Genomic DNA, 56,086 nt, shown 5'->3' with positions numbered 1-56,086 from the left:
GAAGCGGAGGCAGCCCTTGCCCATGTCCTGGTCGGCCAGCCGCTCCTCGAAGGCCTCACGGACGTCGGTGCGCATCAGATAGAAGGAGATGTACTGCTTCTGACTGGCGAAGGCGATCTCGGCGGCCCCGTCGCGCTGGTACGCGGGCATGCCGTACGCCATCACCTCGTCGAATCCCTTGAGCTCCGCCCGGCACAGCCGCCGCAGCGCGGTCAGCGCCTGCCTGCGGTCCTCGTCGGCCTCGGCGAGGTAGCCGTCGACGTCGGTCGCCTTGCTCTGCACCATGCGGCAAGGCTAGGCCGCCATCGGGGACTAGGACAGACCGGCCGGGCAGGCCTACGGTGGGACCGTGGACGAAACACCCGATTCACCCCCTCAGGCACCCGGCGAAGTGGCGGAAGAGGCAGAGGCCCGGCTCATCCGCATCGCGGAGGACTGGGCTGTCGCGATCGTCGCCAATGACGCGGACCGTATCGCCGGCTTCGTCGCCGACGAATGGGTCATCGTCTCCGAGTCGGGCGTCGCCTCGAAGGAAGAGTTCCTCTCCCTCGTCGCGACCGGGGAGCTGACCCACTCGGCGATGGACCTGGAGACGCGGCCCAGAGTCCGCGTCTACGGAGACACGGCGATCCTCACCGGGCGAGTGACGAACACGGCCCACTACCAGGGCAAGCGGTACGACGCGGACGAGTGGACGACCGACGTGTACGTCAGACGGGACGGGCACTGGCTGTGCGTACTGAGCCACATCACGCCCGCGCTCCCGACGCCCTGACGCGGTACGAGGAACTCCGCCGGGACCGTCCGGACGACTCTTGACCTTGCCCATGGGCGAAGGCCGAAGGTGTCTGTCGGCTGAGAGGAAGCCGAGAGGACGCTGAGAGGAACGCGCATGGACGACGATGCTCTCCTGGCAGAGCAGCTGGCCTATTACCGGGCGGGCGCGGCCGAATACGACCGGCCCTATGCGGAGTGCGAAGAGCTGAGGGATTTACCGGCAGTCGTCGATGACCTTCCGGTTGGCGGGGATGTGCTGGAGCTGGCCTGCGGAACGGGCCAGTGGACCGGAAGGCTCGCGGCGCGGGCGCGGTCGGTGACGGCTGTCGACGCGGCGGCCGAAGTGCTGGCCCTGGCTCGGGCACGGACCCTGTCCCCCACCGTCCGGTTCATTCAGGCGGACCTGTTCGCGTGGCAGCCGCCACGGCGCTACGACACCGTGTTCTTCGCCTTCTGGCTCTCCCATGTCCCGCCGACGCGCTGGCCCGGCTTCTGGAACACCGTCGCCGCCGCGCTCGCGCCGGGCGGCAAAGCGATCTTCATCGACGACGGCCCCGCCGCTGCCGCGGGGGAGAACGTCCTGGCAGACCAGTCGGCCCCGGCGGCGCTTCGGCGGCTCGACGACGGCAGCCAGTACCGCATCGTGAAGGTGTTCCACGATGCGGCGACCCTCACGGACGACCTGGCAGCGCTGGGGTGGTCGGCCCACGTCCGGCCCGTATCCGGCCATTTCGTCGGCGTCGCGGAACCAGCGGGTGGGGCTTGGCTCAGGTGACGCCGCATGGCGCACCATGGATCACAAGGGGGCGCCGGACCGGGCGCCGACGGGGAGGAAACGTTGTGGGCGGGTATTCGTTGAAGGCGACGGCCGCGGAGATGCGGGAGGCCGTGCGCGCGTTGCTGTCCGTGCTGGAACCGGAGCAGGTGCGCGAGCTGCGCGCCGGGCCCGACCGGCTGGACGCGCCCGAGCTGCGGGAGTGGACGTATCTGCCGGGTCCGCGCCCCGGGCTGTCCACCGAGGGCCTCGCCGGCGAGCAGCGCGAGGCCGTCGACGCGCTGTTGGCCGCCGCGCACAGCGCACCCGGAGCGGAGCTGGCGCGCGGCGCGATCGAGGTGGAGCGGCACCGCCGCGCCCTGGTCGGCGCCAAGGGTGCCGACCTCTACTGGGTGCGGCTGCTGGGCGACCCGGACGGGGACGGTCCGTGGGGCTGGCGGATGAACGGCCACCATCTCGCCGTACATGTAGTGATCACGGCGGCCGGGATGCGGGTGACGCCGCACTTCATCGGGTCGGAGCCGGCGCGGATCGCGGACGGTCCGCAGGCGGGCCGGCGGCTGCTGGGGCCGGAGGAGGATCTGGCCCGGGAGCTGGTCACGGACCTGGACGCCGGCCGACGGGCGAAGGCGGTTTTCGCCGCCGCGCCGCCGGACGACATCCTGACCCGCGCCGACCCGTTCGCCGATCCGGACCTGCTGCCCACCGGACTGCCCTACGGCGACATGACGCCCGGTCAGCAGCGGCTGCTGGAGCGCCTGGTGCGCCGTTATCTCGACCGAGCGCCCGCGGCGTACGCGCAGGAATGCTGGTCCGACGCCGTGGCGCGAGGACTGGACGCGCTCTCCTTCGCCTGGGGCGGCGGTCTCGTTCTCGGGGACCGGCACTACTACTGCGTTCGGGCTCCGGACTTCCTCATCGAGTACGACAACACGCAGGACGACGGCAACCACGCCCACTCCGTCTGGCGGCACGTCCGCCACGACTGGGGCGCCGACCTGCTGCGGGCGCACTACACGGAGCAGCACCGGTAGGGGGCGGCGGTCAGGGGCCCCGGCTGCATCCCGCCTTGGGCCCCCGGCCGCACACAACCCACCCGCAATACGAGACGTACCGTCTTGCGGAATCCTCCGTCATGCCGTACGGTCTTCCGCATGGGTTCCCTGTGAGAAAACCGGCGCCGATCGCGTAGAGCACCGCTCCGCCATCGCCGCGCCCAGTCGTGCCCTCTCTCATCCACCCGATCCGGCCCGGGCGACGCCCCGGTCAGGAGGGACCCGCGCATGCGCACCTCACAACTCACCCTGCAGCACGTCACCAAGCGCTACCCCGGCCGTACCGTCCTCGACCAGGTCTCCTTCACCCTCAAGCCGGGCGAGAAGGCCGGTCTCATCGGCGACAACGGCTCCGGCAAGTCCACGCTCCTGCGGCTCATCGCGGGTCAGGAACGCCCGGACAGCGGCGAGTTGACCGTGTTCGCCGCCGACGGCATCGGCTATCTGCCGCAGACCATCCCCCTGCCCTCGACCGCCACCGTCCAGGACGCCGTAGACCTGGCTCTCGCGGATCTGCGCGCACTGGAGGCCGAGCTGCGCCGGGCCGAGCAGGCGCTCGGCGACGGCTCGGACCCGGCGGCACTCGCTGCGTACGCCGCCCTCCTCGAGCGCTACGAGGCGCGCGACGGCTACGACGCCGACCACCGCGTCGACCAGGCCCTGCACCATCTCGGCCTGCCCACCCTCCCCCGCGACCGACGACTGGGCACCCTTTCCGGCGGCGAACGCTCCCGGCTGGCCCTGGCCGCCGTCCTCGCCGGCCGCCCGGAGCTGCTGCTCCTGGACGAGCCGACGAACGACCTGGACGACCAAGCCGTTCACTGGCTGGAGGAGCAACTGCGGGCGCACCGCGGCACGGTGCTCGCCGTCACCCACGACCGTGTCTTCCTGGAGCGCCTGACCTCCACGATCCTGGAGGCCGAGGCGGGAAAGGTCACCCGGTACGGAGACGGCTACGCCGGCTACCGCACCGCCAAGGCCGCGGAACGCCGCAGCCGGCTCCAGGAGTACGAGGAGTGGCGGGCCGAACTGGCCCGCAACGAGCGGCTGGCCGCAAGCCATGCGGTCCGCCTCGCCGGCATCCCCCGCAAGGCCGCGCTGGCCAACTTCGGCCACGGCGGCTTCCGGGCCCGCGGCCGGGCGCACGGCGCGATGTCCCGTATCCGCAACGCCCGCGAGCGGGTCGACCGGCTCACCGCGAACCCGGTCGCGCCACCACCGGAACCGCTGACCTTCACCGCACGGGTCGGTACGGCCGGGGACGGCACGGACGCGCCGGCGGCGGAACTCCCCTCCGTGCAGTTGTCGGACGTACGCGTAGGAGACCGGCTCCACCTGGACTCCCTCACCCTCCACCGCTCCGGCCGGCTGCTGGTCACCGGGCCCAACGGCGCGGGCAAGACCACGCTGCTGAAGGTGCTCGCGGGTGAGGTGCGGCCGGACGAGGGCTCGGTGCAGGTGCCGGGCCGGGTGGGTCATCTGCACCAGGACGAGACGCCGTGGCCGCCGGACCTGACGGTGGCGGAGGCGTTCGCGCTGGGGCGCGTGGGCTCAGCCGACGAGCACGCGGACGCGCTGCTGGCCCTCGGCCTCTTCCGCCCGGCGGAGCTGAGGCTGCGCATCGGTGAACTGTCGTACGGCCAGCGTCGCCGCGTGGACCTGGCCCGGCTGGTCGCCGACCCCGCGGACCTCCTGCTCCTCGACGAACCGACGAACCACCTGTCCCCCGCCCTGATCGAAGAACTGGAGGCAGCACTGACCGACTACCCGGGTGCGATCATCCTGGTCACCCATGACCGCGCCCTGCGGTCCCGCTTCCGGGGCGAGCATCTCGCCCTGCCGAAGACAGCGAGGGTCGAGGTGGGATGACGGCGGGAGTGGCCGGGGCGGCTGGGCACCCGAGCCGCTCCGGCTGCGAGGCCATTCCTGATGGGTGAGGATGGCCGGTAGCGGCTCGGGGCTGAGGTGAAAGTCGGGGTCCCGTGGGGCGACGAGTTCGGCAGGTGAGGACCGGGGTCTCCATGCGGAGGCCGCCCTGGCGCCATGGCCTGCTCGCGCTCGTCGTCCTGCTGGCGGTCTGCGGCGCCGGTATCGGGCTGTACTTCAATGAACGCGGGGCACGGCAGAAGACCCTGACCGTCGGCGCGAAGAAGGCGCCCCGCGACCGGCTCGACGTCGAAGCCGCCGTACGTCGGACCGATCCCGAACAGCACACCGCCACACTGCAGTTGACGGCCACAGCGCACGGCAAATACGGCGACGGCGACGGACTGCCGGTCAAAGACATCACCCTGCTCACCACCGCACCGGACGGCAACACCTTGTTGTTCGCGGCGAACAGCACGGCGTGGCTCAAGGAGATCTCTGTACCCCTGACCGAGGGCACGTCGTCGGACTACCCGTTCGACCGGTACGCCGCCAGCCTCGTGGTCGGCGCGATGGCGGGCCATGAGCAGGTGCCCGTGACCCTGCGCTTCCGGGACCAGGACCCCGCCTTCGCCATCACACCGCACAAGAGCGGGTACACAGACGAGATCGCCGCCGTCGCCGCCGACGTCAAGCGGTCACGGAGCACCTTCATCCTCGCCTGGTTCATGATCGTCGCCATGTGGGCGGTGGCCCTCGCGGTGGTGGTCGCCTGCTGGCTGGTCGTGCGCCAGGGCCGCGGCCTGCTCTGGGGCGCCCTGGGCTGGATGGCCGGCAGCCTCTTCGCCCTGGTGGGTCTGCGCAACGCGGCCCCGGGAAACCCGCCCAACGGCAGCCTGCTCGACTACACCGCCTTCTACTGGGCCGAGGCGCTGATCGCCCTGAGTCTCACCTGCCTCGTCCTCCGCGGCGTCCTCGTCGAACACCGCACCGGCGGCCCCGTCCCCGAACCACCACACCCCGCCGCACTCCGCTCCCCCCGGTTCCGCCACCGCCCCGGCCCCCGGCGGGTACGGGGCCGCTGAGGAACTGTTGTTGGCCGTCCAGGAATCCGTCCGCGAAGAGGGAGCGGGGGGAGAAGACCGCGGTGAGGGTGGTCTTGAGGTCGGAGCGCTCGATGGACTGCTTGAGCAGTGAATGGGTCGCGTCCGGATAATGCTTGACCGTCAGTGCGCCGCCCACGTCCAGCACCTTGCGGTAGACGCGTTCCGTGTCGGCGGTGTCCACGTTGATGTCGTGGCCCGCGAGGGTCAGCAGCACCGGTATGCCGCGCAGGGCGCGGAGGTCCCGCGTGGCATCCGCGGTGTAGTTCTTGGAGATGAAGCCCCAGCGGTCGGCGGTCATGCCGTCCGCGGGCCCGCCCCTCGCCCTGACGTACTGCTCGAAGGTCGCGTGGCGTTTCAACAGCCGGCGGGTGGTGTCGCTCCTGGCGATCGCGGCCCTGGTGCGGGCTGCCGACGCTCCGTCGGCGCGCAGTTCGGCGAGGAGGTTGTAGCGGCCCTGCCGGCGCCAGTTGATCGCGGGCGAGACGGCGATGACGAAGCTCACGGGCGTCCTGGCGGCGACCTTCGGCAGGACCCAGCCCGCCTGGCTGGCGCCCCAGAGACCGATCCGGTCACCGTCGATGTCCGGGCGGGCGCGCGCCCAGGCGATGGCGGCAGCCGCCTCGTCGGCCCGGTCGTCCATGGACTGGTCGAGCCAGTCGCCGGGTGCGCCCGCGACGCCGGGCTTGTCCCAGGAGAGGGAGGCGTAGCCGGCCTTGGCGTTCGCTTCCCAGAGGGGCTTGTAGCCGTCGTCGTGGGTGGCGTCGATGGGGCCGTCGCCGTGGACGTACACCACCAGGCCGTGGCGCTCGCGGCCGCCCTTGGGGGTGGCCAGTACGCCGTTGAGGGTGTGGCCGCCGTGGTGGATCGAGACCCGCTGCTCGTCCATGTCGTACGAGTTCTGCCACAGCACCACACCGATGAGACCGGTGGCCACGACCAGGACCACGACGAGGGACCACACGGCGATACGGAGCCCGCGCCGTCGTGGCTGGACCTTTGGACCCATGAGATCGGACCGCCTCTGTTCGGGTTCACGTCCACGGAAACTATCACTTCTCACACGATCGTCGTGATGGTGATAGATTTGCCGGAGGTTGCAGCGCGAAGAAGGGGGCACGGCATGGGACTGGACGCGACAGACGCCGGCACCGGTACCGGCACCGGACCGGTGACAGTCCGGCGGGGCGTTCCGGCCGGAGCCGAACGGCGGGCGGCCGAGCTGTACTGGGACGCTTTCGGCCGCAAACTCGGCCCCGCCCTGAACCCGCCGGACAAGGCGGTGTCCTTCCTCGCCGCCCACCTGAACGCCGATCGCGCGGTGTGCGCACTCCTCGACGGGCAGCTCGTCGGTCTCGCCGGCTACCAGCTCGGCGGCCGGGCCCTCACCGGAGGATCGGCCTCCGATGTGCTGCGCGCGTACGGCCACCTGCGGGGACTGCACCGGCTCCTGCTCCTCGCCCTGTTCGACCGCCGTCCGGCACCCGGGCAGCTCCTCATGGACGGCATCGCCGTGGACCCGGACCTACGCGGCCGGGGCATCGGGAGCCTGCTCATCGAGGAAGTGGCCGCCGTCGCGGCGGAGCAGGACTGCCGGGAGATCAGACTCGACGTGATCGACGTCAACCCGCGCGCCAGGGCCCTGTACGAGCGGCGCGGCTTCACGGCCGTACGGACCGAGCGCACGCCCTATCTGCGCGGGCTGCTGGGGTTCGGCGCGGTGACCACCATGCGCCGCCCTGTCGAGGCGAACGGGCCGAGAGGACCGCGCACACCATGACTGAGCACACCAAGCCCGACCACACCATGGCCGACCGCACCATGACCGACCACATCGAGATCCCCACCCGCATGCTCGTCCACGCGCTGATCCGTGAGGACGGCACCGTCGGCGCGGACGAGCTGTATACCGTCGCCAACACCCTGGGTATGAGCGACCAGCAGGTGCGCCTGTGCGTCAAACGCCTTGTGGCCGAGGGCCGGTTCACCCATGAGGGCCGAGGCCGCAAGGCGGAGCTGCGCGCGACCGCGGACACCACGCGCGCCCTCGCCCCCAACGCGGACTTCCTGCGGCACGCGTTCCAGCAGGACGCCGGACTCGCACCCTGGGACGGCATCTGGCACCTGGCCGCCTTCGCGGTGCCCGAATCGGCGCGCACGGCCCGGGACTCCCTGCGCGAGACGCTCGTCCACCTCGGCGGCGCCCCGCTCCAGGGCGGACTGTACGTCTGCGCCAACGCCTGGGAACCGTACGTCGAAGAAGCGGCCCACCACCTCGGCGCCCATGGCGCGCTCACCCTCCTCACCACGACGGACCTGCGCAGGGGCGACACCAGGGAACCTGCCGAACTCGCCCGCCGCCTATGGCCGTTGCAGGAGATCGCCGACCGCTACCACCGCCTCAGCCGCGTCACCCGGCCTCGCCTCGCCCGGCTCACCAGCCCTGACGCACTCTCCCCCTCCGCGCTCCTCACCATCGCGGTCGAGCTGGCCGCCGAACTCACCCGCGCCATGGAACCCGACCCGCTGCTGCCGCCCCAGCTCCTGCCGCAGCCCTGGCCCGGCACCCAGGCCCGGGAGCTCATCGCCCGGTCCTGGGCGGCGCTGCACGAACGAGAACCCGACGAAGCCCGCCCGGCCCTCTTCCGCCTCTACGCCGACATCACCCGAGAGGCAGCAGAGCGGGCCGCGCGGCCTCCGCGAAGTGGGCGCCTCGCCTGAGGCGGTGTCAGCCGATCATGTCGAAGCTGGCACGGGCCTGGTCGAAGCGGCGGGCGGCCAGGTCGTCCCGGCGGATCACCCAGTCGACGAGGCCCGGTTCGGTCAGATCCTCGCCGGCGATCTCGGCGAGCAGCACCCAGTCGCCCGGGCCGTTGCGGGGGTGATGGGTGGGATCCTCGTTCCAGACCCAGGGGTAGCCGCCCATCTGCACCGGTCCGTCCGTCCGCATCTCGTCGCCGATCTCCCACCACACGTCGCCCAGCTCGCTGCTGTGCGGGAACTCCTCGGACTTCCAGCCGCGGTTGGGCAGTGAGGGCTCGATCATCAGATGCAGGTCTTGGGCGGAGTGGACCGGTGGCGGCTCCTCGCTGTCCGGACGGCGTTCGGAGACGGGCGTGCCGACGGGGACGTAGACGAGCCGGGACCAGACGAGGCCCGGCCACGGGTCCTCGGTGTCCGCGAAGAAGAGCAGCGTGCCGTCCTTCGGCAGCGGGATGTCCGTCGCGCCGGGCGGGATGGCCGCGAGGTCGACCGAGGCGAGGAACGGCAGGTCCGGAACGGGTTCGCCCTCAGGCATCGGCGGCAGCCCACCGAGTCGTCCGGCCACCGGGCTGCCGGGCGGCGCCTCACCGGCGGTGCCCAGCATCACGCAGGGACGGACGGTGCCGAGCCACCGCTCGACCTCGTCCTCCGGTAAGTCACGCCTGCGGGCTTCGTTGCGGAACGGATCCAGCGATTTCATGGCGCAGAGTATGCCGGGGCGATCACGAACGCCTGAGCACCGGAGTGGCCGACTGACGCGCTCAGTCACACCCGTCCGCATGAACAACCCAAAGAAGCTCGCAACCCAAAATCGAACAGGCGTAGCATTGCCGCGTGGCTACGCCCTATGACTTTCCGAGTGACCTCCGCGCCGGTCAGGAGGAGCTGCATCAGGTCCGGGCCGAGCTGTCGGCCCTGCTGAAGCGGCTGCCCTGGTCGGTCGTGCCCCTGGACGGCTTCAGTGACACAGGCGGCTGGCGCAAGGTGGAGCGCCCCGCCTCCCCCGGCTGGACGGCCGACGAACAGGCCGAGGTGGAGAAGCTGCGGCAGCGCGAGCACGAGCTCGCGGTGTTCGTCAGCTGCCACCGCTTCTGGGCGGAGGTCGCGGCGGCGGAGCGCGTGAACGCGCGTATGAAGCTGAAGCACGCCCATGAGATCCCGGAGGAGACCGAGCGCTAGCCTCGGGGCCCATGATCGTATGGCTCAACGGCACTCATGGCGCAGGCAAGACGACGACCAGTCCACTGGTGCAGCAACTCATCCCGGATTCACGGGTGTTCGACGCCGAGAAGGTCGGCGAGACGCTCATGGACATCACACCCGGGCTGCCCGCGACGGACAACTTCCAGCACTGGCCGCCGTGGCGGCCGCTCGTCGTGGAGACCGCCCGCCGCGTGCTCGACTACACCGGCGGCACTCTGGTGGTGCCCATGACCGTCCTGGTCGAGCAGTACTGGCGCGAGATCAGCACGGGCCTAGCCCAACACGCCATCCCCATACGGCACTTCGTCCTCCACGCCGACCAGGACACCCTCCGCGGACGCATCGCGGGCGACACCGTCCTTGGCCCGAACTCCCCGTTCCGCCTCAAATACCTCGAGCCCTACGCCGAGGCGGCCCGCACCTGGCTGCACCGCGAGGCCGAGGTCATCGACACCACGCACCTCACACCCGCCGAGGCCGCCCGGCAGATCGCGGAAGCCGTCAAGAGCTGAGCCCCACCGGTGGACTCCATGTGGACTCCGATCATGGAAACGGCCCCTCGGAGGTAGATGCGGCGCCAGGCGTGCGGCTGTGCGCTCTGCCTGGAGAAGTACCCGGCCGAAAAGCACGGCGAGCGCCGGCCCCGACGGGACTGTGTCGGGAGCTGGCAGGCCCGCTACCGCGACCCGACCGGGAAGCAGGTGCGAGCGGGTGGAACGCGCCCTCGACATCGCCCGGCGTACGGCCGCCATCTCCCATCCGTGCCCGGTCTGCGGCGGGCAGATCGAGATGCACGGAGGTGCCCGACGCATCCCCCGTCGCGCACTGCACCGCGTGCCGGCACGTGTGGAGCGAGCAGGGCGCGGCTGCTTAAGGTCATGGTTCGACCAGCCGGAACTCGATGCCTCACTTGCCGTCAGCCGGGCTCCCGCTATGGGCAGTTCGGGCAAGCTAGAAGCGCTCTAAGCACCGAAGTGCGATCTCCCTACAACCCAACGCCCCAAGGGGCTCGATTGTTGAGGAGATCAACCAATGGATCCGATTTCGCTTCTGCTGATCGCCATCATCTTCATGATTGTGCGTGAAAGGCCGTAAGCACGGATGACAGGTGCTGAGAGCACCGCCGAGGGCCCTTCCGGGGGCCCTCGGTTCGTGACACCAAGCCTTCAGGAGCGTGCCGCCGGCCCCCAGTGGTCAGGGCCGCCGCCGCGCCACTCGATCCACGCCACCCGCGCCACCTCGTCCGGGGCAATCTCCAGGCCAGCCCGCCGCAGGGACTCCGCGACGTCCTCCAGGTCGAACGCCAGGCCGAGGATCTCGCCGTCCACGCGCACCCGCCGACCGCCCGTCGGCCCGTACAGGCCCGCATTCGCGGACGAGCCGTCGAGGGCGTCTGGGGTGTGCGTCCTGGTCGTCGTCGCCGGGGCCGCGGTCGCAGCGGCGTCGCGGTCGACAAGGCTGCGGGGGTGCTCGTGGTGGTCGTCGTGGGCTTCGTTGCCCTGTACCGGTCGGCGCGGCGTATGTCCGATTCGCGCACCACTCCCCCGCGCCCCCCTCGGGGGCGTTTACGCAGCTCATAGCGGCGAAATTGAGCGCATCCAAGAGGGGCCGGGGGAAGGGTTTGACGATCTTGCACCCGGTCCGCGAGGAGATCGCCCCGGACTGACCCAACAAGCCCCGGGATAGCTGCCGTTCATCACGATTGAGTGAATTCACCCGACCTGAGGCAACCACACAGCATGTTTACAAGTCACACACCCGCAAGTCACACGCGCGCCCAGGGGGGATCATGAGTCAGCCGCAGTACCCGCAGCAACAGCCCGGATGGGGAGGCCCCCAACAGCCCGGCTACGGCCCTCCTCCGTTCCAGCCGCTACCGCCGAAGAAGTCCAACGCGGGCAAGATCGTCGGCTTCGGTTGCCTCGGCCTCGTCGGCCTGTTCGTGCTGATCGCCATCGTCGGCGCCATCGCGGGCAGCGGCAGCGAGACCAGCTCGAGCGGCGCCACCGACGTCAATCCCGCAGCCTCCGCGCCCAAGGAGCAGCAGCCCGCAGTCGACGACACCCCGACGAGCGAAGACAAGCCGAGCGACGAGGCGACTAAGAAGGAGAAGCCGAAGAAGAAGGTCGTCACCTTCAAGGTGTGGGGCACTGCTCCCGCCGGCGCACTCGGCCCGCTCGACATCACCTACGGCTCCGACAGTGACAACCGGGAAGGCAAGTGGGAGAACGGCAAGTTCACGGCCACGCTGCCCCTGGACGACGACGCGATGTACTACACGTTGCTGGCCCAACTCCAGGGCTCCGGGGACATCAACTGCTCGGTCACCGTCGACGGTCACACCGAGAAGGCGCACGCGTCCGGCGGGTACAACATCTGCCACGCTCAGGCCAACGCCGGTCTCCTCGGCGGATGGGGATGACCGCCGTGCGCCGTATTACCGCACTCATCGCTGGGTCTGCCGTGGCCATCGCTGGAGGCATCACCGGGACCGTCATCTGGCTGGCCCAGCCGTCGTACGACGACATCGTCAAGGACTGCCAGAAGGCGCTCAAGGAGCAGTACGAGCGGGACGGCAGAGGCAAGCCGTCCGCCTGCAAGGACGTCAAGGAGGACGACTACACGTACCTCGTCGCCAACGCGGCGATGGACGACCTTGGCTGGACGGACGACGAGGGCAACTTCGACAAGAACAAGATGCTGGAGGACACCCTCAACGACACCCCGTAGGACAGCGTCACGTTCGAGCCCCGCCGCTTCCCCTTTGCGGCGGGGCCGACGTACGCCATCCTGAGCTCATGCCCGCCGCGCTGAAGTTCACCGGCGAAGACAGAGACCTGACCCTCGACGAGCAGACCGCGTTTAAACCATGATCGCTAGGGATGTGGACTCTTTGTGGACTTCGATCACGGAAACGGCCCCTCGGAGATCACTCCGAGGGGCCCGCGATAACCTAGCTGACCTGGACCTTAAGGGTCAGTGGGCGCGGACGGTTTCGAACCGCCGACATCCTGCTTGTAAGGCAGGCGCTCTACCGCTGAGCTACGCACCCTGGAACAGGCCGATAGCCTACATTGTCCGGGGCGCTGTCCTGCAATCCGGTATCACGACCCGGTCAGGAGTAGCCATCCCTAAAGACTGAGCGGAAACGCGTCCTGCGACCAGGACGTGTGCTCAGCCGCGTACCCCGGGCGGTGCTGGGCACGCTGGTCACCCGCTTTCGCTCCGCATCCGGGCGGCACGGATCGTGTCCGTGGTCCGGGTATACGGGGGCGGGGTTCCTCGCGCCGCCGTGTTTCCGGTCCGGCCTGGGCGGTCCGATGCCCGTAACGATCGCTCTGGTCGTTACGGGGCGGTGCCGCCCGTCGCCGGATCGAATACCCGAGGGCACGCCGACCGATCGCCACGGCTGCCGCGTCGTGGCGAGTGGTCTTGCGGTTCTTGCTGGTCAGGGGCCGCTGCCAGTGCTGGGCGCCCCACCGCGAGGTATATGCCGGGTCCACGGCGACGATCGCGATGTCCTGCTCGGCAGCCATCGACACCAGACGGGCTTTGAGCTTGGCAGTCGGGAAGCGGGAGACCAGACGGCGGAACCGTTTGTTCCGTCCATGCCGTTCACGGCTCGCGCTGTCGGTGAAATCCAGATCTTCCACCGCGATCGCAGCAGCCCCACAACGGCGGGTGTAGTGCAGCAGCCTGGTCAGTGCATGCCGGATCTGGGCATCCCTGTGCTGCGCACTGCCCGACAGGTCGTAGAGGAAGCGGCGGGGCTCGTGGACCGGGTTGCCGTGCGCGTCCAAACGCCAGGCTGCGAGGTGGTCATCGTTCATGTCCACCGCGACCACACCGCGAGCCAGAGCCGCGTCGAGCGGCAGCACCGGGACGGGCGTGGGCTTCCAGGAAGCCGTCACGTACCAGCGGCCGCGCACGACGTCGTGGTGGATGCGGTAGGCCACCGCACGGGCCGCAGCAATCCGGTCCCGCCATTCCCCGGCCCGGTAGGTGAACGCCACGGTCGCGTCCAGCATGTACCGGCCGTGTGGAGCGTTCGCCAGGTGGGCCAGGGCAGCCGGGAGTCTGATCGAAAGCTGTCCGGTGTCGGTGACACGGATGGTTTCGTTGCCATAGCGCTTCCCGGCCTCCCCGTCCGCGGCAAGAAACAATCGGGCAGCCTGCCACCGCTCCCGCCACTCCGACTGGCTCAGCCCTACGTCGTCCAGATGCTGGCGCATGCGCACCAGCTTCTTGCCGCCACGCACCACACGCACCCGGCCCGCCGCCCAGTCCGCCTCAAGCGCAGCGAGCCGGTCGTGGAGCGCGCTACAGCGGCGAGACCTGGCATGCCATTCCGACCGGGTCGCGTAGCCCCGCACCAATCCGGCCCTCTTGTCGGCCTTGGCACCCAGCGGCCGGGCCAGCCGGGCCTCGATGCGCGTGATCTGGCCTTTCAGCCACGCCATTTCGGCGGCTTGACCACGCCTCGCCAGCGCCCACTGGTCGTCCGTCGCCTTGGTGACACTCCCCGCCCATCGCGCCGAGGAGGAACGGGTCAGCTCCCGCTTCCGGGCGGCCCAAGTCGCACTGTCGCGTGACACCCCCTGCCGGGACCGCGCGGCGAGATCTCCCACGGCCAACGAGCCCATGAACATCCCCACCTCGGTCAACACTGCTGCATCTGTCGACGACACATGCAGGCGCGCCCGGATGGCCACCCCCGTAGGGCCGGGCACGACAAATGGCGCCGCCAACTCCCGCAGCGCTCCCACCCGTCACCACCTACCAGCACCGAAGATCCTTTCATCGCATCCAACGACCGCGATCCGAAAAGGTCACTCATTCGATGCCGGAACTCTTGTCCCCGGATCGCAGCCCTACCGGTGTAGGGGTGATCCGGGGGTTAACCCCAGGGCGGATCCGGGAGTGGCCCGGATCCCCGGGTGGGTGGGCGCTCCGTACGGTCGAAGAGTCGCAGCAGAGTCCTCGTACTCCGACTCAGGGGGAGACCGTCATGGCCCGCACCGTTTCTGTCCGCGCAGCCGCCGTCACCGGCGTCGTGGCGCTGCTCGTCGTAGGGGCCACAGCCTGCGGCTCCTCCGCCGGAGACGACAAGGAGCCCGAGCACCGGTCCTTCGATCTGAAGGGCCGCACCCTCACCGTCGACTCCGACGACTCGGCGCTGGAGATCATCGCCGCGGACGACAACCCTGAGGGCCGGATCGAGGTCACCCGGTGGTTCCAGGGCACCGTCGCCATCGGCAACGACCCCAAGGTGACCTGGTCCATGGAGGACGACCGGCTGAAGCTGCGGCTGAAGTGCTCCGGCATGGTCGCCGACTGTGACGCCAAGCACCGTATCGAGGTACCGCGCGGGATCACCGTCAAGATCGAGGACGGCGACGGCAGCGTACGCGCGCGTGGCTTCGAGGACCCGCTGAGCATCCGTACGGGCGACGGCTCGGTGCGGGTCACCGACAGCAGCGCACCGCTGGACCTGCGGACGGGCGACGGGTCCATACGCGCGGACGTCACCTCGCGGGAGGTGCGCGCCCGGACCGGCGACGGCTCGGTCCACCTCGAACTGGGCGCCGTACCGGACCTGGTGGAGTCCCGTACGGCAGACGGCTCCGTGACGATGGTGCTGCCCCGGGCGACGTACAAGGTGTCGACCAAGACGGGCGACGGCAGCGTGGATGTGTCCGTGCCCCGGGACGAGTCCAGCTCGCACGTGGTGTCCGCGGAGACGGGCGACGGGAAAGTCACGGTCCGGAGCGCGAACTAACCGGCCCGTGTGTTCGTCCTTAACCGGTGGGAGAATGACACCGGGCAGGGCGGACCACGGGCACGGGAGAGGGATGTGACGGCGACACCATCGCAGCGCCGTCCCCGCGCGGGGCGTGCCGGGTTGTTTGGCCGTTGTTCGTCTGTCGCGCCGCCGTGGCTGGTCGCGCCCCGCGGCGGAGCCGCAGATCGACACAGTCCCGCGCCCCTTCGGGGCGCGGCGCCCTCCGCGCCGCGGCCGTCCGCGCTGCGGGACGCGCTCGTCCTCGTGGGTCTGCCGCTCGTCGCGGTGCTGGCGCTGCCCGCCGCGTTCGCGGGTGGCGGGACCCGGCGCTGGTTCGGCGGGCGCTCCGAGAACCAGCGGGCGGAGGCGCAGGCCGCGAAGGACGCCGCGGCCGCCGCGTTCTACGATCTGGACACCGCCCAGCGCGACCTGCGGATCTCGATCGAGACGATCACGGCGGTCGACGACTCCCCCGCCGCCCGGCGCGCGGTGGGCGACTTCGAGGCGCTCGGCCGGCGCATCGACGAGGCCAGCCACCAGTACATCAACGCCGTCGACGCGCATGACCTCGACCGCGACGACCTGGAGGCCTCGGTGGCGGCACGCGCGCGTGCCGAGTTGACCGCCGCCAAGGACGAGTTGGGGCGGGTCAAGCAGGACCTGGACCGGTTCGCGGACGGGCTCGGGCCGCTGCTCGGCAAGGCCGAGACCCAGCTCGCCCGGCTCGCCCCCGCGGTCGAGCGGGCCCGGCAGGGGCTCCTGGCCGCGTCGAACGCGCTGGATGCGGTACGAGAATCAGGGCTGAAGGCGGACGACCTCGCCGCCCGCCTCGCCGCCCTCGGCTCGGACCTCACGAAGCTCAACCAGGGCGCCGGGCAGCATGGCGTCCCGCAGACGCTGGAGCGGGCCGAGCGGGTCGCGCGGGCGGCCGAGACGATCAAGGTGGAGGCCGAGCGGCTCCCGGAGCGGGCGTCCGAGATCGACCACCGGCTGGTGTCGCTGCGGACGCGTGCGCAGGCGCTGACCACCCGTTCCGGCCAGGTCGACCCGGTGCTGAGCGAGCTGCGGCGGCGGTTCGTGGCGGCGTGCTGGCAGGACCTCCAGCATGTGCCGGAGCAGGCCGGGGAGAACGTACGGCAGGCCGAGCAGAAGCTGAAGGAGGCGCAGACCGCGCGGGACGAGCAGCGCTGGCCGGACGCGACCGCGCTGCTGTCGACCGTGCGGGCGCTGCTGAACACCACGGACGAGTCCGTCTCCGCCGCCGGCGACCGGCTGCGGCGGCTGAACGCCGTGCAGAAGGACCCCCAGCAGGAGATCGACCGCACCCGCTTCGCCGTCCGCGACGCCCAGCGGCTCGCCATGGCCGGCCGCAACACCCCCGATCCCCGGCACGCCCGCCCGCTGGACGACTCCGTGGCCCGGCTGGAGCGCGCGATCACCACGCTGGAGGGGCGGCACCCCGACTACTGGCACTTCCTGACGGAGACGGAGGCGGTGCGGCAGACGGTGGCGCGGGTGGTGGCGCAGATCCGGGAGGAGCGGGGGGCTGGGCACTGACGCCCTGGGACTGCCGGTGCCCGCCGGTTAACCTGTGCGTATGCCTCGCTACGAGTACCGCTGCCGCACCTGCGGAGACACCACCTTCGAACTGAGCCGCCCGATGGCCGAGTCCTCCGCCCCCGCCGACTGCCCCTCGGGCCACGACGACACGGTGAAGCTGCTGTCGACGGTGGCGGTGGGGGGAACGGCGGCAGCACCGGCCGCCGCGCCCCGGGCGAGCGGCGGGGGCGGCGGTTGCTGCGGTGGCGGGTGCTGCAGCTAGCTGGACCGGTGCGTTGTCGCCTGCGGGTGTGTGGGGGTTGATCGCGCAGTTCCCCGCGTCCCTTCAGGGCGCTGCAAGCGCCGCGAGCTTTGAAGCCGACGGTCGGACCACCCACCTAGGGGCGCGGGGAACTGCGCGACAAGCCCCCACCGGCCCGCAGGCCCGCCGTCACCTCGGTCCCCGCACCGCCCCCAAGAACTCCCGCAGGATTCGCTCCCCCGCCAGCACGCCTCTTTCCTGCAACGGGGTGATCGCCGGAGCGGTCCAGTCCGCGTCGGCCAGCTCGCCATGTCCCGGTCGCCAGCCCTGGTCGGCCGCGAGGAGGAGGTCGGCGTCGAGGAGGGAGTCGCCGGCGGCGAGGGTCAGATCGGCGCCTGTGCGGCGGGCCAGCTCCCGCATGGCCGCGCTCTTGGTCAGCGGCTTCGGGACGGCGTAGATCTTGCGGCCCTGGAGCGACACCGTCCAGCCGCGGTTCTCCGCCCAGACCGCCAGTTCCTTCACCCAGTCCTCGGGCAGCAGCTCACGCTCCACGACCATGTACGCGAAGAGGTCCTCGGCGACCCGGTGCTTGCGCACCCACAGCGGGTCGGCGGTCTCCATCAGGTGCTCCCGCACCTCCGCGAGCGACGCGCACTCGTCCGCCAGCCGGGCCGTCACCCGCGCATACCAGTCCGGGTCGGAGACCCCGTCGACGAGCAGGTGTCCGCCGTTCGCGCAGATCGCGTATCTCGGCGCCGGGCCGGGCAGGTTGATGCGCTCGTACTGCTTACGGGTGCGGGTCGTGGTCGGTACGAAGACCGCCGCGTCGCCGAGTTCCGTCAGCAGTGCGGCCGCCGTCTCCGTCATGTACGACAGCGGCTTGCTCTCGTGCACCTCGACGCAGAGCAGCCGGGGCGCCCGCGGGTCCGGCATGGTCAGGGCGAGGGCGCCCGCGGAGTAGATGAGCGTGCGGTCGAGGTCGCTCGCGACAAGCACCGGCATCAGACCGACACCGCCCTGCCGTCGGCACCCGTCGCACCGCGCGTGTACTTGGGGTGGATCAACCCCACGCAGGTGTAGGGGAGTTCGGCGACCTCTTCCACCGGGACACCTCTCTGTTCGGCCAGCAGTCGTACGTGGTCCAGATCGGCGCCTGCCCCGGCCCGCGCCAGAATCTTCCACGGCACGCGGCGCAGCAGCACGCGCGTGGTCTCGCCGACGCCCGGCTTGACGAGGTTCACGTCATGGATGCCGTACTCCTCGCTGATCCGCTCGACCGCCGCCCAGCCCTCCCAGGTCGGCGAACGGTCAGCGGACAGCAGCTCCTTGGCGAGCGCGTCCACCGCGTCCGCCACCTCCGGGAAGCGCGCGGCCACCGCGTCGAGGAAGTCCACCGACACATCCGCGCCGGCGAGTTCGCGGTAGAACTTGGCGCCGTGGTAGTCGTTCGGCCCGACCAGGTCGGCGCGCAGCACCGTACGCGAAATCAGGCCCGACACCGTCGAGTTGAGGCAGGCGGAGGGGATGAGGAAGTCCTCCCTGGTGCCGTACGTCCGGACGCACGAGCCCGGGTCGGCCAGCACCGCGATCTCCGGGTCGAAGCCGGACACCCCCTCGGCCTCCTCGAACTCCCGCAGGGCGTCGGCGAGTTCGCGGGTGATGGCGCCCTTGCCGGTCCAGCCGTCGACGAACACGACGTCGGCGGGGTCGTGATGCGCCGCCAGCCAGCGCAGGGCGTTCACGTCGATGCCCCGGCCGCGCACGATCGACACCGCGTAGTGCGGCAGGTCGAGGCCGTGCCGGTACTCGGCCCAGCGGCGCATCAGGACGCCGACGGGCGTGCCGGCGCGGGCGAGGGACACGAGGACCGGGCGGGGTGACCGCTCGGCGAGCACCAGCTCGGTGACCGCGCCCACGGCCCGCGCGATCCGCGCCGCGGACGTGTCCAGCGTCGCGTGGAACAGCTCCTGGTACTGCTCGCTCGGCTGGTACTCCACCGGCAGCGACTCCGCGTAGTGCGCGCCGCCGCTCTGGATGGCCTCCTCGCGCTCCTCGGTCGGCGCCTCCAGCGTCACGTCCGAGAGATCCTGCAGCAGCCAGCCGACCTCCTCGGGTGCGTACGAGGAGAAGGCGGGGCCGCGCAGGGGCTCGGGCAGCATGTCGGGCCTTTCGGGGACGAGCGGGGGCTCGGGGACGTACGACGGGACGACCGCGAGCAGGACGTGCGGGGTGTGCGCGGCGAGCCGGGCCAACAGGCCGTCGGGCGCGTGCAGTTCGGGGGTGTCGGCGGTGGAGTCGACGACGGCGATCACGGCGTCGAATCCGGCACCGGCCACGTTGTACGCGTAGCGCTCGCCGGGGCCGTCGGCCGGGTCGTCGTGGGCGGGGAAGACCAGGCGGGTGCGGATCGCGTAGCCCGGGTCGTCGACCGCGAGGACGGGTGAGCGGGTGGTGGTGGAGTAGCGCACCTCCGTGTCCGACGCGATCTGCTCCAGCTCACGGGCGAGCCTGAGCGGGGCGTACATCAGTTCCTCGAAGCCGAGGATGTGCACGCGGCGTGCGTCTTCCGGCAGCGCTTCGGCGAGCCTCGCCGCCATCGTGGGGAGGGCGCGCTCCAGGCGTATTCGGTGCGTGGGGGTGAAGCCGTGGCGACCGCCGTCGGGGAGGCCGGGGGGCCAGTGCAGGTCGACGCGGGTGATGTGGGGGTGGGGTCGGTTGTCGTCCGGGTGCGGGCCGGTGGGGGCTGGTCGCGCAGTTCCCCGCGCCCCTGGGTGGGTGGTCCGCCCGTCGGTCCCAAGGCTCGCGGCGTCGGCATCACCCTCAAGGCTCGCGGTCCCTGCATCGCCCCTAAGGGGCGCGGGGAACTGCGCGACCAGCCCCGACGTACCCGCAGACGACGGACCACCGACCGCGGCACTCTCCGCCTCGTACCGCGCCACCAACGCCTGCCCCTTCTCCAGCACCCCCTCAGGCAGCCGTACGGTCCCCGAAGCGGCCGCCACCAGATCGACCCGCGCGCCTATCTCCCGCGCGAACTCCTCCAGCCGCCCCGCATTCGCCGCCGACCGCATATCCACCAGCGCGACCACGACGTACCGCTGCCTGGGATACCGCTCGTGAAGATCCCGGACGGTGTTCAGCACCGTGTTCCCCGTCGAGAACTCGTCGTCGACCAGCACCAGCGGCCCGTCCCCGGCGAGCAGCGCCGGGTTCTCCGGCAGCAGCACATGCGACGTGGCGTGGGAGTGGGACTCCTCGAAGCCGCCGGCGGGGGCGATGCCGGGGATCGGGCGGCGGGTGGAGTGCAGGTAGGGGGCGAGGGCGAGGCCGTCGGCGACGGAGTGGCCGAGCCCGGTGGCGGTCTCGGCGTATCCGAGGACCACCGCGCGGCCCGCCTCGTCGTCGCCGAGCAGTTCGCGGACGCGGCGGCCGAGTGCGAAGCCGGCGCCGTACACCACGGACGGTGACTGCGGTACGTGCTTGCCGAGCACGTTGGAGACCAGCAGATGCGCCCGCTTGGGGTTGCGGCGCAGCGCGAGCCCCAGCAGACCGGTCAGCTCGTCGTCGCCGACGAGTTCGACGCCGAGCCGCTCGGCGACCCAGCTGCCGGTCCACACCTGGTCCGACGCCCCGTTGTTCACTGCCCTGTTCATGCGTCCCTTGTTGTTCAAGCGGATTCGGCCGGATCCGGCCGGTTCAGCCGGGTATTCCGGCGGCGAGCAGTTCGACGAAGCCGATGTCCTCGTTCGCCACACCGAAGACCTCGGCGCGCAGCATGGTCCTCTCGGCCCATGCGCGATGCGGCTTCACTTCATTCATTTTGTTCGTGTACGCCGACCTGAGCACACCCCCGCCGCCCCGCTCGGGCCGCAGGATGTCCTGGGCGTCACTGAACTCCTCGTGGCTGACCACGGAGAGTGCGTGCACGGGCAGGACGTGCGAGGGGTGGATGCAGGTCTTGCCGAGCAGGCCGTTGGCCTGGTCGAGGGTGATCTCGCGGAGCAGCCCGTCCATGGAGTGCTCGATCAGCGCCTCACGCAGCTCCTCGGCCTGCCCCTCCAGGAAGGGGCTGCGGCGCAGCTGGGGTTTGAACATGCGTTCCTGCACGCGGAAGTACTCCCAGACCGGCCCGGTCACCGTGAATCCGGTGCCGTCGGCGCGTCCCAGCATGTTCACCACGTCGGCGATCACGGAGGCGACGATCTGGACGTCGTACGCCGTCATGTCGGGGGCTCTGCGCAAGCCGTACGAGGAGCAGAAGTCCGTGACGCCGAGGCGCAGCGCCAGCACCCGCACGCGGTACTTGTCGACCGCGCGGAAGATGCCTTCCAGGACCTCCACCCGGGACTCGCGGTAGAGCAGCTCCGGCGATTCGAGTACCGGCATGGCGAACAGTCGCCGGCCGCTCGCGCTCTCGGCGCTCTCCAGGGCCTCCAGGAAGGGCATGCCGCGTTCCTCGGTGAACTTCGGCATCACGAATCCGGACAGCAGCCGGGCGGCGGGGCCGAGGCGTCGTACCAGGTCGGGGATCTGCTCGGGGGTGCGGACCCGGATGAAGAGAAGCGGCAGGTCGGCGTCTTCCTGCCCGGCCAGGTCCGTGAACTGCCGTACGAGGTTCTCCTCGGCGTCCGGAACCTCCGAGTCTTCGATCGAGTCCTCCAGGCACAGCACCATGGAGACGACGCCGCGGCCGGCCTGCTTGAGGATGTCGTCGGCGAGCCGGGGCCGGGTGGCCGGACTGTAGAGCGTGGCGCCCAGGGCCGCGGAGAGCAGCCGCGGTGAGGAGTCGGCGGTGAAGTCGCACGGCTCCTGGTGGAAGAGGCGCTGCCGCACCTCAGGGGCGATGTGCCCGAAATGACGCATATGGACTCCCCCGTGACGGCTGGGCAACCTGTGGCGTGTGAAAGGTGGCCGGTAATAGTACGTAGAGGCCTATGTCTGGGGTTCCCGCAGGGCATGAATTTCAGGTAACGCGGGTCGGCACAGCCCGTATGGGATAAGCACCCCCGCGTTGTCGTGACCAGGACTGAGAGGGCAGGATGACCGCATGACGCACGCCATGCTGAAGGGGTCGAACGTCCCACTCAATGCCACCACGGTACGTGCCGTGGTGCGCTGGACGCCCGGGCAGGGGGTCCCGGATGTCGATGCCTCCGCGCTCCTCCTCGGCCCCGACGGACGTGTGCGTTCCGACGAGGATTTTGTCTTCTACAACCAGCCCCGGCACCCCTCCGGGACGGTCTGGCGGCTCGGCAAGAAGCGGGTCGCCGAGGGCCCGACCGACACGATTCAGACAGATCTCAGCGGTGTCGAGGCCGACGTCAGCCAGATTCTGCTGGTCGCATCGGCCGATGGGGTCACCTTCGACCGGGTACGAGGGCTGCGGATCGCGCTGTACGACGCCGCCGTCGCCGACGGGGAGCCGCTGGCCTATTTCGACATCAAGCCCGAGACCGGCCGGGAGACCGCGCTGATCTGCGGTGAGCTGTACCGGCGTGGGGAGGGGTGGAAGTTCCGGGCGCTGGGCGAGGGCTACGTGGAGGGGCTGCAGCGGCTGGCGTCCGACTTCGGGATCTTTGTGGACGAGGCGGAGGCGGCGGCGGAGGAAGCGGCGGCCGCAGCGGCAGCCGCGGCGACCGTTCAGGCGGCGCCCCCGACGACCGCTCCGGCTCAGCCGTTGCCGCCGGAGCAGTCGGCCGGGGTGCCCGCGCAGCCCGCGTACGGGTATCCCCATCCGACCAGCCAGCCTGCGTACGGCTACCCGCAGCCGGTGACTGCCGCCGCACCGGACAGCGACTTCCGACTGCCGCCGCAGGGGCCGCAGTTCATCGGCCGCTAGTTGTCGTGCGGGCAGGGGTAGGTCGCGCAGCCCGGCGCTGACGGCGTGCCGCCTGCGCCCACCCTCCCCCATCGCCCCAGGCGGCACGACTGCCCGCAGCTTGGCGCCCCGTAGGGGCGCGGGGAACTGCGCGACCAGCCACCACGGACCCGCGGCCGCCGAAACCGCAAGGCGCCCCGAGCCAGTAGGCGAACCGGCCAAGACTCAGCGTCAGCGTTCCGCCTTTGTCTTGTAGCCCCTGCCCCACTGCAACCCCCACCCGTACAACCGGTCCAGCTCCGCCTGGAAGCCGTACACGAACTTCACCTCGCGGCGGACGATCATTTCGCCCTTGATGTTCTCGATCATGACGACGGCGCAGGAACGGGCCTGGGGGTGGCGTTCGTCGAGGCCGATCTCGATGCGCGGGCCGTTGCTGGGGTAGAGGGTGACGATGGCGTGGGTACGGTCGAACGCCGGCGTCTGGTCGTAGATGTAGACGAAGACCAGGATGCGTTTGATGGCCTCGCGATGGTCGAGGTTGACGTAGATCGTCTCGCCGGACGCCGACCCGAACCGGTCGTCGCCGCTGAGCTTGACGTACGGCGCGGCGTTCACGTCGCCGAAGAACCCACCGAGCGGCTGCACGACCCCCTTCGTGCCGTCCATCAGCTCATACAGGCAGCCGAGGTCCAGGTCGACGTTGACCATGCTCTGGCTGTGCCCGAGCACCTCCGGCGGCTTGAGCGCCTTGAAGGGGTGCCGCAGCAGACTCTCCCGCTGGGAGCCGCCGATGTCGGAGGTCCGCATCCGCCAGGCCAGATTGATGCGCAGATGCCCGGTGGCCGCGTCCTGCTTGGTCAGTGAGACCTGACTGTGCCGCTTCGTCAGCTCGATCGCATTGCTCGCGGCGCTGCCCGAGTCGAACCCGGCCTCTCGCCGACCGCGCCAGAGCAGTCCGTCCAGCAAGCCCATTTTCCCGCCCCCACGTCCGCATGAAGTCCGGCGGGGCGGCCACGAGGACTCGCCTCGAAGCCGCCCCGCACAGAGCGTTCCTCACCTACAGCGGTGTCACACCCCGGACGAGACCTCAGTCTTCTCGTCCGAGCCGGCTTTTCCCTCGGCCGCCGCGATGGCGCGGTTGCGGCGGACGGAGGACCAGAAGGACCAGCCGATCAGGACGACCCCGATGAGGCCGGTGATGATCTCGCTGATCTGGTACTGGATGGTGATCAGGAGAATCGCGGCGAGGGCACCGATCGCGTAGTGCGCGCCGTGCTCCAGGTAGACGTAGTCGTCGAGGGTGCCCTGGCGGACCAGGTAGACCGTGAGCGACCGGACGTACATCGCGCCGATGCCGAGACCCAGGGCCATCAGGACGATGTCGTTGGTGATGGCGAAGGCGCCGATGACGCCGTCGAAGGAGAACGACGCGTCCAGGACCTCGAGGTAGAGGAACATGAAGAACGCGGCCTTGCCGGCCAGGACGACAGCCGAGCGTGGCTTGCCCTCGCGTTCCGCCGCTTCCTCCGCCTCGTGCTCCCGCTCCTCCTCTTCCTCGAGCTTGTCCTCGAAGTAGCCGGAGAGACCGCCGACGATCATGTACGTGATGAGACCGGCGACACCGGAGAGCAGAACTGTCTCTGCCTTGTCCGCGCTGCCGGCGTGCAGATGGGCGTGGGTCGCGAAGGTCATGGAGGTGGCCAGCAGCACGATCAGCGCGATGCAGACCGACAGCATGTCGACCTTGCCGAGCTTGGCCAGCGGCCGCTCGATCCAGCCGAGCCACTTGATGTCGCGGTCCTCGAAGATGAAGTCGAGGAAGATCATCAGCAGGAACATACCGCCGAAGGCCGCGATCGACGGGTGAGCGTCGGTGACGAGCTGCTCGTAGCGGTCCTTGTCGGTCAGCGCGAGGTCGACGGCCTCGATCGGACCCATCGAGGCGCTGACGGCGACGATGACGACAGGGAAGACCAGCCGCATACCGAAGACGGCGATCAGAATGCCGATCGTGAGGAAGATCTTCTGCCAGAAGGCACTCATCTTCTTCAAAATGCCGGCGTTGACGACTGCGTTGTCGAAGGACAGCGAGATCTCAAGGATGGAGAGGATCGCCACGATACCGAAGGCGGTCCACCCCCCGATGAGGACCGCCGCGACGAGGCCGAGCGCGGTGACCGCGAACGACCAGCCGAAGGTTTTCAGAACCACTGGCTACCCAATCCCTTGTGTACGGGGTGTACGGGTCTCCCCCGCGCCGCACCCGGCTTTACGAAACGTTGACTCCAAAGTCTAGAGCGATGCCCCGCAGCCCCGACGCGTACCCCTGTCCGACTGCTCGGAACTTCCATTCGCCCTGGTAGCGGTAGACCTCGCCGAAGATCATGGCGGTCTCCGTGGAGGCATCCTCACTGAGGTCGTAGCGGGCGAGTTCCTGGCCGTCGGCCTGATTGACCACGCGGATGAAGGCGTTGCTGACCTGGCCGAAGGTCTGGCCACGCTCGTCGGCCATATGGATCGAGACCGGGAAGACGATCTTCTCGCACTGGGCCGGCACCTTGGAGAGGTCGATCAGGATCGACTCGTCGTCGCCCTCGCCCTCACCGGTGAGGTTGTCACCGGTGTGCTCCACCGAGCCGTCCGGGCTCTTGAGCTGGTTGTAGAAGATGAACCACTCGTCACCCATGACCCGTCCGCCGCTGCACATCAGCGCACTGGCGTCGAGGTCGAACGGGGCTCCGGTGGTGGAGCGAGCGTCCCAGCCGAGACCGATCAACACCTGAGTGAGGTTCGGTGCGGCCTTGGACAGGGAGACATTTCCTCCCTTGGCGAGCGTGACGCCCATGATGCTGGTCCCTCCCCGAGTGGAGCCTGTGCGGTTGTACGGAGTCCTGTGCGCCCGGCGCCGTACTCAAACGGTGCGGCGCCGGGCGGGTGAGGCAGTCGGACCGGCTCAGACGTTCACACCGAAGTCCTGCGCGATGCCGCGCAGGCCCGAGGCGTAGCCCTGGCCGATGGCGCGGAACTTCCACTCCGCGCCGTGCCGGTAGAGCTCACCGAAGACCATCGCGGTCTCCGTCGACGCGTCCTCGGAGAGGTCGTACCGGGCGATCTCCGCCTCGCCGGCCTGGTTCACGACGCGGATGAACGCGTTGCGGACCTGGCCGAACGACTGCTGGCGGTTCTCGGCGTCGTAGATCGAGACCGGGAACACGATCTTCTCGACGTCGGCCGGGACCGCGGCGAGGTTCACCTTGATCTGCTCGTCGTCGCCCTCTCCCTCACCGGTGATGTTGTCACCGGTGTGCTCGACCGAGCCGTCCTGGCTCTTCAGGTTGTTGAAGAACACGAAGTTGGCGTCACTGCTGACCTTGCCCTCCGCGTTCGTGAGGATGGCGCTGGCGTCGAGGTCGAAGTCGGTGCCGGTGGTGGTGCGAACGTCCCACCCCAGACCGACGATGACCGCGGTGAGACCAGGTGCCTCCTTGCTCAGCGATACGTTGCCGCCCTTGCTGAGGCTGACTCCCACGAGTCCTCCCAATGGTGTCCAGGGGCGGTCAGCCCCGTTTGTGCGTTGCTATCGGATCAACGTCTCGATCCTAGTGACGGGTTCCCGGACCCCGCAGGCCCTGGAACCGAACAATCACAGGCTGTCGAGCGCCTTTACGTACTGGTTCAGGTCACGGGCGTCCGGCAGACCGTTGACGACGGTCCAGCGCACGACGCCTTCCTTGTCGATGACGAAGGTCCCGCGCACCGCGCAGCCCTTGTCCTCGTCGAAGACGCCGTAGGCGCGCGAGGTCTCGCCGTGCGGCCAGAAGTCGGACAGCAGGGGGTACTCCAGGCTCTCCTGCTCGGCGAAGACGCGCAGGGTGTGGATGGAGTCGTTGGAGACGGCGAGCAGCCGGGTGTCGCGGTCGGTGAACTTCGGCAGGTTGTCGCGCAGCTCGCACAGCTCGCCGGTGCACACGCCGGTGAAGGCGAACGGGTAGAAGAGCAGCACCACGTTCTTGTCGCCGCGGAAGTCGGACAGCCGCACGGTCCTGCCGTGGTTGTCCTTGAGCTCGAAGTCGGGTGCCTTGTCGCCGACCTGGATCGCCATCGTCGTAGAACCCCTTCGGTGGGCTGTTCGGGTGGTGCGAACACCCTATGCAGCGTCCACCTCGGGCCGTCGGACGGGCTGAGTGAATTCATTCAGCCCGTCCGCCGTTCGGGGACGAGGCCGGGTTACTTCTTGGACTTGGCGGCCTTGGGCGTCACCAGCCGGCTGCCGCTCCAGTCCTTGCCCACGCTGACGCTCTTGGACGCTGACAACCCTGCCGTGGTCGCGGCTTCAGAGATGTCGCTCGGCTCAACGTAGCCGTCGCGGCCGGTCTTCGGCGTCAGCAACAGGATCGAGCCGCCCTCTTCGATGTACGTGGTGGCGTCCACCAGCACATCCGTGAGGTCGCCGTCCTCGTCGCGGAACCAGAGCACCACGGCATCGGCGACGTCGTCGTAGTCCTCGTCCACAAGGTCACTGCCGATCACTTGCTCAATGGCCTCGCGGAGCTCCTGGTCTACGTCGTCGTCGTAGCCGATCTCCTGGACCACCTGCTCGGGCTGGAACCCCAGCCTGACGGCAGGGCTCGTCTCCGCGTGGTCCGCGGTCGCGCTCACGGGTTGCCTCCTGATCATGTCTTGGTGAATATCTCAGCCACGCGCGTGCGCGAAGCATTGGCCGTAGTCCACACGGGCGGGACGGATCGCGCAAGTACCCGGCCGTTCAGACCGCCGAAACGGTGACGATCCTGGCTGTCTCGCCGCAACTCCCGGCAGGACGCCCCAAGCCGTTCGTGACATACGCCACACCTTTCTGCCCTCTTTGTGCGTTTGGGAACCCTATAGGAGCGTCAAGCTTGGGTTACCTCGAAGTAGAGATGACGTTTGGCATGCCGAGGTAGACGATGGTGGACGGTGCTGGGCACCCGCAAACCCCGAAAAGCAGCCCTCCGACAGGTAAGGAACACCGTGGCTTCCGGATCCGATCGAAACCCGATCATCATTGGCGGCCTTCCGAGTCAGGTTCCTGACTTCGATCCCGAGGAAACCCAGGAGTGGCTCGACTCCCTCGACGCCGCCGTGGACGAGCGCGGCCGGGAGCGGGCCCGTTACCTGATGCTGCGGCTGATCGAGCGGGCCCGCGAGAAGCGCGTGGCCGTGCCCGAGATGCGCAGCACGGACTACGTCAACACCATCCCCACCAAGAGTGAGCCGTTCTTCCCGGGCAACGAGGAGATCGAGCGGAAGATCCTCAACGCGACGCGCTGGAACGCCGCGGTGATGGTCTCGCGCGCCCAGCGTCCCGGCATCGGCGTCGGCGGTCACATCGCCACCTTCGCCTCCTCCGCCTCGCTCTACGACGTGGGCTTCAACCACTTCTTCCGCGGCAAGGACGAGGGCGACGGCGGCGACCAGGTCTTCTTCCAGGGGCATGCCTCACCGGGCATCTACGCCCGCGCGTTCCTGCTGGACCGCCTGAGCGAGGAGAACCTGGACGGGTTCCGCCAGGAGAAGTCGAAGGCGCCGCGGGCGCTGTCCAGCTATCCGCATCCGCGGTCGATGCCGGACTTCTGGGAGTTCCCGACGGTGTCGATGGGACTCGGCCCGATCGGCGCGATCTACCAGGCGCGGATGAACCGCTACATGGAGGCGCGCGGCATCGCGGACACCTCCAAGTCGCATGTATGGGCCTTCCTCGGGGACGGCGAGATGGACGAGCCGGAGTCGCTCGGCCAGCTGTCCATCGCCGCCCGTGAGGGCCTCGACAACCTGACCTTCGTCGTCAACTGCAACCTGCAGCGCCTCGACGGCCCGGTGCGCGGCAACGGAAAGATCATCCAAGAGCTGGAGTCGGTCTTCCGGGGCGCCGGCTGGAACGTGATCAAGCTGGTCTGGGACCGCACCTGGGACCCGCTGCTCGCCCAGGACCGCGACGGCGTGCTGGTCAACAAGATGAACACCACGCCGGACGGCCAGTTCCAGACGTACGCCACCGAGACCGGCGCGTACATCCGCGACCACTTCTTCGGCGACGACCACCGGCTGCGCGCGATGGTCGAGAACATGACCGACGACCAGATCCTGCACCTGGGCCGCGGCGGCCACGACCACCGGAAGATCTTCGCGGCGTTCTCGGCGGCCAAGGCGCACAAGGGCCAGCCGACGGTGATCCTGGCCAAGACGATCAAGGGCTGGACGCTCGGCCCGAACTTCGAGGGCCGCAACGCCACGCACCAGATGAAGAAGCTGACGGTCGACGACCTCAAGCGCTTCCGGGACCGGCTGCACCTGCCGATCGCCGACAAGGAGCTGGAGAGCGGGCTCCCGCCGTACTACCACCCGGGGCGGGACTCCGAGGAGATCCAGTACATGCACGACCGCCGCAATGGACTCGGCGGTTACGTCCCGACGCGCGTCGTGCGCTCCAAGCCGCTGACGCTGCCGGAGGACAAGACGTACGCGACCGTGAAGAAGGGCACCGGCCAGCAGTCGATCGCGACGACCATGGCCTTCGTGCGGCTCCTCAAGGACCTCATGCGGGACAAGGAGATCGGCAAGCGGTTCGTGCTGATCGCGCCGGACGAGTACCGCACGTTCGGCATGGACTCGTTCTTCCCGAGCGCGAAGATCTACAACCCACTGGGCCAGCAGTACGAGGCCGTCGACCGGGAACTGCTCCTCGCGTACAAGGAGTCGGCGACCGGGCAGATGCTGCACGACGGCATCTCCGAGGCAGGCTGTACGGCGTCGCTGATCGCGGCGGGTTCGGCGTACGCCACGCATGGCGAGCCGCTCATCCCGGTGTACGTCTTCTACTCGATGTTCGGTTTCCAGCGCACCGGCGACCAGTTCTGGCAGATGGCGGACCAGTTGGCGCGCGGCTTTGTGCTGGGTGCGACGGCGGGCCGTACGACTCTGACCGGTGAGGGTCTGCAACACGCCGACGGGCACTCGCAGTTGCTGGCCTCGACCAACCCGGGCTGTGTGGCGTACGACCCGGCGTACGCGTACGAGATCGCGCACATCGTGCAGGACGGGCTGCGCCGGATGTACGGCAGCGACGAGGAGCATCCGCACGGCGAGGACGTCTTCTACTACCTCACCGTCTACAACGAGCCGATCCAGCACCCGGCCGAGCCTGCCGACGTCGATGTCGAGGGCATCCTCAAGGGCATCCACCGGATCTCGGCCGGGACGGCGGGGTCGATTCCGGCGCAGGTCATGGCGTCCGGGGTCGCGGTGCCGTGGGCGCTGGAGGCGCAGCGGATCCTCGCCGAGGAGTGGAACGTGAAGGCCGACGTGTGGTCGGCGACCTCCTGGAACGAGCTGCGGCGCGAGGCCGTGGCGTGCGAGGAGCACAACCTGCTGCATCCCGAGGAGGAGCAGCGGGTGCCGTGGGTGACGCGGAAGCTGAGCGGCGCCGAGGGACCGTTCGTGGCGGTTTCCGACTGGATGCGGGCGGTTCCGGACCAGATCTCGCGGTGGGTGCCCGGGACTTACCAGTCGCTGGGGGCCGACGGCTTCGGGTTCGCGGACACGCGGGGGGCGGCTCGGCGGTTCTTCCACATCGACGCGCAGTCGATCGTGGTGGGTGTGCTGACCGAGCTGGCGAAGGAGGGGAAGGTGGACCGGTCGGTGCTGAAGCAGGCCGTCGACCGGTACCAGTTGCTGGATGTCTCGGCCGCCGACCCCGGGGTCGCGGGGGGCGACGCGTAGCGCCGCGCGCGGCTTGGCAGTTGAAAGGGCGGTGAGGCCTGCGGCTTCACCGCCCTTTCACGTTCCCTACGATGCGGGCATGGATGCGGGCTTGAGGGATGCGGGCTTGGTGGAGCAATCGGCGCAGGAGCGTTGGGAACAGCGCACCCAGCGGCCGTTGATGGTGCTTGCCGTGCTGTTCGCCGTCGCCTATGCCGTGCCGATCGTGAACCCGTCCGCGGGGCGCTCGCTGACGGTGGCCTGCTCGGTGGTCGAGTGGGTGGTGTGGGGGGCGTTCGCCGCCGACTATCTGGTGCGGCTCGTACTGGCGCGGCACCGGGCGGAGTTCGTACGGCGGCACTGGCTGGACCTGTGTGCGGTGGTGCTGCCGCTCGTGCAGCCGTTGCGGTTGCTGCGGGTCGTGTCCACGGTGTTGCTGGTGGGGCAGCGGGCGCGGATGGCCTCGCAGATCCGGCTGACGACGTATGTCGCCGGGGCGGTGGTGGCGTTGCTGATGTTCGGGTCGCTCGCGGTGCTGTCGGTGGAGCGGGAGTCGCCGGACGGGAACATCAAGACGCTGGGTGACGCGGTGTGGTGGTCCTTCACGACGATGACGACCGTGGGGTACGGCGATCATGCGCCGACCACCGGGCTGGGGCGGATTCTGGCGGTCGGGCTGATGTTGTCCGGGATCGCGCTGCTGGGTGTCGTCACGGCTAACATCGCTGCGTGGTTCATCGCGCGGTTCGAGTCCGATGACGTGGAGGAGCGGCGGCAGACGGAGGCGATCGCCCTGCTGACGGAGGAGGTTCGGGCGTTGCGGGCGGAGGTCGCGGCGTTGTCCGGGGCGGCGGGGGTTGTGGTGCCGGGGGGTCGGGACGGGCAGCGTCAGTAGTCGCGTTGCCCGGGGTGGGGGCTGAGGCGGGGGTGGGTCGCGCAGCCCGGCGCTTACGGGGTGCCGCCTGCGCCCACCCGTGCCGCCCCAGGCGGCACGACTGCCCGCAGGCTGACGGAGTCGTGACGCCCGCAGGTTTGCGCCCCGTAGGGGCGCGGGGAACTGCGCGACCAGCCCCCACCGGCCCGCAGGTCTCCGCTTAGAACAGGCCCTGGCCCGGAGTTGTCGTGCCTGCCAGCCAGAGGATGGCCAGGAGCGTGTCGATCGCCCCGAGGACGAGCGCGATGAGGGCCGGGAGTGGGCGGGCTGTTGACCAGGTTCGGCCCATGGAGAGCCAGCCGCAGACCATGGCCACGGGGCCGAGAATGATGCCCAGGGTGAAGAAGCCGGCGATGGCGCAGATCGCTCCGATGATGCCGAGGGTCGCGCGATCCGGCCCGGTCCGTGACCACGTCCGGCCACGTGAGCGGGGGTACCTGCGCGTTCCGTGTCCGAAGCCCGCCATGTCAACTCCCGGGGCCCGTCGATCGGTTCGGTCGGCGGGACGAGTACCCCCGGTGCCGTTCCTAATCATGCGGAACTGCGGCGCGCCGCCCCCCTCCGGCAGCGCGCCGCAGTCCCGGTCGCCCTTCTCGTCGTACGAACTTGCCTCTGGAACATGCCGCACGAAGGACGTGACCACTGTGAACCGCGGCGCGTGCCGGGTGCGAGGAATCTTTAGCGTTGTCACCCTGATGGGCGAAATCGCCGTGGATTCCGCGGTGTTGAGCGCCTAGATGTGAGCCGCCCCCGCTCCCGCCTCCGCGTTCTCGCCCCGCTTGGTGAGGAACGCGACCAGGACGGCCACCGCGGCAACTCCCGCCGCCACGAGGGACGCCAGGCTCATGCCGGAGATGAAGGTGTCGTGGGCCACGTCGGTGATCTTCGCGGCGATCGCCTCCGGCGTGCCCTTGGCGATCGGGGCCATACCGACCTGGACCGCCTCGGAAGCCTGGGCCTCCTGGGCCGGGGTGAGCTGCGGAAGACCCGCGTCCGCCCAGTTGCCCGCGAGGTCGCTGTCGACCTTGGAGGCCATCACGGCGCCCAGCACGGCCGTACCGAGGCTGCCGCCGATCTGCATCGCGGCCTGCTGGAGGCCGCCCGCGACGCCGGAGAGCTCCATCGGGGCGTTGCCGACGATGACTTCGGTGGCGCCGACCATGACCGGCGCGAGGCCGAGGCCCAGGAGCGCGAACCAGAGGGACATCAGGGCGCTGCTCGTGTCCGTCTCCAGCGTGGACATGCCGTACATGGCGATGGCGGTGCACGCCATGCCGCCGGCCAGCGGTACGCGCGGGCCGAGCTTGGTGATCATCGCGCCCGCGAGCGGGGAGCCGACGATCATCATGCCGGTGAGCGGAAGCAGGTGCAGACCGGCGTCGATCGGGCCCATGCCGTGCACGTTCTGCAAGTAGAAGGTCACGAAGAACAGGCCGCCCATGAACGCGATGGCCATCAGGACCATCAGGACCACGCCGGCGGACAGCGGGATCGAGCGGAACAGGGCCAGCGGGATCAGCGGTTCCTTGACCCTCTTCTCCCACAGGGCGAACAGCACGAAGCCCACCACCGACACCGCCACGAACAGCCAGGTCTTCCCGGCGCCCCAGCCCCACTCGGGCGCATTGATCAGCGCCCAGACCAGGCAGAACATCGCGCCCGAGAGCAGGCCGATGCCGAGGAGGTCGAAGGAGCGCGGCGCGTTCTCGGCGCGGTGGTCGAGGAGGATCCACGCGCCGAGGGCGACGGCCAGGATGCCGACGGGCACGTTGATGAAGAACACCGACTGCCAGTTGACGTGCTCGACGAGCACGCCGCCGAGGATCGGGCCGCCGGCGGTGGAGGCGCCGATGACCATGCCCCAGATGCCGATGGCCATGTTGAGCTTCTCGGCCGGGAAGGTGGCCCGCAGCAGGCCGAGCGCGGCCGGCATCAGCAGAGCGCCGAACAGGCCCTGCAGGACGCGGAAGGTGACGACGAGCCCGATGCTGCTGGACAGGCCGATGGCCCCGGACGCCACGGCGAAGCCGACGACGCCGATCAGGAAGGTCTGGCGGTGACCGAAGCGGTCGCCGAGCTTGCCCGCGGTGATCAAGGAGACCGCGAGGGCGAGGAAGTAGCCGTTGGTGATCCACTGCACCTCGGCGAAGGTGGCGCCGAGGTCCTGCTGGATGGCCGGGTTGGCGATGGCCACGATGGTGCCGTCGAGGGCCACCATCATGACGCCGACAGCGACGGTTATGAGGGTGAACCACGGGTGGCCGCGCAGCCCCTTGGCCGGGCCGGCGTCCGACGGGGCTTGTGGTGTTTTGTCCCCCGGCCCCGTCTTGTCGATGGTGGTCTGACTAGTCATGCGTTCGAGGCTAATGACAGCCACTGACAATTGACAAACCAATTCACAAGCCGGTAACTGACACACATGGAAACACTGCGCGAACGCAAGAAGCAGCGCACCCGGGACGCGCTGCTACGCGCCGCGCTCGAACTGTTCACCACGCGCGGGTACGAGCAGACGACCGTCGACGACATCTCCGAGGCCGTCGAGGTCTCGCAGCGCACCTTCTTCCGCTACTTCGCGAGCAAGGAGGAGGCCGCCTTCTTCGCCGCACGCCTCGCCGAGTCACGCTTCGTCGAGGCCGTACGAGCCCGTCCGCCCCACGAGGCTCCGTTGGAGGCGCTGCGCCGGGCCGTCCTGGAGAGCTGGGACACCATCGGCGAGGCCATCGAGGAAGTGGTGCCGCTCGAACTGCACATGCGCATCTACCGGATGATCGAAGCGACACCCTCCCTGCTCGCCGCTCATCTGCGGCGCTCGGCGGAGCTGGAGGAGGAAATGGCCCGCATCATCGCCGAGCGCGAGGGGCTCGACGTGGACACCGATCCGCGGCCACGTCTCGTCGTGGCGGTCTTCGGCTCGGTCATCAGGGTCACGGAGCGGATGTGGTCCGAGGGGGACGACTTCAGCCCGGCGGCGATGCGTGAGCTGACCGCCACCTACCTGGAACAACTGGGTCCGGCGCTGATGGGGAACTGGCGAACGAACTGAGGTCATCGTCACGTAACCCCCAAACGTGATACCCGTCACTTGGTTAACGCGAGACCGTCTCGTTCTCCTAGTGTGTCCTCCCAGTGACTTCCTTCGACACCTCTCCCCAATTGAACGTCTGGCGCGCACTGCTCGCGCTGGCCGTGGTGTTCGTGATGCTGGCGACCACGGGGTGGACCGCCCTGCGGCACCAGCGGACGTCCACCCCGCTCCAGGCCTCGGTCACCGCATGGGAGCACGGCCGTATCAACGGTCACCGCCTCCCCGACCCGGACGCCGGTCCCGCTCTGCTCACCCGCTTCTTCGCCACGCTCACCGCGGCGCAGCGCATCGACCTCGCGCAGCGCTACTCCCTCGCGGTCGGCAACATGAACGGCGCCCCGGTCGAGCTGCGCTACCGCGCCAACCGGATCGCCATCGACCAGGCACGCAAGGTCGAGCGAAAACGCATGCACGACGAGCGCCTGACGCCCGACGGGCAGCAGGAGGCGGGGCGCCGTATGCACCGCCTCGAGTCGCTGATGCTGGCCGAGCGCAAGATCCTCGCCTTCGACCCCGCGGGCGGCGGGCGGGTCGCCGAGGTCTTCGGCAACCTGGACAAGGCCGAGCGCGTCTCCGTTGTCGTGCCCGGTGTCGACACAGACCTGCTCTCCTTCCAGAAGACGGCCCGCAAGTACACGGCGACCGCCGGTATGGCCGAATCCCTCTACCACGCCGAGCGCGAGGCGAGCCCTTCGACGCGTACGGCCGTGATCGCCTGGGCCGACTACACCGCCCCCGCCGGTCTCGGCATCGAGTCGGCCACCGCGACACGCGCCACCGAGGGAGCCGTACGTCTGAACTCGCTGGTCAGGGCGTTGCCCGGGGCCTCGGCCGTCTCACTGTTCTGCCACAGCTACGGCTCCGTGGTGTGCGGGCTCGCCGCGCACACGCTGCCCGGCCGGGTGGCCGACATAGCCGTGGCCGGCAGCCCCGGCATGCGGGTCGCCAAGGCGTCCCATCTGCGCACCTCCGCTCATGTGTGGGCGATGCGGGACGCCGACGACTGGATCGAGGACGTGCCGTATCTCGAGCTCGGCGGGCTGGGGCACGGTGCCGATCCGATGTCCCGTGCGTTCGGGGCGCGGGTGCTGGGGGCGCGGGACGCGAAGGGGCACGGCGGCTATTTCGAGCCCGGTACGGAGAGTCTGCTGAACTTCGCCGAGATCGGAATTGGCGCGTACGACTCGGTGCACTGCGCCGACGATGACGAAGGCTGCCGGGCGGGTTTGTCCGGCAGCGCCACGGCCGGACGCGCGTAGAGGCGCAAGAAACTGCGGTTTGCGCGGGGAGGGGACGAAGGAGCTCGTGCCGCATACGATGAGCCGCATGGGTGACGTACTGGCCGGATTTCATGCCGCCTGGGAGTTCGAGTCCGACTCCGTGCTCATCCGCTATGAACGGGGGATTCGAACACCCAAGCTGTTCCAGGTGCTCGGCGAGCGGCGTGTGCCGCTCGCGGCTCTGCAGGGGGTGACGCTCACCCACGGCAAGCGCGGCACGGTGATCCTGCGGGCCGAGCCGCGGCCGGGGGCGGATCCGCTGCTGGAGGCGGCCGCCGGCCAGCTGAAGGAGGGCAGCGATCCCTACCGGCTGGTGTTGCCGGCCGACAAGGAGACGCTGGCCGAGTACTACGCCGACGAGCTGCGGGCCGCGCTGACCGAGAGCGGGCCGGCGGAACGGTATCTGGTGGCCGCGCCGGATGCTCCGCGGGCCTTCAAGGCGTACGACGCGAAGGCGTCCTTCGACGGTCGTTCGGTGTCGTTCCGGTGGTTCTGGACCGGGGCGTCGTCCGCGAAGTGGAAGGCCGGGGACCAGACGTTCGCCGTCGGCGACCTGAGTGGGGTCGAGTGGCGGTCGCCGGAGGTCTTCGAGGGGTATCTGCGGTTGCTGCGGCGCGATGCGGCTGTGCCGGCGCCCGCACAGGCCGATCAGGATCCGGGGGCTGTGGTGTTCGGGTTGGGGTACGGGCCCGTGCATGAGTCGTTGCCGTTCGCGGCGGCTGTGTTGGCGGCCGTACGGGAGTGCGGGCCGGTTGCGGCGGTGCCGGCGAGCGCGCCGAGGCGCGATCCCGCCGACATCGCCGAGCGGATCCGTCATCTTGGGGAGCTGCATCAGGCTGGGCTGGTGACGGATGAGGAGTTCTCGTCCAAGAAGGCGGAGTTGTTGGCAGAGCTTTAGCGTCTGCCGGGTTCGGTTGTCGGGCTGGTGCAGGCCGTCTGTGGCTGGTCGCGCAGTTCCCCGCGCCCCTGAGGGCGTTGCACTACTCCCTGCCTGCCGATGTGAACGTCATGTCCGCGTACCTGTTGCCCGACACCTTTCCGGCGATCGGGTCCAGCAGCGCCAGGTCCTCCTCGCTCAGCACGATCCGCGTGGCCGCCGTGTTCTCCTCGACCCGGCTCGGCTTGCGGGTGCCCGGGATCGGGACCGCGGGGAGGCCGGCCTGGGTTGCCTGTTGGTGGACCCAGGCGAGGGCGATCTGGCCGAGGGAGGCTTCGTGGACGTCGGCGACTGTGCGGATCGGGTCCAGGAGGGCCACGTTGGCGGCAGCGTTGTCGCCGGTGAAGCGGGGCTGCTGGCGGCGGAAGTCGTCGGGCGTCAGATCCTTGTCGGCGGCGGCGAAGGAGCCCGTGAGGAAGCCCCGGCCGAGCGGGGAGTACGGCACGAGCGCCACGCCCAGGTCGCGGGCCGCGGGAATCACGTGCGCCTCGATGTCGCGGCTGAACAGCGACCACTCGGACTGCACGGCCGCGATGGGGTGCACGGCGTGGGCGGCGCGCAGTTCGGCGGCCGTCACCTCGCTCAGGCCCAGGTGTTTGACCTTGCCCTCGCGGACCAGTTCGGCCATGACGCCGACGGTCTCCTCGATGGGGACGTTCACGTCCCGGCGGTGCATGTAGTACAGGTCGATGACGTCGACGTCCAGGCGCTTCAGGCTCGCCTCGACGGCCTGGCGGATGTACGGCGGGTCGTTGCGGATGACGCGCCGCGTCGGGTCGTCCGGCGGGATCGACAGGGCGAACTTGGTGGCGATGACCAGTTCGTCGCGGTGGGCCTTGAAGAAGGGGGACAGGAACTTCTCGTTCTCCCCGGCGCCGTACGCGTCCGCCGTGTCGTACAGGGTGACGCCCAGTTCCAGCGCCCGCTCCAGGGTGGCCCGGGACTCCTTCTCGTCCGTCGGACCGTAGGCGAAGCTCATACCCATGCAGCCGAGGCCCTGGACGCCGACCTCGGGGCCGCCGTGCTCGCCCAGCCGGGTCGTGGGGATCCTGGTGCTGTCGGTCATCGGGGCCTCTCCGACGCCAGGGCACGCCCGGCGTCCGCGTAGAAGTTGATCTTCCGGTCGAGTACGGCGAGGGTGTCGTTCAGCTCCGCGATCCGGGCGCGTACGTCCCGTCGGGTCGCCTCGAGGAGTTCGTACCGTTCGCCGTAGGTGTGGTCGCCCGCGCGCACCAGCTCGGCGTACCGCACCATGTCGGCGACCGGCATGCCGGTGAGCCGGAGCTTGCCGACGAGGTCGAGCCAGTCCAGGTCGCGGTTGCTGTAGCGGCGCTGGCCGGTGTGCGAGCGGTCGATGTGCGGCATCAGACCGATGCGCTCGTACCAGCGCAGGGTGTGCGCGGTCAGACCGGTGAACGCGGCGACCTCGCTGATCGTGTAGCTGTCCTGGCCGTCCGGCCGCCGATCGACATGCGGCGGGCCTGCGCAGGTGTCGGTCCTGGTACTCGTGGTGTCCATCACCGTCATGGCCTCAACGCTATGGCCTTGGAGTGCACTCCAGGCAAGCCGACCGTGAGAAATCGGCAAGACTCCACGGGCTGTTGTTACTAGCGTGCGGGCCATGAGTCTCGTACGCCGTGCCACAGTCGAGGACGCGGAGGAAGTGCTCCGTCTGCGTCAGGTCATGATCGATTCCGTGTTCTCCACAGGGTCCGAAACCGACTGGCATACCGCGTCCCTCCCCACCCTCCGGGACCGGCTCGCCGACCCCGACGGGAACTTCGCCGCGTTCGTCGTCGACCATCCGGAACGGCCGGGGGCGCTGGCGGCCCTGGTGGCGGGGACGGTCGAGTACCGCATCGGAAAGGCCGGGAATCCGCACGGGCGGGTCGGGTACGTCTTCAGCGTCGCCACAGACGCTGACGCGCGACGTCGCGGGTACTCGCGCGCGTGCATGGCGGAGCTGCTGGAGTGGTTCCGGGAGCGGGGCGTCGGGCAGGTGGATCTCACCGCCTCCGAGGACGCCGAGCCGCTGTACGCCTCGCTGGGCTTCGCGCGTACGAACGACCCCTTCATGCGCCTGAAATTCTGAGCAGCTTACGCTCGACGCATGTCCATGAAGAGCCTCGCGTTGATCGAGAACTGGCCGGTTTCCACCGCCGCGGCGGCCGTCGTACGAGCCGACGGCACCGTCCTCGGGTCCCACGGCCCGACCGGCCACCGGTTCCCCCTCGCCTCGGTCACCAAGCCGCTCGCCGCATACGCCGCCCTCGTCGCGTACGAGGAGGGCGCCGTCGAACTCGACGAACCGGCAGGCCCGCCCGGCTCGACCGTCCGTCACCTGCTCGCCCACACCTCGGGGCTCGCCTTCGACGAACACCGCGTCACCTCCGCACCCGGCGAGCGGCGGCTGTACTCCAACGCGGGTTTCGAGCAGCTCGGCGACCACATCGCGAAAGCCACGGACATCCCCTTCGCCGAGTACCTGCGCCAGGCGGTGCTGGAGCCCCTGGGCATGACCTCGACGACGCTGGAGGGCTCCCCCGCGAAGGACGGCGTCTCGACGGTCGACGACCTCACCCGCTTCGCCGCCGAGGTCCAGGCCCCCCGCCTCCTCGACCCCCGCACGGTCGCCGCGGCCATGACCGTCCAGTACCCGGGCACCAAGGGCGTCCTGCCGGGATACGGACACCAGAACCCCAACGACTGGGGCCTCGGCTTCGAGATCCGCGACTCCAAGTCCCCCCACTGGACCGGCGCTTCCTCCTCACCGCGCACCTTCGGCCACTTCGGCCAATCCGGTACGTTCCTCTGGATCGACCCGGACGCCAGGCTGGCCTGCGTCGCCCTAACGGACCGCGCCTTCGGCCCCTGGGCGGTCGAGGTGTGGCCGCCGTTCACGGACGCGGTCCTGACCGAGGCCCGCTGAACCCCGCCTACTTCTCAGGCAGTTCCCACACCAGCACCTCGGCCGGAGCGGACACGCCCAGAAGTTCGAGATCCTTCTCCCCAGCGGCCCGCACCGCGTCCCCGGGCCCCAGCTCATACGGACCGAGCCGGACGACCCCGCGCACCACATGCACATACGTCAAAGGCGCATCCGGCACCGCAGTCCGCTCCCCCGCCGCGAGCCGCCGCACATGCAGCATCGCCCCCGCCTCCGGAACGGCGTACGGCGTGGAGTCCGCGATGCCGCGCACGGTCTCGTAGGCGGGATCACCACCCGGCTCCAACGGCGCCAGCCACATCTGCACGAACGTGAGCGGCCCCGTACCGTCGTTCCGCTCCACATGCCGCACCCCGGCCGCCGAACTCAGCCGCTGAACATCACCGGCCCGGATCACCGTCTCGTGCCCCTGCGAGTCCCGGTGCGTCAGCTCCCCCTCGACCACCCAGGTCACCAGCTCGGTATGGCTGTGCGGATGCTCGTCGAAACCGGCGCCGGGCGCCAGTCGCTCCTCATTACAGGCGATCACCGGCCCGAAGCGAAGATTGTCGGGGTCGTAATGCGAGCCGAACGAAAAGGCGTGCCACGACTCGATGCCGGCCGCGGGCTCGCCTCCGAGGTACCGGTCAGCCGCACGCCTTACATCCATCACGCCCCCCACCGTAGCCCGCCCCAACAGACGGCAAGGGCCCACCAACGAGCACCGTCCCCACGCGCCGGCCGCGAGGGAGCCGCAGGGGGCGCGCCGGTGTCGAGACGGCGAACGCGCGGAGGCGCGAAGCGTCGAGCACGATCGCCGTCTCGACACCGGCAGTGAGCGCCCCCGAAGGCGACCGAGCAATTCAGCACAGCGGCGCGAAGCGTCGAGCACGATCGCCGTCTCGACACCGGCATTAAGCGCCCCCGAAGGCGACCGAGCCATCCAACACAGCGCGTCGCCAGCCGCTAGACGCCGGCCCGGGGGGCGACCGAGCCATCCAGCACAACCCCGCCCGCACGCACCGACGTCCCGATAAGGCAGTCTTGTCCACGTGCCCGAACCCGAATCCAGCAAGCCCCCCGCCGCAGCCCACGCCCCCCACCCCCACCCCGCAACCCTCAAGCGGCTGGAGAAGTCGTCGGGAAGTCTCGCCGCGCAAGCCATCGCGCGCATGGACGAGACGCTGCCGTGGTACCGGGCCATGCCCCCGGAGAACCGTTCCTGGATCGGTCTGGTGGCCCAGGCGGGCATCGCCGCGTTCACCGAGTGGTTCCGGCACCCCGACGCCCCCCAGGCGATCTCCACCGACGTGTTCGGAACCGCGCCGCGTGAGCTGACCCGGGCCATCACCCTCCGCCAGACCGTCGAGATGGTGCGCACCACCATCGAGGTCATGGAGTCCGCGATCGACGAGGTGGCGGCGCCCGGCGACGAGAACGTGCTGCGCGAGGCGCTGCTCGTCTACGCCCGCGAGATCGCCTTCGCCACCGCCCAGGTCTACGCCCAGGCCGCCGAGGCACGCGGTGCCTGGGACGCGCGCCTGGAGTCGCTGGTCGTGAACGCGGTCCTCAGCGGGGAGGCCGACGAGGGCGCGGTGTCGCGCGCCGCCGCCCTCGGCTGGAACGCTCCCGAGCATGTGTGCGTGGTGTTGGGTACGGCGCCGGACGGTGACAGTGAGTTGACCGTGGAGGCGATCCGGCGGGCGGCCCGGCATGCCAAGTTGCAGGTGCTCACCGGGGTGCTCGGGAACCGGCTCGTGGTGATCGCGGGCGGCAGCGACAACCCCCTCGCGGTGGCCAAGTCGCTGATCGGGCCGTATGCCGCCGGGCCGGTGGTGGCGGGTCCCGTCGTACCGGATCTGCTGGCCGCGACCCGGTCCGCGCAGGCCGCCGCGGCGGGGCTTAAGGCGTGTTCTGCCTGGCAGGACGCCCCGCGGCCGGTGCTGGCCGACGATCTGCTGCCGGAGCGCGCGATGGCCGGGGACCCGAGCGCTCGTGAGCAGCTGGTGGAGGAGATCTACAGACCGCTGGAGGAAGCCGGGTCGGCGCTCCTGGAGACGCTCTCCGTCTATCTCGAGCAGGCGAGCAGCCTCGAGGGCGCGGCGCGCATGCTGTTCGTCCATCCCAACACCGTGCGCTACCGGCTCCGACGTGTGACTGACGTCACCGGCTGGTCGCCATCAGATGTACGGTCGGCGTTCACGTTGCGGATCGCGCTGATCCTGGGACGTCTGGCCGATGGAGATCCGCAGACCTAACCTTTTGTCGGGGGCCTACAAAACCCCTTCGCGTTCTTCGTCCCTGTCCCCACGGGCGGCCGTGGCCGTCCACAAGAGAGAGTGTGAGAGTGCTCGTACTCGTCGCTCCCGGCCAAGGCGCCCAGACGCCCGGCTTCCTGACCCCCTGGCTCGAACTGCCCGGTGCCGCGGACCGCGTCGCCGCGTGGTCGGACGCCATCGGACTGGACCTCGCCCACTACGGCACACAGGCCGACGCGGACGCGATCCGCGACACCGCCGTGGCTCAGCCCCTGCTGGTCGCGGCCGGAATCCTCTCCGCCGCGGCACTCGGTGACATGGCGCCCGGCGCGGTCGCCGGTCACAGCGTCGGCGAGTTCACCGCCGCCTCCTTCGCGGGCATCCTCGACGACACCGCCGCGCTGACCCTCGTACGCAAGCGGGGTCTGGCCATGGCCGACGCCGCGGCAGTCACCGAGACGGGTATGTCGGCGCTGCTCGGCGGCGATCCCGAGGTGTCGGTGGCGCATCTGGAGAAGCTGGGCCTGACCCCGGCGAACGTCAACGGCGCCGGTCAGATCGTCGCCGCGGGCACGCTGGAGCAGCTCGCCGCGCTCGCCGAGGACAAGCCCGAGGGCGTCCGCAAGGTCGTCGCGCTGAAGGTGGCCGGGGCCTTCCACACGCACCACATGGCTCCGGCGGTCGACGCGCTGGCCAAGGCCGCCGCTGATGTGACGCCCGCCGACCCCCGGATCACCTACGTTTCGAACAAGGACGGCCAGGCCGTCGCGACCGGCGCCGAGGTGCTCGACCGCCTCGTCGGCCAGGTCGCGAATCCCGTCCGCTGGGACCTGTGCATGGAGACCTTCAAGGAGCTGGGCGTCACCGCGCTCCTGGAGGTCTGCCCCGGCGGTACGCTCACCGGCCTGGCCAAGCGCGCGCTCCCCGGCGTCAAGACGCTGGCCCTGAAGACCCCCGACGACCTCGACGCGGCCCGCGAGCTCATCGCCGAGCACGCCGACGCCTGACGCTTAAGGAGCCGTAACGAACATGTCGAAGATCAAGCCCAGCAAGGGCGCCCCGTACGCGCGCATTCTCGGCGTGGGCGGTTACCGTCCCACCCGGGTCGTGCCGAACGAGGTGATCCTCGAGAAGATCGACTCGTCCGACGAGTGGATCCGTTCGCGCTCCGGCATCGAGACCCGGCACTGGGCCTCCGACGAGGAGACGGTCGCCGCGATGTCGATCGAGGCGTCCGGCAAGGCGATCGCCGACGCCGGGATCTCCGCCGAGCAGATCGGCGCTGTGGTCGTCTCGACCGTCTCGCACTTCAGCCAGACCCCGGCCGTCGCCACCGAGATCGCCGACAAGCTCGGCACGGACAAGGCCGCCGCGTTCGACATCTCGGCGGGCTGCGCGGGCTTCGGCTACGGCCTGACGCTGGCCAAGGGCATGATCGTCGAGGGCTCCGCGGAGTACGTCCTCGTCATCGGCGTCGAGCGGCTGTCGGACCTGACCGACCTGGAGGACCGGGCCACCGCGTTCCTCTTCGGCGACGGTGCCGGCGCGGTCGTGGTCGGTCCCGCGCAGGAGCCCGCGATCGGCCCCACCGTCTGGGGTTCCGAGGGCGACAAGTCCGAGACCATCAAGCAGACCGTGCCGTGGAACGAGTACGACAGCTCCACGGGCAAGTTCCCTGCGATCACGCAGGAGGGCCAGGCGGTGTTCCGCTGGGCCGTGTTCGAGATGGCGAAGGTCGCCCAGCAGGCGCTGGACGCGGCCGGAATCAGCCCGGACGACCTGGATGTCTTCATTCCCCACCAGGCCAACGAGCGGATCATCGACTCGATGGTGAAGACGCTGAAACTGCCGGAGCACGTCACGGTCGCCCGTGATGTCCGCACCACCGGCAACACCTCGGCCGCCTCGATCCCGCTCGCTATGGAGCGGCTTCTGGCGACCGGCGAGGCGAAGAGCGGCGACACCGCGCTCGTCATCGGATTCGGGGCGGGTCTCGTCTACGCCGCCACGGTCGTTACCCTCCCCTAGGCACTCCGTGCCGGATCACCCGATCCGGCACGGGAACCAACGCCACACCCTCTGGATACATAGAAGGAGCGCCTGACATGGCCGCCACTCAGGAAGAGATCGTCGCCGGTCTCGCCGACATCGTGAACGAGATCGCCGGCATCCCGGTTGAGGACGTCCAGCTGGACAAGTCCTTCACCGACGACCTGGACGTCGACTCGCTGTCCATGGTCGAGGTCGTCGTCGCCGCCGAAGAGCGCTTCGACGTCAAGATCCCGGACGAGGACGTCAAGAACCTCAAGACGGTCGGCGACGCGACCGACTACATCCTCAAGCACCAGGGCTGACACACCCCGTAGCCCTGACTGCAAGGCCCCGCCACCCGGCGGTGGCGCCGTTGTCCCCGCGATGAGCGGGGGTTGTCCTCCTCGGATCCGTTGGAGAAAGAATTCCCGTGAGCCCGACCAATCGCACCGTGGTCGTCACCGGTATCGGCGCAACCACACCGCTGGGTGGCGACGCAGCCTCTACCTGGGAGGGCCTGATCGCCGGCAAGTCCGGCGTCAAGCCCCTGGAGCAGGACTGGGCGGCCGAGCAGGCCGTCCGTATCGCGGCCCCGGTCGCTGTGGAGCCTTCCGAGGTCATTCCACGGCCGCAGGCCCGCCGCCTGGACCGGTCGGCGCAGTTCGCGCTGATCGCCGCCCAGGAGGCCTGGGCGGACGCCGGTTTCACCGCCAAGGCCGGTGAGGACGGCGCCGTCGACCCCGACCGGCTCGGCGCGGTCATCGCCTCCGGCATCGGCGGCGTGACGACCCTGCTCGACCAGTACGACGTGCTCAAGGAGAAGGGCGTCCGCCGCGTCTCCCCGCACACCGTCCCCATGCTGATGCCGAACGGCCCCTCCGCCAACGTGGGTCTGGCCGTGGGCGCCCGCGCGGGCGTGCACACGCCGGTCTCCGCGTGTGCCTCCGGCGCCGAGGCCATCGGCTACGCCATCGAGATGATCCGCTCCGGCCGCGCCGACGTCGTCGTCGCCGGTGGTACGGAGGCGGCGATCCATCCGCTGCCCATCGCCGCGTTCGGCAACATGATGGCGATGTCCAAGAACAACGACGACCCCGAGGGCGCGTCCCGTCCGTACGACGTGGCCCGTGACGGCTTCGTCCTCGGCGAGGGTGCCGGCGTGATCGTCCTGGAGTCCGCCGAGCACGCCGCGAAGCGCGGTGCGCGGGTGTACGCCGAGGCGGTCGGGCAGGGTGTCTCCGCCGACAGCCACGACATCGTGCAGCCCGAGCCGGAGGGGCGCGGCATCTCGCACGCGCTGCAGAACCTGCTCGACAACACCGACCTCAACCCTGCCGAGGTCATGCACGTCAACGCGCACGCGACGTCCACGCCGGCCGGTGACGTGGCCGAGCTGAAGGCGCTGCGGAAGGTGTTCGGCGACGACGCGGATCACATGGCGGTCTCCGCGACCAAGTCGATGACCGGGCATCTGCTGGGCGGCGCGGGCGGCGTGGAGTCGGTCGCGACGGTGCTGGCCCTGTACCACCGGCTGGCTCCGCCGACCATCAACGTCGAGAACCTCGACCCTGAGGCCGAGGCCAACGCGGATGTCGTGCGCGGTGAGGCTCGGAAGCTGCCGGTCGAGGGGCGGATCGCTGCGCTGAATGACTCGTTCGGGTTCGGTGGGCACAACGTGGTGTTGGCGTTCCGTACGGTGTGAAGTCGGCGTTAGCTGAAAGTGGCCCGGTCTCCAGGTGGAGGTCGGGCCATTCGCCGTTGTGCTGTCGGTTGTCGGCCGGCTGGCGGTCGGTGGGGGCTTGTCGCGCAGTTCCCCGCGCCCCTAGGTACCTCACACCACCTGATGTAGCCACCTCACCGGTGCTCCCTCGCCCGCGTACCTGAACGGCTCCAGCTCGTCGTCCCACGGCTTTCCTAGGAGCTTGGAGAGTTCGGCTTCCAGGTCCGTTTCTCCTCGCTGGGAGCGGACTAGGGCTGCTCTGAGGCGGTCTTCGGGGATGAGGATGTCGCCGTGGATGCCGGTGACGGCGTGGAAGATGCCGAGGTCGGGGGTGCAGCTGTAGCGCTCGCCCTCGGCGGTGGGGCAGGGCTCGGCGGTGACTTCGAAGCGCAGGAGGTGCCAGCCGCGCAGGGCGGACGCCAGTTTGGAGGCGGTGCCGGCCTCGGCCTGCCAGGAGAACTCGGAGCGCCAGGTGCCGGGTGCCGCGGGCTGCCGGATCCAGTCGAGGCTGACGCGTGTGCCGAGCACCCCGGCCACGGCCCACTCGACATGCGGGCACAGCGCGCGCGGCGCGGAGTGCACGTACAGAACTCCACGTGTCGTCACCGGGACCTCCGGGCAGAGCGGGCCATCTTTGCGACCTGGCGGAACGGCAGTGGTTCCAGCCACGTTTGATGGCGAGGCTACCGTGCGACGGCGCAAGGAGTGTGACGTACCGTCGGTCCCGGTGCCGTGAAACGCCCGCCATTCACCCGGCAGGACGCTTGTACGGGTGCGCGGAGTTGCGTCTCGCGCGGTCGGGAACTCCCGCGCGTTGTTATGGGGGAGGAGCATTGCATGTCGAGCGAGGGGACCACCAGGGGATGCGGAAGCGCAGCGGCCGTGCGACGGCCGTTCTCGCCGTTCTGGTGACGGCTGTCCTGAGTGTCGCGGGGTGCGACGCCACCGGTGGAGACTCGCCGGCGCCGAGAGGCACCGAGGCCAAGCAGGGGAAGCCGTCCCCGAGGCCGACGCCGACATGGGACCGCAGCCCGGGTTCGGTCGCCGCGGTGGGCGACTCCATCACCCGTGGTTTTGACGCGTGCTCGGTGCTGGCGGACTGCCCCGAGGCCTCCTGGGCTACCGGCAGCAGAGAGGACGTGGACAGTCTCGCCGTACGGCTGCTGGGCCCGACGCAGGCCGCCGAGCGCAGCTGGAACTACGCCCGGACCGGGGCGCTGATGGCGGACGTGGCCGGGCAGATGGCGCAGGCGGTGACGCGGAAGCCGCAGTTGGTGGCGGTGATGGCGGGGGCGAACGACGCCTGTCGCGCGACCACGTCGGCGATGACCTCGGTGGCCGACTTCCGCACCCAGTTCGAGGACGCGATGAGCACGCTGCGCACTGCTCTGCCCAAGGCCCAGGTGTATGTGGCGAGCGTTCCGGACCTGAAGCGGCTGTGGTCCGAGGGGCGGAGCAACCCGATGGGCAAGGCGGTGTGGAAGCTCGGCATCTGCCCCTCGATGCTGGACGACGCGGACGCCCTGGACGCGGCGGCGACCCTGCGGCGCGACACGGTGCAGGACCGGGTGGAGGCGTACAACGGTGTGCTGGAGGAGGTGTGTGCGAAGGACCGGTACTGCCGCTTCGACGGCGGCGCGGTGTACGAGTACCGGTTCGGTACGGAGCAGTTGAGCCGCTGGGACTGGTTCCACCCGAGTGTGAACGGACAGGCGCGGCTGGCGGAGATCGCCTATCGCACGGTCACCGCGAAGAAGGCATGAGTCGGGGCTCGAAGGCGTGAGCCGGGGTTCCGAATTAGAGTTCCGAACATGAACGAACTCTTCGGCACACTTTCCGACGGCACCCCTGTCCACCGCTGGACCCTGGAGCGGGCGGACGTGCGCGTGCGGATTCTGTCGTACGGCGGGATCGTGCAGTCGGTGGAGGTGCCGGACCGGGAGGGGCGGCCGGGGAACGTGGTGCTGGGGTTCGCGGACCTCGATGGATATACGGCACACCCGGAGCCGTATTTCGGCGCGCTCGTCGGGCGGTACGCGAACCGGATCGCGGGCGGCCGCTTCTCGCTGGACGGCGTGACCTACGCGCTGGAGCCGAACAACGGGCCCAACTCGCTGCACGGCGGCGGGCGCGGCTTCGACAAGCGGGTGTGGGACGTGACGCCGGTCGAGCACGGGGTGCGGCTCGCGCGCGTCAGCCCGCACGGCGAGGAGGGCTTCCCGGGACGGCTCGAGGTCTCGGCGACGTACACGCTGGACAGCGCCGGTGCGCTGCGGATCGCGTACGAGGCGGTCACCGACGCGCCGACCATCGTGAACCTGACGAACCACTCGTACTGGAACCTGAGCGGTGCGGGGAACGCGGGCGGGCATGAGCTGCGGATCGCCGCCTCGCGGTTCACGCCGGTCGACGAGGATCTGATCCCGACCGGTGTCGCCCCCGTCGAGGGAACCCGCTTCGACTTCCGTGCGGAGCGCAAGGCCGGCGCCGGCTACGACCACAACTTCGTGCTCGACAAGGGAGTGACGTCGGCCCCCGAGCAGGTGGCCGAGCTGTACGACCCCGCGTCCGGGCGGGCGCTGACGGTCGCGACCACCGAACCCGGCCTCCAGCTCTACACCGCCGACCACCTGACCGAGCCGTTCTCCCCCGGCGACGGCGTCGCGCTGGAGACCCAGCACTTCCCGGACTCCCCGAACCGGCCGGAGTACCCGAGCACGGTGCTGCGGCCGGGTGAGGTGTTCCGGTCGGAAACGGTGTACGGCTTCGCCGTCCGCTAGTCCTGCGAACGCACGAGCCCCGGCCCGGGTGTCAGGTCCCGGGCCGGGGCTGCTCGTGGGAAGACTCGTCCCGAAGTCCCGTCCCGCCTCAGACGTTAATCGTCGCGGTGAGACGGCGGTCCGTGATCGAGCGGCCGACCTGGATCTCGTACGAACCCTTCACAAGCGACCACGACATGGTCATCTCGTCCCAGATCTCGAACATGCGGCGCGGGAGTTCCACGGTCACCTCGGCGCTCTCGCCGGGCGCGGCCTCGACGCCCGCGAAACCGGCCAGCCAGCGTGCCGGGCGCTCGGCGTCGGGCTCGCTCGGCGCGAGATAGACCTGGACGACCTCGCGGCCCGGGCGCTGTCCGGAGTTGCGCACGCGGACCCGTACCGTCGTGCCCGTGGCCTCGACGGACTCGTATGTCCAGTCGGTGTAGCCGAGGCCGTGACCGAAGGCGTACGACGGGCTGCGGCCCTCCTTCTCCCAGGCGCGGTAGCCGATGAACACGCCCTCGGTGTAAGGGAGTTCACCGTCGGACGGGACGACCTGGGTGACCGGGGCGTCGGTGAGGGAACCCCAGGTGGTGGGCAGGCGGCCGCCGGGCTCGTGGGCGCCCGTCAGGACGTCGGCGAGGGCCGCGCCGCCCTCCTGGCCGGGGAACCAGCTGAGCAGCACCGCGGCCACGTCGTCGCGCCACGGCAGCTCCACCGGGGAGCCGGAGTTCACCACCACGACCGTGTTCGGGTTGGCCGCGGCGACCGCACGGACCAGGTCGTCCTGGCGGCCGGGCAGGCGCAGGTCCGCCCGGTCGAAGCCCTCGGACTCGACGCGCTCGGTCGTGGCGACCACGACGACCGCCGTGTCGGCGTCGCGTGCCGCTGCCACGGCCTCGGCGATCAGCTCGTCGGGGTCGCGCTGCGGCTCCTGGTGGGCGAGGGCGAAAATGATCGCCCGCATCGTGAGGCCCTCGGGCGGCTCGACGACGTAGGTGAGGGAGACGTCGACCGGTTCGCCGGCGGTGAGTTCGGCCTGGGCGCGGGGTGTGGGCTCGCCGAAGAAGGTGATGAAGGGGTCGTCCTTGGCGGGGTTCTGGACGTCGTCGAAGTGCGTCGTGCCGCCGATGGTCAGCGTGAAGGTGCCGATGCCCTGGATGCCGAAGGCGTGGAGCCCGCTCTCGCGCGGCGTGAAGGTGCCGGTGACCTCGACGGTGTGCAGCTGCTCGTAGGTGACGCCTTCGGGCAGGGCCGACGGGCCCATCCACTTCAGCTGGCCGCCCGGGGCGGAGTCGGAGCCGATGACGTTTCCGTCGGCGTCCCGGCAGATCGCACACAGCTCGAAACCCGGGTCGAAGACGGAGAGTTCGGTGTCCGGGGCGGCGCCGACGGCGTAGGTCAGGGTGCCTTCGGGAAGCGCGGCGGTGAGGCCGTCGAGCGGGGAGACGATCCGGGACGGGAAGACGGTGGCGGAGCCGCCGCCGAGGACACGGGCGTCGCGGGCGGCGGCGCCGATGAGGGCGACCCTTCCCGGCTTCAGCGGCAGCGCGCCCTCGTTGCGTACGAGGACGAAGGCGCGGCGGGCGATCTCGCGGGCCAGCTCGCTGCCGTCGACGGTCTCCGGGAGTTCGGTGACGACCGGCTCGGCGCCTTCCAGGATGCCGACGCGGGCCGCGAGGCGCAGGACGTTGCGTACGGCGGTGTCGACCGTGGCCTCGTCGACCTTGCCGTCCCTTACGGCCGCCGCGAGCGCCGCGCCGTACACCGTGTCCGGACCCGGCATGGCGACATCGAGGCCACCCTCGATGGCACCGACGGTCGACCGGGCGGCCGTCCAGTCGGAGACGTTGAAGCCGTCGAAGCCCCATTCGCCGCGCAGGACCTCGTTCACCAGGTAGCGGTGCTCGGTCATCGTCGTGCCGTTGACCGTGTTGTACGCGGTCATGATGCCCCAGGGGTGGGCGTTCTCGACGATGGTCTCGAAGGGGGCCAAGTACAGCTCGCGCAGGGCGCGTTCGGAGAGCAGGTTGTTCACCGTGAAGCGGTCGGTCTCGGCGTCGTTGGCGACGAAGTGCTTGACGGTGGTGCCGACGCCGCCCGACTGGACGCCCTTCACATAGCCCGCGCCGATCAGGCCGGTGAGGTACGGGTCCTCGCTGTAGGCCTCGAAGTGCCGGCCGCCGAGCGGGGAGCGGTGCAGGTTGACGGTGGGGGCGAGCAGGACGTGGACGCCCTTGCGGCGGCTCTCCTGAGCGAGCAGCACCCCTGCCCTGCGGGCCAATTCCGGGTCCCAGGTGGCGGCGAGGGCGGTCGGGGACGGCAGGGCGACGGAGGGGTCGTCGGCGGTCCAGCGCACACCGCGCACGCCGATCGGTCCGTCCGACATGACCAGGGACTTCAGCCCGATCTCGGGGAGCCCGGGCAGGGTCCACATGTCCTGACCGGCCAGCAGCCGTGCCTTCGCGTCGAGCCCGAGCCTGGCAAGCGCGGCCTCGACGACCTCCTCGCGCGCTTCATCGGCGTGGGTGCGGGTTCCCGCCATCGGGGTGCCTCCTCGTTGAGTCCATGCACGTCTCCATCCTTCCTCGGCCACCCGCAATGGAATCGAGACCGCGACCATCAATTGAGCAACCCCCACGGCGAGCAACCACGTCCGCGAGCAGGTAGGTGCGACGGTGCGGGGGCGGTCGCTGTCACCCTTGGCCGCCTCCCCTGGCTGATCTACCCATGTCACTCCCGTCACGCCATACTTCCGAGCACGCTTCCCCACAGCGACGGAAGGACCTGACCCCCTTGAATTCCATACGTGTTCGGATCGGCGTACTCGGACTCGCCCTGCTGGCGGGGCTTGCCGCCCCGACGACGGCGACGGCGGACACAGCCCCGGCCCCGACGGTCGAGGAGCTGCGGCTGGACAAGGCGCAACCGCAGGAGATTCTCAGGCGTTCCGGATTCGACACGGTGGCGCCGGAGTTCGCGCGGGCGCTCGCGGCGACGGAGTCGTATGCGCAGGCCCGCCGGACCGTCGAACGGGAGGGCGCGGCGCTGTGGCGGCTGGCCGTCGCTCGGGCACAGGGTCGGGCGCCGGCCGGCGGGGATCTGAGCCGGGACGACGACCGGCCGCTGTACTGGGCGCGGCTCGGGATGACCCGGGAAGTGCGCACCTGGGAGCCGGCATTCGGGCTCAGCGAAACCCAACGAGCCAGGCTGCTCGATGAGTTGGAGCGGAATTCTCGCGGGCAGACCGCCATCCGGTATCCGCAGGGCAAGGGGATGAAGCGGGTCCTGGTCACCGGGTTCGACCCGTTCACGCTGGACCGGGACATCCGGATCTCCAACCCGTCCGGGGCGACCGCGCTGGCCCTCGACGGCACGGTGATCGAGACCGCGGACGGTCCGGCACGGATCGAGACCGCCGTGTTCCCGGTGCGCTGGCGGGACTTCACGGCGGGGACGGTGGAGCGGACGCTGAGGCCGTATCTGCCGAAGGTGGACCTGTTCACGACCGTGAGCCAGGGCCGGGTCGGGCGGTTCGACGTCGAGCGGACCAACGGAGCGTGGCGGGGCGGCTTCCTGGACAACGAGAACACCGGTACGGCCGAGACCATCCCGGTCACCGACCCGGCCTCGCAGCCGCAGTGGACGACGACCAGCCTGCCGTACGCCGCGATCGTGGCCGCGAACACCGGACGGTTCCCCGTCTACGACAACACCAGCGTGACCGAGATCCCGGCGGGCGGCACCCAGTCCGTCGTACGGCCGGACGGACCGACCCCCGGGTCGACGGCGCGTGCCGGAGGCGGCGGCGACTACCTGTCCAACGAGATCGCCTACCGGGCCACGCTGTTGCGGGACCGGCTGGGGCTGCACGACGCGCTGCCGGGCGGGCATGTGCACACGCCGGTGCTGCAGTTCGGCACGGGCAACACCGACCCGGCGACGGGGGCGGTCACCGACCCCGAGTTCGTGCGGAACCGGCTGGACATCATCGGTCAGGTGCGGGCGATCCTGACGGTGGCCGCCAGCGAATGATCACTGGGTGACCACGGGGGGCACCGGGGAATCACTGGGGGATCACTGAGTGACTCCCTCCTCCTCGGAGTCTTCGGCACCGTCCTCGACGGTCTCCTCGCCGGCCAGGTCGCGGGCCATCAGCGTGGCGCCCGCGACCGCGCCCGGCATCAGGAACACCGCGACGAACGGGACCACGAAGGCCAGCGCGAGGGGCGTGCCGAAGCCCCAGACCAAGGTCTTGCGGGAGCGGAGCAGGGTGAGGCGGTCGCGCAGGACGACGCTGCGGCGCTGGAGGGCGACGGAGGTGAGTTCCTCCGTGAGGAAGAAGCCGGTGACGAAGAAGCCGATCACCGGGACGACCGTCTGGCCGGCGACCGGGATGAAGCCGCAGGCGAAGAGCAGGATGCCCCAGAGCACGGCCCGTATGAGGACTCTCAGGCTGTCGCGGCCGGAGATCCACAGTTCGCGCCAGAGCGGCAGGCCGGACTCCGGTGCGGTGCCGTCGGGAGAGACGTCCCGGTCGACCTTCTCGGAGAGGTTCTCGTAGAAGGGCTGGCCGATCAGGAGGGTGACCGCGGTGAAGGTGAGGACGGCGAGGAGCAGGCTGAGGGCGAACAGGACGGCGGTGAGGAAGCCGCGGAACAGCCCGAGCCAAGGGCTGGACCAGTCGTCGGCGAAGGGCGTCGCCCACGCCACGAAGTCCTCGCCCCACAGCGCCAGCGAGACCAGCGCCGCCGCATAGAGGACGAGCGTTATCAGGCCCGGGACCAGCCCGAAGCCGTACTGCTTGCCGTGCCGGGCCACCCAGCGTTGGCCCTTCAGCAGGTAATTGAAGCCCACCCCAAGATCGCGCATGGAGAAAACTCTAGCGGCATGCACTGACAGTGACGGGGTGGGCCGTGGGGAGTGGGGATTGGGGGGTGGGGGGTGGGGATCGGTGAGTGGGGATTGGGCGGAAGTCAGAAGGGGCGGTCGCCGGCGATGGCGACGCGTTCTGCGACGCGGCGGTGCGAGCCGTAGTCGTTCACCGCGTAGTGCTGTGTGGCTCGGTTGTCCCAGAAGGCGACGTCTCCGGGCTGCCAGCGGAACCGCACCTGGTACTCCGGGACGTGCGCCTGCTGGCAGAGATAACGCAGCAGCCGGTCGCTCTCCTCGCGCTCCATGCCCGTGATCCGGGTGGTGAAGGAGGTGTTGACGAACAGCAGCCGGCGGCCCGTTTCCGGGTGGGTGCGCACCACCGGGTGCTCCACGGGCGGGAACTCGTCCTGATAGGGGGCGAGGCGCTCGGGGCCGTAGAAGCGGGCGAATCCGGGGATGAAGTCGTGCACGGCGGTGGCGCCGTCGATGCGGTCCTTCACGTCCTGCGGCAGGTTGTCGTACGCGGCGGCCATGTCCGCCCACATGGTGTCCCCGCCGAACGGCGGGACCTCGCGCAGCTGGAGCACGGCGCCGAGCGCGGGCCGCTCACGGAAGGTGACGTCGGCGTGCCAGACGTTCTCGAAGGTGGACGTGGCCGCACCGCCCTTGTCGAAGCGCACCACGTCCTCGCTGGAGCCGCGGGCGAGCAGCGGGTTGGTCTCCAACTCCCCCCAGTTACGGGCGAAGTCGCGCTGCTGCGCGGAGGTGAGGTGCTGGGCGCGGAAGAAGAGGACCTTCCACTCCAGCAGGGCGCGGTTCAGCTCCTCGCGCAGTGCGGGATCGAGCGGACGCGCGAGGTCGGCGCCTCGCACCTCGGCCCCGATCGTGCACCCCTGCGGCACAAGCTCAAGGTGCTGATACGGCCGTTCCTGCCACCCTTCGGGCAGCCGCCGCAGCGTGCGCGCACCCTCGTACATCCCGCCCTCGGGCACGCGCGCTTCGCGCAGCACCGTCGGCGGCACGGCGGATGGGACGGTCACGGTCATGGATCTCTCTCTCCTCGTTCGCGTTGCCCATGGCAGAAGTGGTCCATGGCAGAAGACGGCCGCAGACGGCGGCCGGCGCGAGACACGTGTGCCTTGGAGCGTCGCGAACGAGGGGCGTTGCGCGCGGCGAGCACACGGCTCGGCGGCAACTCGACTAGCGACCGGAGCGTTCGCACCCGGTCCGATCAGGGGCACGCAGAGGCCCCGTCGTCGTGTCGAATAGGTGCCCGATCATGTCGACGATTGTGTGGGCCCCCCTTTTGGCCTGTCAATGACGTGTCCTGCCAATGACGCGCCCGCCCCGGTGACCGGTCACCGGGGCGGGCGGACACTTCCGGCCATCCGACTAGCCGAACTGGCCGGGCTGGTAGTCGCCGGCGGGCATCTGGAGCATGACGTTCGCCCGGTTGAAGGTGTTGATGACGGCGACCGTGCACACCAGGGCGGCCAGCTCCTCCTCGTCGTAGTGCTTGGCGGCGTTCGCCCAGGCCTCGTCCGTGACACCGCCGGCCGCGTCCGCGATGCGGGTGCCCTGCTCCGCCAGTTCGAGCGCGGCCCGCTCGGCCTCGGTGAAGACCGTGGCCTCCCGCCAGGCCGCGACCAGGTTGAGACGCTCGGGGGTCTCACCGGCGGCGACGGCGTCCTTGAAGTGCATGTCGGTGCAGAAGCCGCATCCGTTGATCTGGCTGGCGCGGAGCTTGACGAGTTCCTGTGTCGCGACCGGCAGCGTCGAGTCCTTGAGCACCGTGTTCGCCGCGGTGATCTGCTTGAAGACCTTCATGATGGTCGGGCTGCTGAAGGCGTCCAGTCGGGCAGTCATGGTGATCTCCTCCGCCGTTTTCGTTGGCTACACAGCTATGACGGAACGACCCCGGCGCGATGTGACATCACCGAATGTGACCTGCGTCTCCCTGTCTCAGCCCGCCGCGGACACGGCCACCACCACCCCGCGATCCGCCGCCGGAGACACCGCCGCGGTCACCCGTATCGCCGCAGCCCGCGCCACCCGCCCCGCGCGCGAGGCCGTGGCCAGCATCAGGGGCTGAACCGACTCCAGGGCGGACACCACCAGTTCCTCCCCGGCGATGAGCACCGGCCGCGCCGCTTTGGTCGTCGCCGCGGCGGCTTCCGTGAGGTCGGCGAGAGGCGGCAGGGCAGCACGTACGACACCCGCGCCCGCGGCGGCAGCGCGCTCGGCCAGGGTCACCTGGAGCGGCATCAGCGGAGCCAGCGCGGACGTCAACGCGTCGGCGACACGGCGGAGTTCCGGGGTCGACTCGTCGAGGACGCCGGTCGCCGCCCGGATCAGCGGGGTGAGAGCGAGCAGCACGCCCGCGGCCAGGCCAGCCGCCGCGGGCAGCAGCGGTGACGTCGCCTCGACGAAGTCGCCGAGGGCGGTGGCGAATTCCTCCACCGCGGGCTCCACCGCGTCCAGCACCGGCAGCAGGCTGTCGCTCAGCGCGGCCAGCAGCGCCTGGGCCGGTTCGCTGACCGGGTGCACGGCGAGCGGGGCGCCGCTGGCGCCGAGCCGGGTGAGGGTGTCGACGAT

Annotated in this window: 54 protein-coding genes, 1 tRNA gene and 1 pseudogene (2 of these 56 only partly in view); 30 read left to right on the top strand and 26 right to left on the bottom strand. The window is 69.9% G+C overall.

Translation table 11 applies throughout. The features are described from left to right. Positions 1–285: the 5' portion of an iron chaperone gene (locus OG828_RS34435; RefSeq protein WP_328440902.1), read on the bottom strand. 81 nt of this gene lie to the left of the window's left edge; the window shows 285 of its 366 coding nt (coding positions 1–285); the start codon lies at positions 283–285; its stop codon lies off the left edge, out of view. A gap of 64 nt (positions 286–349) precedes the next feature. Between OG828_RS34435 and OG828_RS34430 the strand changes: the two genes are divergently transcribed. The 5 genes and pseudogenes from OG828_RS34430 to OG828_RS34410 form a co-directional block, all read left to right on the top strand. Further along, positions 350–775: a nuclear transport factor 2 family protein gene (locus OG828_RS34430; RefSeq protein ID WP_328503358.1), complete on the top strand. Its 426-nt coding sequence runs from the start codon at positions 350–352 to the stop codon at positions 773–775. Between the two features lie 117 nt (positions 776–892). Further along, complete coding sequence (locus OG828_RS34425; protein ID WP_328503357.1) at positions 893–1,552, top strand: class I SAM-dependent methyltransferase; 660 nt, start codon at positions 893–895, stop codon at positions 1,550–1,552. 65 nt (positions 1,553–1,617) lie between these two features. Beyond that, positions 1,618–2,586: a DUF3500 domain-containing protein gene (locus OG828_RS34420; protein ID WP_328503356.1), complete on the top strand. Its 969-nt coding sequence runs from the start codon at positions 1,618–1,620 to the stop codon at positions 2,584–2,586. Between the two features lie 249 nt (positions 2,587–2,835). Beyond that, positions 2,836–4,476, top strand: coding sequence for a TlrC/CarA/OleB/SrmB family ABC-F type ribosomal protection protein (locus tag OG828_RS34415; protein ID WP_328503355.1), 1,641 nt, complete (start codon positions 2,836–2,838; stop codon positions 4,474–4,476). A gap of 152 nt (positions 4,477–4,628) precedes the next feature. Continuing rightward, a pseudogene (locus OG828_RS34410) lies at positions 4,629–5,387 on the top strand (DUF4436 family protein); the annotation flags it as partial. A gap of 34 nt (positions 5,388–5,421) precedes the next feature. On the opposite strand, the gene OG828_RS34405 reads toward OG828_RS34410, so the two are convergent. After that, positions 5,422–6,585, bottom strand: coding sequence for an alpha/beta hydrolase family protein (locus OG828_RS34405; protein WP_328503354.1), 1,164 nt, complete (start codon positions 6,583–6,585; stop codon positions 5,422–5,424). A 114-nt stretch (positions 6,586–6,699) separates the two neighbouring features. Here OG828_RS34405 and OG828_RS34400 point away from each other — a divergent pair, with 114 nt between their 5' ends. Then, on the top strand, positions 6,700–7,356 hold the full coding sequence (locus tag OG828_RS34400) for a GNAT family N-acetyltransferase (RefSeq protein WP_328440895.1): 657 nt from the start codon (positions 6,700–6,702) through the stop codon (positions 7,354–7,356). A gap of 41 nt (positions 7,357–7,397) precedes the next feature. Continuing rightward, positions 7,398–8,297 (top strand): PaaX family transcriptional regulator C-terminal domain-containing protein, encoded by a 900-nt coding sequence (locus OG828_RS34395; RefSeq protein WP_328504989.1) that lies wholly within the window; start codon positions 7,398–7,400, stop codon positions 8,295–8,297. A 7-nt stretch (positions 8,298–8,304) separates the two neighbouring features. Here the strand turns inward: OG828_RS34395 and OG828_RS34390 are convergent, their stop codons facing one another. Further along, positions 8,305–9,039, bottom strand: a complete 735-nt coding sequence (locus tag OG828_RS34390; RefSeq protein WP_328503353.1) for a DUF1963 domain-containing protein — start codon at positions 9,037–9,039, stop codon at positions 8,305–8,307. Positions 9,040–9,173: 134 nt separating this feature from the next. Between OG828_RS34390 and OG828_RS34385 the strand changes: the two genes are divergently transcribed. Beyond that, complete coding sequence (locus OG828_RS34385) at positions 9,174–9,518, top strand: hypothetical protein (RefSeq protein WP_328365420.1); 345 nt, start codon at positions 9,174–9,176, stop codon at positions 9,516–9,518. 11 nt (positions 9,519–9,529) lie between these two features. After that, positions 9,530–10,054, top strand: a complete 525-nt coding sequence (locus OG828_RS34380; RefSeq protein WP_328503352.1) for an ATP-binding protein — start codon at positions 9,530–9,532, stop codon at positions 10,052–10,054. A 654-nt stretch (positions 10,055–10,708) separates the two neighbouring features. Here OG828_RS34380 and OG828_RS34375 read toward each other — a convergent pair. Then, positions 10,709–10,903, bottom strand: coding sequence for a hypothetical protein (locus OG828_RS34375; RefSeq protein ID WP_328372416.1), 195 nt, complete (start codon positions 10,901–10,903; stop codon positions 10,709–10,711). A 428-nt stretch (positions 10,904–11,331) separates the two neighbouring features. Between OG828_RS34375 and OG828_RS34370 the strand changes: the two genes are divergently transcribed. Beyond that, complete coding sequence (locus OG828_RS34370; protein WP_328365414.1) at positions 11,332–11,964, top strand: hypothetical protein; 633 nt, start codon at positions 11,332–11,334, stop codon at positions 11,962–11,964. Positions 11,965–12,005: 41 nt separating this feature from the next. Continuing rightward, positions 12,006–12,272 carry a hypothetical protein gene (locus tag OG828_RS34365; RefSeq protein WP_328365412.1) on the top strand — a complete coding sequence of 89 codons (267 nt, stop codon included), beginning with the start codon at positions 12,006–12,008 and terminating at the stop codon, positions 12,270–12,272. A 250-nt stretch (positions 12,273–12,522) separates the two neighbouring features. Here OG828_RS34365 and OG828_RS34360 read toward each other — a convergent pair. Both OG828_RS34360 and OG828_RS34355 read right to left on the bottom strand, forming a co-directional pair. Beyond that, a tRNA-Val gene (locus OG828_RS34360) sits at positions 12,523–12,594 on the bottom strand. Positions 12,595–12,673: 79 nt separating this feature from the next. After that, positions 12,674–14,191: an IS200/IS605 family accessory protein TnpB-related protein gene (locus tag OG828_RS34355; RefSeq protein WP_443062523.1), complete on the bottom strand. Its 1,518-nt coding sequence runs from the start codon at positions 14,189–14,191 to the stop codon at positions 12,674–12,676. Between the two features lie 359 nt (positions 14,192–14,550). Here OG828_RS34355 and OG828_RS34350 point away from each other — a divergent pair, with 359 nt between their 5' ends. The 3 genes from OG828_RS34350 to OG828_RS34340 all read left to right on the top strand — a co-directional run bounded on the left by OG828_RS34350 (position 14,551) and on the right by OG828_RS34340 (position 17,146). Further along, positions 14,551–15,321 (top strand): DUF4097 family beta strand repeat-containing protein, encoded by a 771-nt coding sequence (locus OG828_RS34350; RefSeq protein WP_328503350.1) that lies wholly within the window; start codon positions 14,551–14,553, stop codon positions 15,319–15,321. Between the two features lie 246 nt (positions 15,322–15,567). Then, positions 15,568–16,881: a hypothetical protein gene (locus OG828_RS34345; protein ID WP_328504988.1), complete on the top strand. Its 1,314-nt coding sequence runs from the start codon at positions 15,568–15,570 to the stop codon at positions 16,879–16,881. Between the two features lie 40 nt (positions 16,882–16,921). Further along, complete coding sequence (locus OG828_RS34340) at positions 16,922–17,146, top strand: FmdB family zinc ribbon protein (protein WP_328503349.1); 225 nt, start codon at positions 16,922–16,924, stop codon at positions 17,144–17,146. A 168-nt stretch (positions 17,147–17,314) separates the two neighbouring features. Here the strand turns inward: OG828_RS34340 and OG828_RS34335 are convergent, their stop codons facing one another. The 3 genes from OG828_RS34335 to OG828_RS34325 are packed head-to-tail and all read right to left on the bottom strand — an operon-like array spanning position 17,315 to position 21,988. Next, positions 17,315–18,127: an HAD family hydrolase gene (locus OG828_RS34335; protein ID WP_328365404.1), complete on the bottom strand. Its 813-nt coding sequence runs from the start codon at positions 18,125–18,127 to the stop codon at positions 17,315–17,317. Beyond that, complete coding sequence (locus OG828_RS34330; protein ID WP_328503348.1) at positions 18,127–20,778, bottom strand: phosphoribosyltransferase; 2,652 nt, start codon at positions 20,776–20,778, stop codon at positions 18,127–18,129. The genes OG828_RS34335 and OG828_RS34330 overlap by 1 nt, the downstream gene beginning before the upstream one ends. Before the next feature lie 43 nt (positions 20,779–20,821). After that, complete coding sequence (locus tag OG828_RS34325; protein ID WP_328503347.1) at positions 20,822–21,988, bottom strand: HpcH/HpaI aldolase/citrate lyase family protein; 1,167 nt, start codon at positions 21,986–21,988, stop codon at positions 20,822–20,824. 184 nt (positions 21,989–22,172) lie between these two features. Here OG828_RS34325 and OG828_RS34320 point away from each other — a divergent pair, with 184 nt between their 5' ends. Then, a complete protein-coding gene (locus OG828_RS34320) occupies positions 22,173–22,964 on the top strand; it encodes a TerD family protein (RefSeq protein ID WP_328503346.1) in 792 nt (263 codons plus the stop codon). Positions 22,965–23,174: 210 nt separating this feature from the next. On the opposite strand, the gene OG828_RS34315 is transcribed toward OG828_RS34320, so the two are convergent. The 6 genes from OG828_RS34315 to OG828_RS34290 all read right to left on the bottom strand — a co-directional run bounded on the left by OG828_RS34315 (position 23,175) and on the right by OG828_RS34290 (position 27,605). After that, a complete protein-coding gene (locus OG828_RS34315; protein WP_328365392.1) occupies positions 23,175–23,918 on the bottom strand; it encodes a TerD family protein in 744 nt (247 codons plus the stop codon). 96 nt (positions 23,919–24,014) lie between these two features. Then, positions 24,015–25,157, bottom strand: coding sequence for a DUF475 domain-containing protein (locus OG828_RS34310; protein WP_328365389.1), 1,143 nt, complete (start codon positions 25,155–25,157; stop codon positions 24,015–24,017). Between the two features lie 58 nt (positions 25,158–25,215). After that, positions 25,216–25,791 (bottom strand): TerD family protein, encoded by a 576-nt coding sequence (locus tag OG828_RS34305; protein WP_328365386.1) that lies wholly within the window; start codon positions 25,789–25,791, stop codon positions 25,216–25,218. A 108-nt stretch (positions 25,792–25,899) separates the two neighbouring features. After that, positions 25,900–26,475 carry a TerD family protein gene (locus tag OG828_RS34300; protein ID WP_210573912.1) on the bottom strand — a complete coding sequence of 192 codons (576 nt, stop codon included), beginning with the start codon at positions 26,473–26,475 and terminating at the stop codon, positions 25,900–25,902. Between the two features lie 114 nt (positions 26,476–26,589). Beyond that, on the bottom strand, positions 26,590–27,048 hold the full coding sequence (locus OG828_RS34295) for a peroxiredoxin (protein WP_328365383.1): 459 nt from the start codon (positions 27,046–27,048) through the stop codon (positions 26,590–26,592). Positions 27,049–27,173: 125 nt separating this feature from the next. Next, entirely contained in the window at positions 27,174–27,605 is a 432-nt protein-coding gene (locus tag OG828_RS34290) for a DUF3052 domain-containing protein (protein ID WP_020116104.1), read from the bottom strand. Between the two features lie 351 nt (positions 27,606–27,956). On the opposite strand from OG828_RS34290, the gene aceE reads away from it, so the two are divergent. Further along, entirely contained in the window at positions 27,957–30,704 is a 2,748-nt protein-coding gene (gene aceE / locus OG828_RS34285; RefSeq protein WP_328365336.1) for a pyruvate dehydrogenase (acetyl-transferring), homodimeric type, read from the top strand. Positions 30,705–30,810: 106 nt separating this feature from the next. Continuing rightward, the gene (locus OG828_RS34280) at positions 30,811–31,578 is read left to right on the top strand and encodes a potassium channel family protein (RefSeq protein ID WP_328503345.1); all 768 of its coding nucleotides are present in this window, start codon (positions 30,811–30,813) and stop codon (positions 31,576–31,578) included. Positions 31,579–31,777: 199 nt separating this feature from the next. On the opposite strand, the gene OG828_RS34275 is transcribed toward OG828_RS34280, so the two are convergent. Continuing rightward, the gene (locus OG828_RS34275) at positions 31,778–32,083 is read right to left on the bottom strand and encodes a small hydrophobic protein (RefSeq protein ID WP_210573918.1); all 306 of its coding nucleotides are present in this window, start codon (positions 32,081–32,083) and stop codon (positions 31,778–31,780) included. A 267-nt stretch (positions 32,084–32,350) separates the two neighbouring features. Then, complete coding sequence (locus OG828_RS34270; RefSeq protein ID WP_328503344.1) at positions 32,351–33,970, bottom strand: MFS transporter; 1,620 nt, start codon at positions 33,968–33,970, stop codon at positions 32,351–32,353. A 66-nt stretch (positions 33,971–34,036) separates the two neighbouring features. Here OG828_RS34270 and OG828_RS34265 point away from each other — a divergent pair, with 66 nt between their 5' ends. The 3 genes from OG828_RS34265 (at position 34,037) to OG828_RS34255 (ending at position 36,883) form a co-directional block, all read left to right on the top strand. Further along, the gene (locus OG828_RS34265; protein WP_328365323.1) at positions 34,037–34,663 is read left to right on the top strand and encodes a TetR family transcriptional regulator; all 627 of its coding nucleotides are present in this window, start codon (positions 34,037–34,039) and stop codon (positions 34,661–34,663) included. Between the two features lie 83 nt (positions 34,664–34,746). Further along, the gene (locus OG828_RS34260; RefSeq protein WP_328365320.1) at positions 34,747–35,964 is read left to right on the top strand and encodes an alpha/beta hydrolase; all 1,218 of its coding nucleotides are present in this window, start codon (positions 34,747–34,749) and stop codon (positions 35,962–35,964) included. 58 nt (positions 35,965–36,022) lie between these two features. Further along, entirely contained in the window at positions 36,023–36,883 is an 861-nt protein-coding gene (locus OG828_RS34255) for a DUF4429 domain-containing protein (protein WP_328372411.1), read from the top strand. 82 nt (positions 36,884–36,965) lie between these two features. On the opposite strand, the gene OG828_RS34250 is transcribed toward OG828_RS34255, so the two are convergent. Together OG828_RS34250 and OG828_RS34245 are read right to left on the bottom strand one after the other, a co-directional pair. Then, positions 36,966–37,988: an aldo/keto reductase gene (locus OG828_RS34250; protein ID WP_328503343.1), complete on the bottom strand. Its 1,023-nt coding sequence runs from the start codon at positions 37,986–37,988 to the stop codon at positions 36,966–36,968. Then, the gene (locus OG828_RS34245) at positions 37,985–38,449 is read right to left on the bottom strand and encodes a MerR family transcriptional regulator (RefSeq protein ID WP_328503342.1); all 465 of its coding nucleotides are present in this window, start codon (positions 38,447–38,449) and stop codon (positions 37,985–37,987) included. Before OG828_RS34245 ends, OG828_RS34250 begins: the two co-directional genes overlap by 4 nt. Before the next feature lie 94 nt (positions 38,450–38,543). Here OG828_RS34245 and OG828_RS34240 point away from each other — a divergent pair, with 94 nt between their 5' ends. After that, entirely contained in the window at positions 38,544–39,014 is a 471-nt protein-coding gene (locus tag OG828_RS34240) for a GNAT family N-acetyltransferase (RefSeq protein WP_328365314.1), read from the top strand. A gap of 18 nt (positions 39,015–39,032) precedes the next feature. Further along, positions 39,033–39,851 carry a serine hydrolase domain-containing protein gene (locus OG828_RS34235; RefSeq protein WP_328503341.1) on the top strand — a complete coding sequence of 273 codons (819 nt, stop codon included), beginning with the start codon at positions 39,033–39,035 and terminating at the stop codon, positions 39,849–39,851. 7 nt (positions 39,852–39,858) lie between these two features. Here OG828_RS34235 and OG828_RS34230 read toward each other — a convergent pair whose 3' ends face one another. Further along, positions 39,859–40,521 carry a pirin family protein gene (locus OG828_RS34230; RefSeq protein WP_328503340.1) on the bottom strand — a complete coding sequence of 221 codons (663 nt, stop codon included), beginning with the start codon at positions 40,519–40,521 and terminating at the stop codon, positions 39,859–39,861. A gap of 379 nt (positions 40,522–40,900) precedes the next feature. On the opposite strand from OG828_RS34230, the gene fasR reads away from it, so the two are divergent. The 5 genes from fasR to fabF all read left to right on the top strand — a co-directional run bounded on the left by fasR (position 40,901) and on the right by fabF (position 45,839). Then, the gene (gene fasR, locus OG828_RS34225) at positions 40,901–42,106 is read left to right on the top strand and encodes a fatty acid biosynthesis transcriptional regulator FasR (RefSeq protein WP_328365306.1); all 1,206 of its coding nucleotides are present in this window, start codon (positions 40,901–40,903) and stop codon (positions 42,104–42,106) included. 89 nt (positions 42,107–42,195) lie between these two features. Beyond that, the gene (locus OG828_RS34220; RefSeq protein WP_328504987.1) at positions 42,196–43,113 is read left to right on the top strand and encodes an ACP S-malonyltransferase; all 918 of its coding nucleotides are present in this window, start codon (positions 42,196–42,198) and stop codon (positions 43,111–43,113) included. Between the two features lie 22 nt (positions 43,114–43,135). After that, positions 43,136–44,134, top strand: coding sequence for a ketoacyl-ACP synthase III (locus OG828_RS34215; protein ID WP_328503339.1), 999 nt, complete (start codon positions 43,136–43,138; stop codon positions 44,132–44,134). Positions 44,135–44,211: 77 nt separating this feature from the next. Further along, positions 44,212–44,460, top strand: coding sequence for an acyl carrier protein (locus OG828_RS34210; RefSeq protein WP_004001566.1), 249 nt, complete (start codon positions 44,212–44,214; stop codon positions 44,458–44,460). A 107-nt stretch (positions 44,461–44,567) separates the two neighbouring features. Then, positions 44,568–45,839, top strand: a complete 1,272-nt coding sequence (fabF, locus tag OG828_RS34205; protein WP_328365298.1) for a beta-ketoacyl-ACP synthase II — start codon at positions 44,568–44,570, stop codon at positions 45,837–45,839. A gap of 129 nt (positions 45,840–45,968) precedes the next feature. Here fabF and OG828_RS34200 read toward each other — a convergent pair whose 3' ends face one another. Next, positions 45,969–46,463, bottom strand: a complete 495-nt coding sequence (locus OG828_RS34200) for a DUF3145 domain-containing protein (RefSeq protein ID WP_210573945.1) — start codon at positions 46,461–46,463, stop codon at positions 45,969–45,971. A 257-nt stretch (positions 46,464–46,720) separates the two neighbouring features. Between OG828_RS34200 and OG828_RS34195 the strand changes: the two genes are divergently transcribed. Both OG828_RS34195 and OG828_RS34190 read left to right on the top strand, forming a co-directional pair. After that, on the top strand, positions 46,721–47,620 hold the full coding sequence (locus OG828_RS34195) for an SGNH/GDSL hydrolase family protein (protein ID WP_328503338.1): 900 nt from the start codon (positions 46,721–46,723) through the stop codon (positions 47,618–47,620). Positions 47,621–47,668: 48 nt separating this feature from the next. Beyond that, positions 47,669–48,637 carry an aldose epimerase family protein gene (locus OG828_RS34190; protein ID WP_328365291.1) on the top strand — a complete coding sequence of 323 codons (969 nt, stop codon included), beginning with the start codon at positions 47,669–47,671 and terminating at the stop codon, positions 48,635–48,637. A gap of 88 nt (positions 48,638–48,725) precedes the next feature. Here the strand turns inward: OG828_RS34190 and OG828_RS34185 are convergent, their stop codons facing one another. Continuing rightward, positions 48,726–51,161, bottom strand: coding sequence for a beta-glucosidase H (locus OG828_RS34185; RefSeq protein ID WP_328503337.1), 2,436 nt, complete (start codon positions 51,159–51,161; stop codon positions 48,726–48,728). A 251-nt stretch (positions 51,162–51,412) separates the two neighbouring features. Between OG828_RS34185 and OG828_RS34180 the strand changes: the two genes are divergently transcribed. Next, on the top strand, positions 51,413–52,651 hold the full coding sequence (locus OG828_RS34180; protein ID WP_328503336.1) for a pyroglutamyl peptidase: 1,239 nt from the start codon (positions 51,413–51,415) through the stop codon (positions 52,649–52,651). A 42-nt stretch (positions 52,652–52,693) separates the two neighbouring features. Here OG828_RS34180 and OG828_RS34175 read toward each other — a convergent pair whose 3' ends face one another. The 4 genes from OG828_RS34175 to OG828_RS34160 all read right to left on the bottom strand — a co-directional run. Then, positions 52,694–53,488 carry an EI24 domain-containing protein gene (locus OG828_RS34175; RefSeq protein ID WP_328365282.1) on the bottom strand — a complete coding sequence of 265 codons (795 nt, stop codon included), beginning with the start codon at positions 53,486–53,488 and terminating at the stop codon, positions 52,694–52,696. A 104-nt stretch (positions 53,489–53,592) separates the two neighbouring features. Continuing rightward, positions 53,593–54,537, bottom strand: coding sequence for a TauD/TfdA dioxygenase family protein (locus tag OG828_RS34170; RefSeq protein ID WP_328503335.1), 945 nt, complete (start codon positions 54,535–54,537; stop codon positions 53,593–53,595). 346 nt (positions 54,538–54,883) lie between these two features. Beyond that, complete coding sequence (locus OG828_RS34165) at positions 54,884–55,357, bottom strand: carboxymuconolactone decarboxylase family protein (RefSeq protein ID WP_328503334.1); 474 nt, start codon at positions 55,355–55,357, stop codon at positions 54,884–54,886. 96 nt (positions 55,358–55,453) lie between these two features. Then, positions 55,454–56,086, bottom strand: partial view of a hypothetical protein gene (locus OG828_RS34160; RefSeq protein WP_328365273.1) — the 3' portion only. Its footprint extends 234 nt past the window's final position; 633 of the gene's 867 nt are visible here — the last part of the coding sequence; its start codon lies off the right edge, out of view — the gene reads right to left on this strand; it ends in the stop codon at positions 55,454–55,456.

The sequence above is a fragment of the Streptomyces sp. NBC_00457 genome, assembly GCF_036014015.1.
In the GTDB taxonomy this organism is placed as follows: Bacteria; Actinomycetota; Actinomycetes; order Streptomycetales; family Streptomycetaceae; genus Streptomyces.
This window is presented reverse-complemented; position numbering and strand designations above follow the sequence as displayed.

What these genes read in the sequence shown, in the direction of transcription:
- OG828_RS34425 (WP_328503357.1), top strand. Translation starts at nt 893, where the DNA reads ATGGACGACGATGCTCTCCTGGCAGAGCAGCTGGCCTATTACCGGGCG.
- OG828_RS34415 (WP_328503355.1), top strand. Translation starts at nt 2,836, where the DNA reads ATGCGCACCTCACAACTCACCCTGCAGCACGTCACCAAGCGCTACCCC.
- OG828_RS34405 (WP_328503354.1), bottom strand. Translation starts at nt 6,585, where the DNA reads ATGGGTCCAAAGGTCCAGCCACGACGGCGCGGGCTCCGTATCGCCGTG.
- OG828_RS34400 (WP_328440895.1), top strand. Translation starts at nt 6,700, where the DNA reads ATGGGACTGGACGCGACAGACGCCGGCACCGGTACCGGCACCGGACCG.
- OG828_RS34395 (WP_328504989.1), top strand. Translation starts at nt 7,398, where the DNA reads ATGACCGACCACATCGAGATCCCCACCCGCATGCTCGTCCACGCGCTG.
- OG828_RS34390 (WP_328503353.1), bottom strand. Translation starts at nt 9,039, where the DNA reads ATGAAATCGCTGGATCCGTTCCGCAACGAAGCCCGCAGGCGTGACTTA.
- OG828_RS34380 (WP_328503352.1), top strand. Translation starts at nt 9,530, where the DNA reads ATGATCGTATGGCTCAACGGCACTCATGGCGCAGGCAAGACGACGACC.
- OG828_RS34370 (WP_328365414.1), top strand. Translation starts at nt 11,332, where the DNA reads ATGAGTCAGCCGCAGTACCCGCAGCAACAGCCCGGATGGGGAGGCCCC.
- OG828_RS34355 (WP_443062523.1), bottom strand. Translation starts at nt 14,191, where the DNA reads ATGTTCATGGGCTCGTTGGCCGTGGGAGATCTCGCCGCGCGGTCCCGG.
- OG828_RS34350 (WP_328503350.1), top strand. Translation starts at nt 14,551, where the DNA reads ATGGCCCGCACCGTTTCTGTCCGCGCAGCCGCCGTCACCGGCGTCGTG.
- OG828_RS34340 (WP_328503349.1), top strand. Translation starts at nt 16,922, where the DNA reads ATGCCTCGCTACGAGTACCGCTGCCGCACCTGCGGAGACACCACCTTC.
- OG828_RS34335 (WP_328365404.1), bottom strand. Translation starts at nt 18,127, where the DNA reads ATGCCGGTGCTTGTCGCGAGCGACCTCGACCGCACGCTCATCTACTCC.
- OG828_RS34330 (WP_328503348.1), bottom strand. Translation starts at nt 20,778, where the DNA reads ATGAACAGGGCAGTGAACAACGGGGCGTCGGACCAGGTGTGGACCGGC.
- OG828_RS34325 (WP_328503347.1), bottom strand. Translation starts at nt 21,988, where the DNA reads ATGCGTCATTTCGGGCACATCGCCCCTGAGGTGCGGCAGCGCCTCTTC.
- OG828_RS34320 (WP_328503346.1), top strand. Translation starts at nt 22,173, where the DNA reads ATGACGCACGCCATGCTGAAGGGGTCGAACGTCCCACTCAATGCCACC.
- OG828_RS34315 (WP_328365392.1), bottom strand. Translation starts at nt 23,918, where the DNA reads ATGGGCTTGCTGGACGGACTGCTCTGGCGCGGTCGGCGAGAGGCCGGG.
- OG828_RS34305 (WP_328365386.1), bottom strand. Translation starts at nt 25,791, where the DNA reads ATGGGCGTCACGCTCGCCAAGGGAGGAAATGTCTCCCTGTCCAAGGCC.
- OG828_RS34295 (WP_328365383.1), bottom strand. Translation starts at nt 27,048, where the DNA reads ATGGCGATCCAGGTCGGCGACAAGGCACCCGACTTCGAGCTCAAGGAC.
- OG828_RS34275 (WP_210573918.1), bottom strand. Translation starts at nt 32,083, where the DNA reads ATGGCGGGCTTCGGACACGGAACGCGCAGGTACCCCCGCTCACGTGGC.
- OG828_RS34270 (WP_328503344.1), bottom strand. Translation starts at nt 33,970, where the DNA reads ATGACTAGTCAGACCACCATCGACAAGACGGGGCCGGGGGACAAAACA.
- OG828_RS34265 (WP_328365323.1), top strand. Translation starts at nt 34,037, where the DNA reads ATGGAAACACTGCGCGAACGCAAGAAGCAGCGCACCCGGGACGCGCTG.
- OG828_RS34255 (WP_328372411.1), top strand. Translation starts at nt 36,023, where the DNA reads ATGAGCCGCATGGGTGACGTACTGGCCGGATTTCATGCCGCCTGGGAG.
- OG828_RS34250 (WP_328503343.1), bottom strand. Translation starts at nt 37,988, where the DNA reads ATGACCGACAGCACCAGGATCCCCACGACCCGGCTGGGCGAGCACGGC.
- OG828_RS34245 (WP_328503342.1), bottom strand. Translation starts at nt 38,449, where the DNA reads ATGACGGTGATGGACACCACGAGTACCAGGACCGACACCTGCGCAGGC.
- OG828_RS34240 (WP_328365314.1), top strand. Translation starts at nt 38,544, where the DNA reads ATGAGTCTCGTACGCCGTGCCACAGTCGAGGACGCGGAGGAAGTGCTC.
- OG828_RS34235 (WP_328503341.1), top strand. Translation starts at nt 39,033, where the DNA reads ATGTCCATGAAGAGCCTCGCGTTGATCGAGAACTGGCCGGTTTCCACC.
- OG828_RS34215 (WP_328503339.1), top strand. Translation starts at nt 43,136, where the DNA reads ATGTCGAAGATCAAGCCCAGCAAGGGCGCCCCGTACGCGCGCATTCTC.
- OG828_RS34210 (WP_004001566.1), top strand. Translation starts at nt 44,212, where the DNA reads ATGGCCGCCACTCAGGAAGAGATCGTCGCCGGTCTCGCCGACATCGTG.
- OG828_RS34195 (WP_328503338.1), top strand. Translation starts at nt 46,721, where the DNA reads ATGCGGAAGCGCAGCGGCCGTGCGACGGCCGTTCTCGCCGTTCTGGTG.
- OG828_RS34190 (WP_328365291.1), top strand. Translation starts at nt 47,669, where the DNA reads ATGAACGAACTCTTCGGCACACTTTCCGACGGCACCCCTGTCCACCGC.
- OG828_RS34185 (WP_328503337.1), bottom strand. Translation starts at nt 51,161, where the DNA reads ATGGCGGGAACCCGCACCCACGCCGATGAAGCGCGCGAGGAGGTCGTC.
- OG828_RS34175 (WP_328365282.1), bottom strand. Translation starts at nt 53,488, where the DNA reads ATGCGCGATCTTGGGGTGGGCTTCAATTACCTGCTGAAGGGCCAACGC.
- OG828_RS34170 (WP_328503335.1), bottom strand. Translation starts at nt 54,537, where the DNA reads ATGACCGTGACCGTCCCATCCGCCGTGCCGCCGACGGTGCTGCGCGAA.
- OG828_RS34165 (WP_328503334.1), bottom strand. Translation starts at nt 55,357, where the DNA reads ATGACTGCCCGACTGGACGCCTTCAGCAGCCCGACCATCATGAAGGTC.